We start from the raw sequence: 57,005 nt of genomic DNA on the forward strand, positions 1-57,005 counted from the left end.
GCGTGTATCGCGCTCATAGGCATCGAGCGTATGTCCGGAAAGGCGGCGTTCGCGCGCGAGATTTTCGAGCCAGGCGCTGCGCTCTGCGATCAGTTGTGGATCGGCGATGATCAGAAGTTCATTCACGGGCGTGGCTCTTGAATTTGATTTCCGTGACGCCAATTCTGAAACAGTGGCGTTATGGAATTGCTAATGCTTGCCAAGCCCTTGTCATGTATCGATCATAATTCACTGAGATAGCTTATAGCTCCCATAAGACAGGAATTTTTATGGCACGGCGCGACACCATGACGGCTTTCGGACAGCTTGCGGAAGCGATCGCCCTGGTCTCTCATGGAAAACCCGGCCATATCGTCGATACGTTGATCGCCGAGCGCGGGCAGAAGATCGTCCGCCATCCGCTCTGGCCTGTCATGCGGCCGTTTCTCTACACGCTGCTGCGCTACAACAAGGCGATCGAATTCGCCAATGATGTGGCCAACATGCCAGGCTTCCAGTCGTTCGAATATATGAGCAACCTGCTGAAGCTGGATATCAACGTTACCAATGCCGAGCGCATTCCTGCCTCCGGCGGCTTCATCCTCGTCAGCAATCACCCGACCGGCATTGCCGACGGCGTGGCCGTCTTCGATCTCCTGAAGACGCGCCGACCGGACATGATGTTCTTTGCCAATCGTGATGCCGTGCGTGTCAATCCGCGCTTTGCGGAAATGATCATTCCGGTCGAGTGGCGCGAGGAGTTCAAGAGCAAGCTCAAGACACGCGAGACGCTGCAGCTGACCAACCATGCGGTGAGGGAAGGCAAGGCGACCGTGCTATTCCCTTCCGGCCGCATCGCCTATTGGGCGAACGGGCGGCTGAACGAGCGGCCCTGGAAAACCTCTGCGGTCGGCCTTGCCCGCAAATACGGTCTGCCGATCCTTCCCGTTCACATGACGGCGCGCAATTCCGGCCTGTTCTACTGGTTCGCCAAATGGTCGACCGAGCTGCGCGACATGACGGTCTTCCACGAGCTTCTGAACAAGAAGGGCGATCGTTTCGATTTCGTGATCGGCAATCTCATTCCCGCCGAACAGCTCGACGGCGACCTGAACGAAGTGACGAAGGCGCTGGAAAAGCTGACGGTCTACGATATGGCCACCAATGGCAATGCGCAGTTCGTGCCGGTCTCCGATCCGTCTGCGCAACCGGCTGAATCCGTGGCCGTCTGACCTCTTTATGGTTCCAATTTGCTGCCGTTGCGGGCATGGTCTGGCGCAATGAGCACAGATTCGTCCGATCTCTTTGGCGCGCTTTTCGAGGCTCCGCCCGCGAACCGCACGGTTCCGGTGCTGGTGCCGATGCCGGCGCCGAAAGCCTATTCCTATTCGGTGCCTGAAGGCATGGCTGTCGAGCCCGGCTCGGTCGTGCAGGTGCCGCTCGGGCCGCGCCAGGTGATCGGCGTCGTCTGGGATGGCGGCGAGGACGGTGTCGATCCCAAGAAGCTCCGGCCTATCACCCATGTCTTCGATTGCCCGCCGCTCAACAAGGAGATGCGGGATTTTATCGACTGGGTGGCTGCCTACACGCTTTCGCCGCCGGGACTGGTGGCGCGCATGGCACTGAGGGCGCCGAATGCCTTCGAGCCCGAGCCGATGGTGGAAGGATTGCGTTTCGTCGGCGGCGAGCCGGAAAGGATGACGCCGGCGCGCGCCCGCGTGCTCGATGCAGCCGCCGACGGGCCATCCTGGACGCGCATCGGCCTTGCCCATGCTGCCGGGGTCTCCACCAGCGTCGTCGACGGGCTGGTCGCGCAGGGCATATTCGAGACGATCTTCCTGCCGCCGCCGCCCGTCGTTGCCAGGCCCGATCCGGACTTTGTGGCTTCCCGCCTCGAAGGCCCGCAGAAGGAGGCGGCAGAGGAAATTCTGGACGAAGTGCGCAGGGGCGAATTCGCGGTCTCGCTGATCGACGGCGTGACCGGTTCGGGCAAGACCGAGGTCTATTTCGAGGCGATTGCCGAGACGTTGAGACGCGGCAAGCAGGTGCTGATCCTGCTGCCGGAAATCGCGCTGACGGCAAGCTTCCTCGAACGCTTTCAGGATCGTTTCGGTGCGAAACCTGCCGAATGGCATTCCGATCTTGCGCCGCGTATGCGCGAAAAGGTCTGGCGGCAGGCGGTAACGGGCGAGGTACGGGTCGTTGCCGGCGCGCGCTCGGCGCTGTTCCTGCCCTTCGAAGATCTCGGCCTCATCATTGTCGATGAAGAGCATGATCCTGCCTACAAGCAGGAGGATCGCGTTTATTACAACGCGCGCGACATGGCGGTCGTCCGCGCACGGATCGGCGATTTTCCGGTCGTGCTCGTTTCGGCGACGCCTTCGGTCGAAAGCCAGGTCAATGGCCAGAGTGGACGCTACAGCACGATCCATTTGCCGACGCGTTTCGGCGATGCGGCACTACCCGACCTGCATCTGATCGACATGCGGCGCCATGCGCCGGAGCGCGGCGGCTTCCTCTCGCCGGTGCTGATCCGGGCGATCGGCAAAACGGTGGAAAAGGGCCAGCAGGCGCTGCTCTTCCTCAACCGCCGCGGCTATGCGCCGTTGACGCTCTGCCGTGTCTGCGGCCACCGGTTCCAGTGCCCGCAATGTTCCAGCTGGCTGGTAGAGCATCGCTTCCGCCGGCAGTTGCAATGCCATCAGTGCGGCCATAACGAGCCGACACCGGAGGCCTGCCGGGAATGCGGGACGCTCGACCATCTCGTCGCTTGCGGGCCGGGCGTGGAGCGTATCGCCGAAGAGGTGGAACGGCATTTTCCCGACGCACGCACTATCGTGCTTTCGTCCGACATCATGGGCGGCGTGAAACGGCTGCGGCTGGAGCTCGATGCCATCGCCAAGGGGGAGGCGGATATCGTCATCGGCACGCAGCTCGTCGCCAAGGGGCACAACTTTCCGCTGATGACGCTGGTCGGCATCGTCGATGCCGACCTCGGTCTCGCAAACGGCGATCCGCGCGCGGCAGAGCGGACCTACCAGCTTCTGTCGCAGGTTACCGGCCGTGCCGGCCGAACGGGCCTGAAGAGCCACGGCCTGCTGCAGACCTACCAGCCGCAGCACCCTGTCATGCAGGCGATCGTTTCCGGCGATGCGCAGGCCTTTTACGACCGCGAAATCAGCGAACGCGAGCGTGCGGCGCTGCCGCCGTTCGGCAGGCTCGCCTCCATCATCGTTTCGGCCGACACGCGCCACGACGCGGAAAACCATGCGCGTGGCATGCGCAATGCCGCACCGCAGGTCGCGGGCATTTCCGTTCTCGGGCCGGCGGAGGCGCCGCTGGCGCTGGTGCGCGGGCGCCATCGCTTCCGCCTGCTGGTGCACGGGCGCCGCAATTCCGACATGCAGGCCTATCTTCGCGCATTGCTGTCGCAATCGCCGAAAGAGCGCGGTTCGGTTCAGGTGCAGCTCGATATCGATCCGCAGAGCTTCCTGTAGATCATTGACATCTCAACGTTTCCGGATGCCGCCGATCATGGCATAAACGCAGAATCAGGCGATGAATCGGGGGCGAGGCATGGAGTTCTACTTTCCGACGGAATTTGGCGAGCAGCTTGCCTTTGGTGCGGCGGCCTTCACCGCACTCGCCGGCTTCGTCATCATGTTCGCGCCCGGTCTCGCCATGCGGACCCTCGGCCTGGCGCCACGCGGCGAGCGGCGCGAAGGCTTCAGCGAAGTCCGCTCCATGGGCGGCCTCTATCTCGGTCTCGGTATTGCCGCGATCATGCTCGCGCAAGACTGGACTTATTTGGCCCTCGGGGCAGCTTTCGCGATGGCTGCTTTTGCACGCATTATTTCGATCCTGTCTGATGAGGGGAGCACGCTCCTCAACTATTTACTTCTGGTTGTGCAGGCGATCGTCGCGGCGCTGCCGCTGCTCTATGTGTTCGGCTTCCTGCAAGGCTGATCCAGAGCTGAAATTAAAGCGTTTCGCAGGCCGCTTTCTGGTGTTTCCGTAATTTTGCTGACAGAAAATCATGCGAAACACGTATTCGGACGTTACGCGTGTTGCGAGTCCGAACATCCTATGTTAGACGGACCCCGAATTTCGGAAGAAGCAAGAGGCTTCTCTTGCGATTTCTGGGGGAAATCAAAACGAATTCAAGGTCATAGGTTCGGCGCCCGCCGAAAGTCCGATTTTGAATTGAAATCAGGGAAATTTGTGCCCGTGGCAGACACGTCCCAGCTTACTTCTGGTGTTGCAGAGCGCTATGCCTCGTCGCTTTTCGAGCTGGCGCTCGAAGAGGGCGCCGTCGACAGCGTTACCGCCGATCTCGACCGGTTCCAGGCCATGCTGGATGAAAGCGACGACCTGAAGCGCTTTGTCCTCAGCCCGGTTTTCTCTGCGGAAGACCAACTCAAGGGTATCGTGGCGATCAGCGAAAAGGCTGGCATTTCGGGCTTCTTCGCCAATTTCCTGAAGGTCGTGGCGCGTAACCGCCGCCTGTTTGCCCTGCCGGGCATGATCAAGGCCTTCCGGCTGATCGCTGCCAACCATCGCGGCGAAATTTCTGCCGAAGTCACTTCGGCTCATGCTCTTTCTGCAGAGCAGGAAAATGAATTGAAGGCGGCGCTGAAGGGCGTCACCGGCAAAGACGTGGCAATTGCTGTCACGGTTGATCCGTCAATTCTTGGTGGTCTGATCGTCAAGGTCGGGTCCCGTCAGATTGATACGTCTCTTCGTACCAAACTCTCTACCCTTAAGCTTGCATTGAAAGAGGTCGGCTGATGGATATCCGCGCTGCGGAAATTTCCGCAATTCTTAAAGACCAGATCAAGAACTTCGGCAAAGAGGCAGAAGTCTCGGAAGTCGGCCAGGTTCTCTCCGTTGGTGACGGTATCGCTCGCGTTTATGGCCTGGACAATGTTCAGGCTGGTGAAATGGTCGAGTTTCCCGGCGGCATCCGCGGCATGGCGCTCAACCTTGAGTCCGACAATGTCGGTGTCGTTATTTTCGGCTCCGACCGCGACATCAAGGAAGGCGACACCGTAAAGCGTACCGGCGCGATCGTCGACGTTCCGGTCGGTCCGGAACTGCTCGGCCGCGTTGTCGACGCTCTCGGCAACCCGATTGACGGCAAAGGCCCGATCAATGCGACCCGCCGTGCGCGCGTCGACGTAAAGGCTCCTGGCATCATCCCGCGCAAGTCGGTTCATGAGCCGATGTCGACCGGCCTCAAGGCTATCGACGCGCTCATTCCGGTTGGCCGCGGCCAGCGCGAGCTCGTCATCGGCGACCGCCAGACCGGCAAGACCGCCATCATTCTCGATACGTTCCTGAACCAGAAGCCGATCCATGACAACGGCCCGGATCAGGACAAGCTGTTCTGCGTCTACGTCGCCGTCGGCCAGAAGCGCTCCACCGTTGCCCAGTTCGTCAAGGTTCTGGAAGAGCGCGGTGCGCTGAAGTACTCGATCGTCGTTGCTGCGACCGCTTCCGATCCGGCTCCGATGCAGTTCCTCGCTCCGTTCGCAGGCTGCGCAATGGGCGAATACTTCCGTGACAACGCCCAGCACGCGCTGATCGGTTACGACGACCTGTCCAAGCAGGCTGTCGCTTACCGCCAGATGTCGCTGCTGCTGCGCCGCCCGCCGGGCCGCGAAGCTTATCCGGGCGACGTTTTCTACCTGCATTCGCGTCTCCTCGAGCGCGCTGCAAAGATGAACGACGACAAGGGTGCTGGTTCGCTCACCGCTCTGCCGGTCATCGAAACGCAGGGCAACGACGTTTCGGCCTTCATTCCGACCAACGTGATCTCGATCACCGACGGTCAGATCTTCCTCGAAACCGACCTGTTCTACCAGGGTATCCGTCCGGCCGTTAACGTCGGCCTGTCGGTTTCCCGCGTCGGTTCCTCGGCTCAGATCAAGGCAATGAAGCAGGTTGCCGGTTCGATCAAGGGCGAACTCGCCCAGTATCGTGAAATGGCCGCCTTCGCCCAGTTCGGTTCGGATCTCGACGCTGCGACGCAGCGCCTGCTGAACCGCGGTGCGCGCCTGACCGAACTCCTGAAGCAGCCGCAGTTCTCGCCGCTGAAGACGGAAGAGCAGGTCGCCGTGATCTTCGCCGGCGTCAACGGCTACCTCGACAAGCTGCCGGTTGCTCAGGTCGGCAAGTTCGAGCAGGGCCTGTTGTCCTACCTGCGTTCGGAAGGCTCCGCCATCCTCGATGCGATCCGCACGGAAAAGGCTATCAGCGACGCGACGAAGGGCAAGCTCACCGCTGCTCTCGACAGCTTCGCCAAGTCTTTCCAGTAATCGGACCTTAGGTTAGGACGGATAACGGATGCCTTCACTTAAGGATCTGAAAAACCGGATCGCCTCCGTCAAGGCGACGCAGAAGATCACCAAGGCGATGAAAATGGTCGCCGCGGCGAAGCTTCGGCGTGCCCAGGAGGCGGCCGAGGCCGCCCGGCCTTACTCGCAGCGCATGAATGCGGTCCTGGCGAACATCGCCAAGGCCGTCACCGATGCGGACGGCGCGCCGGTCCTGATGACCGGCACGGGCAAGGACCAGGTTCACCTGCTCGTCGTCTGCACGGCCGAACGCGGCCTGTGCGGCGGCTTCAACTCGCAGATCGCCCGCTTCGCACGCGACCACGTTCGCAAGCTGGTGGCCGAAGGCAAGACGGTGAAGATCTTCACCGTCGGCAAGAAGGGCTACGACATCCTGCGCCGCGAATTCGCGTCTATGATTGTCGAGCGTAAGGAACTGCGCGAAGTCAAGAAAATCGGGTTCGAGAATGCCGACCAGATCGGCAAGCGTATCATCGAGATGTTCGAGGCCGGCGAATTCGACGTCTGCACGCTGTTCTACTCGGAATTCAAGTCGGTGATCAGCCAGGTTCCGACCGCGCAGCAGCTCATCCCGGCCAAGGCCCCGGAAGCCAGCGCCGAGGATGCAGACCACGCCGGCGCGGTCTACGAATACGAGCCGGATCCGGCGTCGATCCTCGACGAGCTGATCCCGCGCAACATCTCCGTTCAGGTCTTCCGCGCTCTCCTCGAGAACGTTGCGGGCGAAATGGGCGCCAAGATGAGCGCGATGGACAATGCGACGCGCAATGCTGGTGAGATGATCAACAAGCTGACGCTGAGCTATAACCGTCAGCGTCAGGCGCAGATCACCAAGGAACTGATTGAAATCATTTCGGGCGCGGAAGCGCTCTGAGTTAGGGAAAAGAGGGTAAGAAAATGGCTGAGGCAGCTACCCGCTCTGTCGGCAAAGTCACCCAGGTTATCGGCGCCGTCGTCGACGTTGCTTTCGAAGGCGAACTGCCGGCGATTTTGAACGCGCTCGAAACCGACAACAACGGCAACCGTCTGGTTCTCGAAGTCGCTCAGCATCTGGGCGAAAACGAAGTCCGCACGATCGCCATGGACTCGACCGAAGGTCTCGTTCGCGGCCAGCAGGTCACCGATACCGGCGCGCCGATCTCGGTTCCGGTTGGTGACGAAACGCTCGGCCGTATCATGAACGTCATCGGCGAGCCGGTCGACGAAGCAGGTCCGCTGAACACCGCTCACAAGCGCGCCATCCACCAGGATGCTCCGGCTTACGTCGAGCAGTCCACGGAAGCGCAGATCCTCGTTACTGGCATCAAGGTCGTCGACCTTCTCGCTCCCTACGCCAAGGGCGGCAAGATCGGTCTGTTCGGCGGCGCAGGCGTCGGCAAGACCGTTCTCATCATGGAACTGATCAACAACGTCGCCAAGGCACACGGTGGTTACTCGGTCTTCGCAGGCGTGGGTGAACGTACCCGCGAGGGCAACGACCTTTACCACGAAATGATCGAATCGGGCGTCAACAAGCATGGCGGCGGCGAAGGCTCCAAGGCTGCGCTGGTTTACGGCCAGATGAACGAACCGCCGGGTGCGCGCGCTCGTGTCGCCCTGACCGGTCTGACGGTTGCCGAGCACTTCCGCGACCAGGGCCAGGACGTTCTGTTCTTCGTCGACAATATCTTCCGCTTCACGCAAGCTGGCTCGGAAGTGTCGGCTCTGCTCGGCCGTATTCCTTCGGCCGTGGGCTATCAGCCGACGCTTGCCACCGACATGGGCCAGATGCAGGAACGCATCACCACGACCACGACGGGCTCGATCACCTCGGTCCAGGCCATTTACGTTCCGGCCGACGACTTGACCGACCCGGCACCGGCAACCTCGTTCGCCCACCTGGACGCAACGACGGTTCTGTCGCGTTCGATCGCTGAAAAGGGCATCTACCCGGCCGTTGACCCGCTCGACTCCACCTCGCGCATGCTCGACCCGATGGTCGTCGGCGAAGAGCACTACGAAGTTGCTCGTAAGGTCCAGTCGACGCTGCAGCGCTACAAGGCCCTGCAGGACATCATCGCGATCCTCGGCATGGACGAACTGTCCGAAGAGGACAAGCTGTCGGTTGCCCGCGCCCGCAAGATCGAGCGCTTCCTGTCGCAGCCGTTCTTCGTTGCCGAAGTCTTCACCGGTTCGCCGGGCAAGCTGGTTGCTCTCGAAGACACGATCAAGGGCTTCAAGGGCCTCGTCAACGGCGAGTACGACCACCTGCCGGAAGCTGCCTTCTACATGGTCGGCTCGATGGAAGAAGCTGTCGAGAAGGCCAAGAAGCTCGCTGCTGCTTGATGAGCGACGCTTTGGACGAGATTTTCTGCTGCGACACTCTCCGGAGTGTCGTGGCCGAGCTTCCTGAACCGGCCGCGCCGACCCTCTACCGTGCCGATAACGGCGTGATGATGATGGTCGTGGGGCTGGCTCAGACCGAGGAAGGCCTCGGCTATCTCGACCATGCGATAATGCACTGCCCGTTCTGCGGGACCAAACTGCAAGATGCAAAAGCCATAGCCGAGAAGGTAAGTCACTGATGGCTGACAATTTCAACTTTGAGCTCGTGTCGCCGGAGCGTCTGCTGCTGTCGCAGATGGTGACTGAGGTCGTCATTCCCGCGACCGAAGGCGAAATGACGGTCATGGCCAACCATGCTCCGACGATGACGACCGTCAAGCCGGGTATTGTGAGCGTTCGTTCCGCCTCCGGTTCCAAGCAGGACTACGTCGTGTTCGGCGGTTTCGCCGATATCCTGCCAACCGGCTGCACGCTGCTGGCAGAATCGGCTGTTCCGGTCGAAGAACTCAACAAGGACGAGCTGACGCGCCGCATCGAGGCCGCGAAGAAGGAACTCGAGGATGCCGAGCATCACGAGCACAAGTCCAGGCTTGAGCATTTCATCATGGAACTGACCCATCTGCGTGGTGTCGTCCAGCAGGATTGATCGCTGCAACCAGCGACAAGACAGAGTGCAAGGCGGTCCTTCGGGGCCGCTTTTCTTTTGCGGCGTGAATATCCGCGGGCAGGCATGCGTCACGGGCCGCATCCGCAACGGCATCGAGGTGGGAACGGCACCCCGGAAGGTTTGCCGCGCTAAGGCAGGCTTTCCGTTGCGGCGGAGGTTCTGCAATCCACGCGGAGAGCGCAGAAACAAAAGGCGGCTTCTGACCGCCTGTATCCGGAGCGTTTCTTTGGAAGGGGCTCTTAGAAGCCGGTGCCGCCGCGCAGTTCGGACAGCAACGTGCCGAACAGGATTTTGATATCCAGCCAGAGGCTGAAATTTCTGATGTAATAGATATCGCTGGCAATGCGGGCGCGCGCCTCCGTCGGACGCTCTGTCGGGCCACGCCAGCCGCGCGTCTGGGCAAGGCCGGTAATGCCAGGCCGCATCAGGTGACGATAGTGATATTCGGGTACCAGCTCCTCGTAGAGCATGCCGGCCGCGCGCATGTTGATGGCGTGGCAGCGCGGGCCAACGAGCGACATATCGCCCTTGAGGACATTGAGGAGCTGCGGCAGCTCATCAATGTTGGTCTTGCGCAGGAAGGAGCCGATCCGCGTCACGCGCCGATCGCCCCTGACGGTCTGTTCGACACCGGTGGGATCGCAGAGATCCGCCCGCATGGAGCGGAACTTGTAGACCGTGATCTTGCTACCTTTCAGGCCCCAGCGAACCTGCCGGAAAAACACCGGACCGCCGTCATCGATCACGATGAGCAGCGCAATCGTCAGAAAAACAGGAAACAGGATGATCAGTGCGCTTGCCGCACCGAAAATATCGAAAGCCCTCTTCAAGCCAAGCTGAAGCCTGTTCCGGCCTTCCAGCGCGGTAAAGCTCTCCGGCTGACGAATATTGGAATTCGCTGCGTCGAGAGCCGGCATCTTCACTGTTTTCGTAAAGAAAGCCGTGTCTTGAAGCTTATTTGAAGTAAACACGTTCATTAAGCAACGTCCGTGGAAATACTCGCATATTGCGTCGCGCTGGCACAAATACATGGGCAAGATCGGTTTGTCACCCGCTTCTTTAAGGTTTCCATAACCTTAATCGAGCCAAATTTGGGAGTATTTCAAAATATGTCCCTGATATTTTTGATGGGTTGGGAATTAACTATATTGAGTAAAGGCTAATTCTTGCGCGTTATGCGTGCGGCCCATCGTATTGCCGCTCGCTCGAGAGCGAAATAACTGAGGCTCGCGAGAAGAAAAACGATCGCTGTCGCAAAGGTGCAGCCGATAAACCAGTCCCGTAAAGGCTTTTCTTCACCGATCCCGAATATGGCCGGCGAGATCGTCTGCATCGAGGTCAGAACGATGTCCTGCCAGATATAGATGCCGAATGACACGGTTGCCGTGAAGCGCATGAGGGCATTGTCGAGCACAGTCGCAAGCAGCACGGAGCGCGACAGGGCCACGAGCGCCGCGGCGACCATAACCGGGAACAGCGGAAAGGCGTAGGGGATGCCCAGCCATCCATAGGCTTCCCATGGTCCGCCCGCCGATAGCGGCAGCTGGAGGCCGGCAGCGACCAGGCAGGCGAGTGCGGCGATGTCGAACCGGATCCGGCGTTTGCGCGGCAGCATGATCTGGATGCCGGCCGCGAAGGCACCCAGCGCAAAAACGGCGAAGAAACCGAAGGGATTGTAGTTCGGCATCCACTCCTTCGCGCCACCCTGCATGCCGTACTGCCAGCCGCGCTCAATCTCATTGGGCGGGACGAGCATGCGGAAGGTTTCGTGGGTAAGCAGCGTCACCGCAATGATGCCAAGCCAGGCAAGCCGCGTGACGAGCGCAGAACGGCGGTCTTGCGGTATCGCGAAAAGCCAGAGGAAGCCAAGCGGCAGCAGCGCATAACTCGTGACCTCAAAGCATATGGACCAGAGCGGACCGTTGCCCTCGACAGGAAAGAAGGTGCGCCAGTGCCACTGGCTCATGAAGAAGAGGCCACTGGCGTAACGCAGAACGAGTTCCGGCGTCAGCCTGTGCTCAAGCAGCGTGACGCTGAGGACGAAGCCCGCCGTCAAGGCCACCCAGTAACCGGGCACGATGCGGGCTGCGCGTCGCAGGACATAGGTGCGCAGGCCAGGCATGGCGCGGCCAGCATCCAGGCTGCGCCAGAACGGCAGGGCCAGCAGGAAACCGCTGAGGATGAAGAAGATGGCGACTCCGAAATTGCCGAAGCGCAGAGCGGTCAGCACCGGCTGCAAGCCTTCAGTCCTGTTGAGGTCGACGCGCAGAATAAGATGGTGGACGAGGACCAGCAGGCAGGCGGCCGCACGCAAGAAATCCGCTCCGGCCACCCGGTCCTGCTGCTGCATGTCACTCCTCGCTCCTGGCCGGACTTTGCAGCGGAAAGCTGCCGCCGGCAAGAGCGGGATTATCTCAGCCAAGCAGATCGTTGGTGTAATAGGTGGAAAAGTCGGGCTTTTCCTTCAGCGCCGCGCCATTGGCATCCAGCAGGATGCCGTGGTCGAAGAGGAAAGCTCCGATCGCTTCCGCCTTGGCCGGATCGATGAGGCCGATCGCGCCGTCGGTACTCTTGAGGAAATGGCCCTCGACCAGCGCCTTTTGCGATGCCTTGACCAGATCGGTGTTCAGCAGCGCGCCGTTGCTGCCGGCAATGAGGAGATCACAGGCCTCGTCCGGATTGTCGACCGAATAGGCGTAACCCTTGAGCGTGGCCTGGATGAAGGCGCGGGCGTTTTGCGGATTGGCCGACAGATAGGCGTCGCTGGATGCGATTGCCGTCGTCTGCTCGTCGGGAATGCCGTAGTCGCTATAGCGCCAGCGGCCGACCTGCCGGTTCTCCAGCTGCGCGGCGATACCCTCCCAGGTATAGATTTCCAGCGTGAAGTCCACTGCGCCATTATCGAGTGCCTCATAGGCGGAGGTGCCGAGCGTGACATTCTGGAATGCGCCCTTGCCCCCGTCGTTGCGGATCATTGCGGAGACGAGGGCCTCCTCCCATGCGCCGCCGAAGCCGCCGTAGGTTTTTCCGTCCAGATCCCTCGGGCTCTTGATATCGTCGCGGCCGCCCTTGAAGATCAGCCTGCCGGTTTCCGTCTGTACGACGGCATAAACGAGCTTCACATCCGCGCCGGCGGCGCGTTGGGTGAAGGCTTCAATCTCTCCGCAGATGCCGAAATCGGCTACGCCGTTGGCGACAAGCGTGCCCGCGCTCGTATCGGCATAGGGCAGGATCTCGACGTCGAGGCCGGCCGCCTCGTAGAAGCCCTTGGCCTTGGCGACATAGATGCCGATGTGATTGGTGTTCGGCGTCCAGTCGAGTGCGATGCGAACCGCGGCTCTGGATTGGGCGAAGGCAGTGCGGGCGGCGAGGCTTGCAGCCATGGCGGCAAAAAGGGTCTGTCGGCGGGTGAGAAGCATCGGGACCTCCTCAGGTTCTTTGCGGATGCAGCAATGTTTGAAGAATTTCGGTTTCGATCGCCTGGGCGGCCGGGGAGCCCAAATCGGCAAGCGTGCGGGGTCTTTTCAGCGGCACGTCGAATTCCCGGATCACCGCCGACGGACGGGCGGAAAGCACGTAGATGCGATCGGACAGGAAAACCGCTTCCCGCACATCATGGGTGATCAGCAGGGCCGTCCAGCGGTGGTCGGTCCACATGCCCTGCAGCCATTCCTGCATCTGGGTGCGGGTGAGCGCGTCGAGTGCCCCGAAGGGCTCATCGAGCAGCAGCATGTCCTGCCGCTGAATTACGGTGCGCAGCAGGGCCGCACGCTGGCGCATGCCGCCAGAAAGGGCGGCGGGATAGTGATTTTCAAAACCGGCAAGGCCGAAGCGTTCGAAGAGAGGGGCGGCAACGGAGCGCGCCTGGCTGCGGCGCATGCCGTGCACTTCGAGGCCGAGGATCGCATTGTCGATGACGCTTCGCCACGGCATCAGCGCATCGCGTTGCGGCATGAAGGCAAAGGCGTGTGCGGCTTGCGAAAGCGGCATGCCGTCAAAGAAAATGTCGCCGCCATCGGCCTGCAGCGCCTGTGTCAGAAGGCGAAGGATCGTCGATTTGCCGGAGCCGGAGGGGCCGACGATCGAGACGAATTCGCCTCTGGCGACATGAAGGGAAATATCCTTCAGCACGTCCATGCCGGCGAAGGATTTCGAGACGTTCTTCAGCTCAAGCATCCCGCTCATCGGCGTTTCTCCGCAGGAGATTGCCAGGGCATGACCAGGCGCTGCACCGCCAGCGTGAGAGCGAAGAGGCCCAGGGTCAGGAGGGCGCTGACGACGACGGCGGCAAGCACGAGGTCCGGCCGGAAATTGTTCTTGGCATTGAGGATGTAGATCCCGAGGCCGCGTGCGGCGCCTGCATATTCGGCAAAGATTGCACCGACCACGGCATAGGTGATCGCTATGCGCAGGCCGGCAAAGAAGAACGGCATGGCGGAGGGAAGCCTTGCCAGGCAGAAGATACGCCAGCGGCTTGCCTTCATGGAACTCAGAAGCTCGGCAATATCCCGATCCGTCGCTTCATAGCCCTGCAGCAGGGCGACAAGCAGCGGAAAGAAGGTGACGAGGGCGACGAGCAGAAGCTTCGGCAACAGCCCGAAACCGAACCAGAGCACGACCAGGGGGGCGATTGCGACCAGCGGCAATGTCTGACTGACGATGAAGAGCGGCAGCAGCGCGCGGCGCATGAAGGGTATGAAATCCATCAGCACCGAGGAGGCGAAGGCAAAGAGCAGCGACAGGGCGAAACCGCCGAGCGTCGCGCCAAGCGTGGGCCAGGTATTGTCGAGCAGCGCCTGCCTGTTCAGCCAGCCTTGTGTGAGGATGCGCGAAGGCGAGGGCAGGATGGAGGGCTTGATGCCAGAGAGATCGACATAGAACTCCCAGACGGCCAGGAAGGCGCATACGGCAAGAATGGCTGGCAGGGCCCGCCGCAGTGGTGCAAATGTCGAATCCGGTTTCGATAAGGTCATTGCCGTCAGGCGTCTCAGGCTTTGCTCGGGCTGTTTGCCGAGACCGTAATATCCAGCGTCACATGGCCCTCGGGATCGCCGAAGCGGTAGAAGGCTTCATGGATGGTCGCGAAGATCGCACCGGCATCGCCGCGCAGTTTGGTACAGAAATTCTTGGATCGGTCGAAAGTGCCGGAGCGCTTCAGAAAATCGATGCAGCCATAGATCTCGTCCATATGGGTGCCGGTTCCCATGACATAGAGAGAAAACTGGGCGGCGGTCGGCTGGCCGGTCCTTGGCGTTTCCCTGACCGCTGCCATCGCCGCCTCCAGACGCTCGGCCAATGGTTCGGAGCGGCTCGTGGCCAGGCCGGTGCCGCAGATGGCGTCATCCGGCTCGCCGGGGCAGCCGCGCGAGACGGCAGCGGATAAAACGCAATGTTCGCCGCTTGCCGAGGCCGCAACAAAGAGGTCGCGCATGGCGGCAAACAGTACGTCGGGCGGGCCGACCATCAGCGTGGAAATATCGTCGGTTTCGATGCGGAGCCGGTCGCGATAGGGCTCGAGTGCCTTGATCGCATCAAGGATGATGCCGACGAAATTGCCGGACATCGGATACAGGGACACTTGCGCGCCGGAAAACATTTGGACCTCGCTCCGCTGGCATTACCCAGATCAGCTTTGAAGGGTCCGGAGGCATGCGCCTCACATCTCAGCCCCAGCAATATGGAGCTCCCCCGTGAAATTGTGGCGGAAGCTAGCACCGGCTCGGCGATACCGCAACCGCAAAATTGCTATCCGGCTACACGGTCGGCAGGCCGAGGATGGCAGGCCGGGCGCATCCGCCATCTGTCGGGAAAGGAGGAAACACCCGGACAAAGGTCCTGTCCGGGTGTCCAGCCGGTTTCGTACCTGCCAGAAACGGAACCGGATGTCGCTGTCTCAGGCGGCTGCGCCGGCATAGGGGCTGTCGCTGCGCGCGGCAATCAGTGCTTCGGTCCACCATTGCAGCTGGGCTGTCATTCGCGAAAGCCGGCGCAGCGCATCCTGGGGATCGTGCAGCCGGCCTTCATCGTCGAAACGACGCCAAGGGGAGCTGAAGCTCACCGCATCGCAGATCGTGACGGCGTGAAGCTCCGCAAAGACGAGGCGCAGCTGCTCGACCGCCCGCAATCCGCCGGATACGCCGCCATAGGAAACGAAGGCGACCGGCTTGCCGTGCCAGGGCTCGGCAAAGAGGTCGATGAGGAATTTCAGGGAAGCGGTGAAGCTGTGATTATATTCCGGCGTGACGAGAATGAAGCCATCGGCCTGATGGAGCCTGTCGGCAAGCCGTCTTGCCTCGGGATGATGCGGCGCATGTTCCCGCGGCAGCGAAAATGCCAGCGGGTCGATGATGTCGATTTCGAATTGCGGGAAGCCGACAAGCTCTCTTGCCAGCCATTTTACGACCCTGTCGCAGATGCGCCCGTCGCGCGTGCTGCCGTAGATGACGGCAAGCCTCATGGCTTTCTGCATGCATTGCTCCTTCTTTGTCGGCTTTACGGCCTCGGGAGCGCAGTCTATAAAACCTCAACCAATATTGAGGTCAATAGGCCATGCAGCAGAACCCGACATTCTCTCTGAGCAGGCTTCTGACGGTGGGGGAGGTGGCAGAACGCAGCGGACTTGCGGTTTCCGCCCTGCATTTCTACGAGGCGAAAGGACTGATCTCCAGCATTCGCACCCGTGGCAATCAGCGCCGCTATGGTCGCGACGTGCTGCGGCGTCTCGGCATCATCAAGGTGGCGCAACGCGTCGGCATCCCTCTTGCTGAAATCCAGACCGCCTTCGAGACCCTGCCGCAAGGCCGCACACCGACAGTGGAGGATTGGCAGAGGCTGTCTGCGCTCTGGAAGGATGATCTCGATGCCCGCATCAGGCGGCTCAGCCTGCTGCGCGACCATCTGACGAGCTGTATCGGCTGCGGCTGTCTCTCCATTGATGCCTGTCCGCTGCGCAATCCCTTCGACGTGCTCGGCAGTCAGGGCACCGGTGCGCGGCTTCTCGATCCGGATGCGTAGGCCTGCGGGCTTTCTTTTGGCCGGTGGCCGCATATGTTAGGCCTGATAGCGCAAGCGGCGGGGCCAGCCCGCCAAGAGGAGAGCTTCGTGTTTCATCCCAAACTGTTCGAAAACCGCAATGTCGTCGTGACGGGTGCCGGGCGGGGCATCGGCCTTGAAGTTGCCCGGCAGTTTCTGGATTGCGGAGCGCGCGTGCTTGTGCATACCGGGCGCAAGGGGGAACGCGAACTGCCGGATTTTCTTCTGACGGCCGAATCGGAGCGCCGGGCGCTGCTGCTGCCGGCCGATTTCCTGCATCCGGGCGGGGCTGCGAAGTTTGCGCAGGAAGCGCTCGATTTCTTCGACAAAATCCATGTTCTGGTCAACAATGCCGGTACGATGCATGGACGTTTTCCCGCCGGCGAGCTGACCGATGCCGACTATGACACTGTCGTGCGCCTCAACCAGACGTCGGTGGTGGAACTTACACGCGCACTGCTTCCTGCTCTTCGGGCAGCGCAGGGTGCAGCCATCGTCAACACGGTCTCGATATCGGCGCTGACGGGCGGCAGTCCGGGTTCGGCGATCTATTCCGCATCGAAAGCCTTCGTTGCGACCTATTCCAAGGCGCTCGCCCGCGAACTCGCGCCTGACGGTATCCGGGTCAATTGCGTGTCGCCGGGCACGATCGATACTGATTTCCATGCACGCTATTCATCTCGCGAAAAACTGGAGCAGACACGCAAGTCGATCCCGCTGCAGCGGCTCGGAACATCGGAAGATTGCGCCCCAGCCTATCTCTTCCTGGCGGCGCCTTCGCTCTCCGGCTACATCACAGGCCAGGTTCTCGAGATCAATGGCGGCCAGCTTATCTGCTGATTTGGTTGGACTTTTTTTGGTATTTCGCGACATTTGACCAATTCGCTTCTGCGAATATGATATTGTACTGATCTACCTTATTACCTCCTTCCGAGAAGCAGATGCCATTGCCTAAACCGAAGCCGGGCATGACCGGCCAGGACTTGCAGAAGCTTGCTGACAAAGCCCACGAGGCGAGTGATCTCCTGAAGGCGCTAGCCCATCAGACCCGGTTGCTCATCCTCTGTATCCTTTCGGAAGGCGAAAAGACGGTGGGCGAGATCGAGGATATTCTTGGTATACAGCAGGCTATGGTGTCGCAGCAGCTTGCCCGGCTGCGGCTCGAAGGCCTCGTCAACACGCGGCGCGACGGCCGGCTCGTCTATTACAGCATGGGCAATGAAAGCGTTCTGGCTTTCCTCGAATCACTTTTCAGTCTCTTCCCGGTTGCCGAGAAGGGCTGAGGCTGCAGCTCTTGCGAAGCGGCCGGCATGCCGCGAAGATAGGCCTCATCCCGAATTCGGCAGGGGGGCCGGATGATCGACAAGCTGGAATTCTTCATCGCACTCGCCAACGAGAAACATTTCGGTCGTGCGGCGGAGGAATGCGGTGTTTCCCAACCCACGCTGTCTGCCGCCATTCGCCAGCTCGAGGACCAGCTCGGCGTCATGCTGGTGCAGCGCGGCTCCCGTTTTCAGGGATTGACGCCGGAAGGGCAGCGCGTCCTCGAATGGGCGCGGCGCATCGTCGGCGACACACGCACGATGCGCGAGGAAATGCGCGCCGCCCGCAAAGGTCTCTCCGGCCATCTGCGGCTGGCTTCCATTCCGACCGCGCTCGCCATGCTGTCGCGAATCACGACGCCCTTTCAGGAGCGACACCCCGACGTCACCTTCTCCATCGTCTCGCGCAATTCGCTGCAGGTGCTGGGAATGCTCGAAAATCTCGAGATCGATGCCGGCGTCACCTATCTGGAAAACGAGCCGCTCGGGCGTGTCACCTCGGTGCCGCTCTACGCGGAGCGTTACAATCTCATCACTGCCGCCGGCAGCCCGCTCTCGGATCGCGAGAGTGTGACATGGCGTGAAGTCGGCGATCTTCGACTTTGTCTATTGACGGCCGACATGCAGAACCGCCGTATCATCAACCGACATTTGACCGAGGCGGGCGCGACGGTGCATCCGACGCTCGAATCAAACTCGATGATCGTGCTGTTTTCACACGTTCGGACCGGGCGCTGGGCGAGCATCATGCCGCGTAACGTAGCGAAATCATTCGGTTTTCCTGTGGAGATCCGAATGATCCCGATCGTCGAGCCGGAGGCGCACCATCTTGTGGGCCTTGTCGCCCCCTACCGGGAACCGTTCACGCCCCTTGTTTCTGCTTTGTTGCATGAGGCAAGAACACTCGTGGAAGATGCGGAACTTTGATAGAAAAAAACTATCAAGCAACGAAACTGCTTTATTGATCGCGGCCCGCTTCCCTGAGACAGTTCCCTAGAAATCGCAAGGACATGGGGAGGTTTTTGCGCATTTCGCGGAATTCGCAAGCCGAGGGAGGGCTGCTGATGAACATACGTATCGCCGAGGGCGATATTGCCGGGCGCGTGCGCTCGATCGTTGCCGATCTTCGATCCCTCGAAGGCCCGTTGCTCCCCATTCTGCATGAGGTTCAGGACGAGTTCGGTTACGTGCCGCAGGAAGCCCTGCCGGTCATCGCCGACGAACTCAATCTTTCCCGCGCCGAGGTCCACGGCGTCGTGACCTTCTACCACGATTATCGCGATCACCCCGCCGGTCGGCACGTGCTGAAGCTCTGTCGCGCCGAAGCCTGCCAGTCGATGGGCGGCGACGCGCTGGCCGAGCGTATCAAGAGCCTGCTCGGCATCGATTTTCATCAGACGACACTGGACGGCAGCGTGACGCTGGAGCCGGTCTATTGTCTCGGTCTCTGCGCCTGTGCGCCGGCCGCCATGTTCGACGGCGAAGTGCATGGCCGGGTCGATGACGCGCTTGCGGCCGAACTCGTCGAGGAGGCGCGCCGATGACCGTAAGAATCTATATTCCGCGCGATGCCGCAGCGCTCTCGCTCGGGGCCGAGAAGGTGGCAAAGGCGATTAACCAGGAGATCGCCGCCCGCGGCCTCGATGCGGTCGTCGTGCGCAACGGCTCGCGCGGAATGCTCTGGCTCGAACCGCTGGTCGAGGTCGAGGTTTCCGGCAAACGGATCGGCTACGGGCCGGTCGGGGCGAGGGATGTCGCAGGCCTCTTCGACGCGGGATTGATGGATGGCAGGGCGCATGGGCTCTGTCTTGGGGAGGTCGAGAACCTCCCATTCCTGAAGGGCCAGACCCGCCTCACCTTTTCCCGTTGCGGCATTACCGATCCGCTTTCGCTTGCGGATTACGAAGCCCATGGCGGGCTTGCGGGCCTTCGCCGCGCAGTGGCGATGCAGGCTGCCGATATCGTCAGGGAAGTGACCGATTCCGGCCTTCGCGGCCGCGGCGGGGCGGGCTTTCCGACCGGCATCAAGTGGAAGACGGTGCTCGATGCGGCCGGGTCGCGCAAATATATCGTCTGCAATGCAGATGAGGGCGACAGCGGCACCTTTGCCGATCGGATGATCATGGAAGGCGATCCTTTCGTGCTCATCGAAGGCATGGCGATTGCCGGGCTTGCGACAGGTGCCACGAAAGGCTTCGTCTACACGCGTTCGGAATATCCGCACGCCATCGCCACGATGACGGAGGCGGTGGAGATTGCCCGCAAGGCCGGCATCCTCGGCAGTTCGGTGCTCGGTTCCGGCAAGGCATTCGACATGGAAATCCGCACCGGTGCCGGCGCTTACGTCTGCGGCGAGGAAACCGCGCTGCTCAACAGCCTCGAAGGCAAGCGGGGCATCGTGCGCGCCAAGCCGCCGCTGCCGGCGCACAAGGGCCTGTTTAACTGTCCGACGGTCATCAACAACGTCATCTCGCTCGCCTCGGTGCCTGTGATCATGGAGAGGGGGGCGGCCTTCTATCGTGATTTCGGCATGGGCCGGTCACGCGGCACCATCCCGCTGCAGATCGCCGGCAACGTGAAATATGGCGGCCTTTATGAAACCGCCTTCGGCCTGTCGCTCGGCGATATCGTCGAGAAGATCGGCGGCGGCACGGCGTCAGGCCGGCCGGTGAAGGCGGTACAGGTGGGCGGGCCGCTCGGCGCCTATTTTCCGCGGTCGCTCTTCGATACGCCGTTCGACTACGAGGCCTTTGCCGCCAGGGACGGGCTGATCGGCCATGCCGGCCTCGTCGTCTTCGACGATACGGCAGATATGCTCAAGCAGGCGCGGTTCGCCATGGAATTCTGCGCGGTGGAAAGCTGCGGCAAGTGCACGCCCTGTCGCATCGGCTCGACGCGCGGCGTCGAAACGGCGGACAAGATCGCTCAGGGCATCGAACCGGAAAAGAACCGCGAGCTGCTGGCCGATCTCTGCAATACGATGAAATTCGGCTCGCTCTGCGCGCTCGGCGGTTTCACGCCCTATCCCGTCATGAGCGCGATGACGCACTTCCCCGAGGATTTTGCCCCGGTCCCTCTCATCGAAGCGGCGGAATAGATCATGTCTCTTGTTCACGAAATCGACTACGGAACGCCGGCCTCCAAATCCGAAACGATGGTGACGCTGACCATCGACGGCAGGCAGGTGACAGTCCCCGAGGGTACCTCGATCATGCGGGCCTCGATGGAGGCCGGCATTCAGGTGCCGAAGCTCTGCGCGACCGATATGGTCGATGCCTTCGGCTCCTGCCGCCTCTGTCTCATCGAGATCGACGGCCGCAACGGAACTCCGGCCTCCTGCACCACGCCGGTGGCTCCAGGCATCGTCGTCCATACGCAGACGGAGCGGCTGAAGAACATCCGCCGTGGCGTGATGGAGCTTTATATTTCCGACCATCCGCTCGACTGTCTGACCTGTGCTGCCAACGGCGATTGCGAGCTGCAGGACATGGCGGGCGCCGTCGGGCTGCGCGACGTGCGCTACGGCTACGAGGGCGACAACCACGTCAGGGCACGCAATGGCGGCGAGATCAATCTGAAATGGATGCCGAAGGACGAATCCAATCCCTACTTCACCTATGATCCGTCGAAATGCATCGTCTGCTCGCGCTGCGTGCGCGCCTGCGAGGAAGTACAGGGCACGTTCGCCTTGACGATCGAGGGGCGCGGCTTCGGTTCGCGCGTCTCGCCCGGCATGCACGAGCATTTCGTGGAGTCCGAATGCGTTTCCTGCGGCGCCTGCGTGCAGGCTTGCCCGACGGCGACGCTGACGGAAAAATCGGTCATCCGAATCGGCCAGCCGGAACATTCGGCGGTCACGACCTGCGCCTATTGCGGCGTCGGCTGTTCCTTCAAGGCGGAAATGCGCGGCGAGGAACTGGTGCGCATGGTGCCGTGGAAGGACGGACAGGCCAACCGCGGCCATTCCTGCGTCAAGGGCCGCTTTGCCTATGGATATTCGACCCACAAGGACCGCATCCTCAATCCGATGATCCGCGAGAAGGTGACGGATCCCTGGCGCGAAGTGAGCTGGGATGAGGCCTATGCGCATGTCGCTTCGGAGTTCCGCCGTATCCAGTACCAATATGGCCGCGAAGCGATCGGCGGCATCACATCGTCCCGCTGCACCAATGAAGAGACCTATCTTGTCCAGAAGCTGGTCCGCGCCGGCTTCGGCAACAACAATGTCGATACTTGCGCGCGCGTCTGCCATTCGCCGACGGGCTACGGTCTCGGTCAGGCCTTCGGCACCTCGGCCGGCACGCAGAATTTCGACAGCATCGAACAGTCGGACGTCGTCGTTATCATCGGTGCCAACCCGACCGACGGCCACCCGGTTTTCGGTTCGCGTCTCAAGAAGCGGCTGCGGCAGGGCGCCAAGCTCATCGTCATCGATCCGCGCCGCACCGATATCGTGCGCTCGCCGCATGTCGAGGCATCCTTCCATCTGCCGCTGAAGCCCGGCACCAATGTCGCGATCCTGACCGCTTTGGCGCATGTGATCGTGACCGAAGGTCTCTGCGATGAGAAATTCATCCGCGAGCGTTGCGACTGGTCGGAATTCGAGGACTGGGCGGCGTTCGTGGCCGAGCCGCAGCACAGCCCGGAGGCCGTGGAGAAATTCACCGGCGTCAAGCCGGAAGACGTGCGCGGTGCCGCCCGGCTCTATGCGACCGGCGGCAATGGCGCCATCTATTACGGCCTTGGCGTAACCGAACACAGCCAGGGCTCGACGACCGTCATGGCGATCGCCAATCTTGCCATGGCGACCGGCAATATCGGCCGTCCGGGCGTCGGCGTGAACCCGCTGCGCGGCCAGAACAATGTGCAAGGCTCGTGCGACATGGGGTCCTTCCCGCACGAGCTGCCGGGTTATCGCCATATCTCCGACGATGCGACGCGCGATATTTTCGAGAAACTCTGGGGCGTGAAGATCAACAACGAGCCGGGTCTGCGCATCCCGAACATGCTGGATGCCGCCGTCGACGGTTCGTTCAAAGGCATCTATATCCAGGGCGAAGATATCCTCCAGTCCGATCCGGACACCAAGCATGTCGCCGCCGGCCTCGCTGCCATGGAATGCGTGGTCGTGCAGGATCTCTTCCTCAACGAGACGGCAAATTACGCCCATGTCTTCCTGCCGGGTTCGACCTTCCTGGAAAAGGACGGCACTTTCACCAATGCCGAGCGCCGCATCAACCGGGTGCGCAAGGTCATGACCCCGCGCAACGGTTATGCCGACTGGGAAGTGACGCAGAATCTCGCACAGGCCATGGGCCTCGACTGGCACTATGCGCATCCTTCCGAAATCATGGACGAGATTGCCGCGACGACGCCGAGTTTCGCTTCCGTTTCCTACGACTATCTCGAAAAAATGGGCTCGGTTCAGTGGCCCTGCAACGAAGCGCATCCGCTCGGCTCGCCGATCATGCATGTTGACGGATTCGTGCGCGGCAAGGGCAAGTTCATCCGCACGGAATATGTGGCGACCGACGAACGCACCGGGCCGCGCTTCCCGCTGCTTCTGACCACCGGCCGCATTCTCAGCCAGTATAATGTCGGCGCGCAGACGCGCCGTACCGACAACGTCGTCTGGCACTCGGAAGACCGACTGGAAATCCACCCGCACGATGCCGAACAGCGCGGCATTCGTGACGGCGACTGGGTCAAGCTCGGCAGCCGTTCCGGCGATACGACGCTTCGCGCGCTGATCACCGATCGCGTGGCGCCCGGCGTCGTCTACACGACCTTCCATCATCCGGATACGCAGGCAAACGTCATCACCACCGATTTCTCCGACTGGGCGACGAACTGCCCGGAATACAAGGTGACGGCGGTGCAGGTATCGCCGTCCAACGGGCCGTCCGACTGGCAGGTCGAATATGATGAGCAGGCCCGCCGGTCCCGCCGCATCGCCGGCAAGATGGAGGCCGCCGAATAATGACGGAAAGGCCGACCCGGATCGCCGTGAAGGAGGTCGCCCGCAAGGGCGGCGTCATGATGCGGGGCGAACGTATCGTGCCCGAAGAAGTGCCGATCGCCTTTTCCTATGGCGGCAGCACACATGCGGTGATGATGGGTACGCCCGACGATCTGGAGGATTTCGCAGTCGGTTTCAGTCTGACGGAAGGCATCATCACGGATCGCAGCCAGGTTGCCGGCATCGAGCTGCTCGAGGACGAGAAGGGTGTCGATGTCCAGGTGACGCTTCTCGACGATGTCGAGGATGCGCTGAGGAAACGGCGGCGCAGCATGGCGGGACCTGTCGGTTGCGGCCTGTGCGGCATCGAATCGATCGAGCAGGCGGTCCGCGCCGTGCCGGATCTTTCCCGGGCCGGGCTATCGCTGTCGCATGCCGATATCGTCAAGGCGACCGCGCTGCTCAACGATTCCCAGCCGCTGCATCGCGAGACGCGGGCAGTGCATGGGGCCGGCTTCTATGTTCCCGGCAAGGGATTGGTCGCGGTGCGCGAGGATGTCGGCCGGCACAATGCGCTCGACAAATTGTGCGGCGCGATCATCAGGGCGGGGACGGCCGGCGCTTCCGGCGCCGTCGTCGTCACCAGTCGCCTGTCGGTCGAAATGGTTCAGAAGACGGCAATTCTCGGCGCACCCGTGCTGATCGCCATTTCCGCGCCGACCGCGCTCGCCATCCGCACGGCCGAAGAGGCCGGCATGACGCTGGTTGCCCTCGTGCGCGGCCATGATTTCGAGATTTTCACCCACCCGCATCGCCTGTCGCCCGGAAGCATCGCCGATGTCGCATGATACCAAGACCAAGCTCGTCTATATGGCAAACCAGATCGCAACCTTCTTCAAAACCCAGCCCGAAAGCGAGGCTGTGCAGGGAGTTGCGACCCATATCAACAAATTCTGGGAGCCGCGCATGCGGCGGCAACTCTTCGAAATTCTGGAGAAGGAAGATAACGGCCTCGATGCACTCGTGCTGCAGGCCGTGCCTCTGATCCGCAAACCGGAGCCGGCGCAAAACCAGCTTCGGTAAACCAACATCGGCGTGTGAATGAGGGGAAGTGGGATCAACCCGCTTGCACATACGCCTGTGGCAACAAGGTCTGAAACAAGGAGGAGTTGTTCATGACTGCAGCGGATACAAGTTCAGGCGACGTATTGGCAGGCGTGGGCCTGCTGGATCGCGAAAGAATCATTGCAAGACCCGGCTTCAACCGGTGGTTCGTGCCGCCGGCCGCACTTGCCATCCATCTTTGCATCGGCATGGCCTACGGCTTCAGCGTGTTCTGGCTGCCGCTGTCGAAATCTCTCGGCATTGCGGCATCGACCGTCTGCCCGGACCTGACGCTTGCCTCGGCACTCTTTACCACCACCTGCGACTGGCGCGTTGCCGATCTTGGCTGGATCTATACGCTCTTCTTCGTGCTGCTCGGTTCGTCCGCTGCCATATGGGGTGGCTGGCTGGAGCGGGTCGGACCGCGCAAGGCGGGCGTCGTCTCGGCCTGCTGCTGGTGCGGCGGCATCATCATCGCTGCTTTCGGGGTCATTTCCCACCAGCTCTGGATCATGTGGATCGGCGCCGGGGTGATCGGCGGCGTCGGCCTTGGTCTCGGTTATATCTCGCCGGTTTCGACGCTGATCAAATGGTTCCCGGACCGGCGTGGCATGGCAACCGGCATGGCGATCATGGGTTTCGGCGGCGGCGCGATGATCGGCGCTCCGCTTGCCAATATCCTGATGAACACGTTCAAGACGGACACGTCCGTCGGCGTCTGGCAGACCTTCATCGCCATGGCGATCATCTATTTCGTGTTCATGCTCGGCGGAGCGTTCGGCTACCGCATTCCGCCGGCCGGCTGGCGTCCGGAAGGCTGGACGCCGCCCGCCGCCAAGAGCACGATGATCACCACCAAGCACGTGCACCTGCGCGATGCGCACAAGACGAAGCAATTCTGGCTGATCTGGGCGGTGCTCTGCCTCAACGTGTCGGCCGGCATCGGCGTCATCGGCATGGCGTCGCCCATGCTGCAGGAAATCTTCGCCGGCTCGCTGATCGGCTTGCCGGATGTCGGTTTTGCGCAGCTTGATGCAGGCCAGAAGGCGTCGATTGCGACGATTGCTGCCGGCTTTGCCGGCCTGCTGTCGCTCTTCAACATCGGCGGACGGTTCTTCTGGGCCTCCCTGTCCGACAAGATCGGCCGCAAGAACACCTACTATACTTTCTTCATTCTCGGCATCGTTCTCTATGCTGCGGCTCCAACGCTCGCAGATATGGGCAACAAGGCCCTCTTCGTGCTGGCCTTCGCCGTCATCCTGTCGATGTATGGCGGCGGCTTCTCGACCATTCCCGCCTATCTCGCCGATATTTTCGGCACGCAGTTCGTCGGCGCCATCCATGGCCGGCTGCTGACGGCCTGGGCAACGGCGGGTATCGTCGGCCCTGTCGTCGTCAACTATATCCGCGAGGCGCAGATCGCCGCCGGCGTAGCACCCGGCCCGGCGCTCTATACAGGCACGATGTATATTCTTGCCTGCATGCTGGCGCTCGGCCTGATCGCCAATGCCTTTGTCCGGCCGCTCACCGACAAATGGTTCATGGCGGACGAGGAGGTCGCCGCTCTTCAGGCGAAGACTGCGGCTGCAAATGCCGGGCCGACCGGTTCCTTCGGCATCGGTACAGGCGGCCTCGACGCCAAGGCGGCGCTTGCCTGGGCCGTGGTCGGAATTCCCCTTCTCTGGGGCGTCTGGGTGACGCTGCAGGCAACCCTGGCATTGTTCGGCTAGAAGGAATTCCTCGCGGGGAGTTCCTGAAAGGCTGGAGTTGGAGAGGACCGGGCGGGAGACATGTCTCCCGCCCGGTTTTTCAGACCATCGCTTCATTGCAGCAGCAATCGTGCAATGCCTGACAAGACTGGTGTCGGGGCCGCCGTCTCAACGAGATCTGACGGCGGACCTTATGCCGGCGCGCAACGAGATCCCGACCAGCAAAAAACCGCCCTTGAGGGGGCGGTTTTTCGTTCATGCCGTGCAATTCGGCTTTTAGGCGGCCAGTTCGTCCGTCTCGTTTTCCTTGAACATCTTTGCGAGGTTCAGGAAGCAGATCATGCCGTTTTCGGAAGCGATGATGCCCTCGCAGAAGGCACGGTCGAAGGACGCGGTAACTTCCGGAACGGGTTGCACCTGGCTGGAAGAGATCGTCAGAATGTCCGAAACGCGGTCAACCAGCATGCCGATGACCATGTTGTGCACTTCGGCGACGACAATGGCGCTGCGTTCATTGGCGACGGTGCTCTTCATGCCGAGCTTATAGGCCAGGTCGATGATCGGGATGACCGAACCGCGCAGGTTCATAACACCGATGACGTCCGCCGGAGAGTGCGGGATCGGCGTCGAAGGCGCCCAGCCGCGGATTTCGCGGATGGTCGTGGTCTTCACGCAGAATTCCTGATCGTGCAGGCGGAAGGCAATGATTTCGAGCGTGTCGCCGCTGAAGCTAGTAGAGTTGATCGTGGCCATTAAAATTCTTCCCAACTATCGTAAGCCAGGGCAGAAGCGGATGCGCCACCATTGGCGCGGACGAGCTTTGCCTTCCCACCATGCGATGGCTTTGCACCTGGCGAAGCATCGTTGCGGTTATCGATGACTTTAGCGGAAGAGTGTTGCCCAAATCTAAACTGTGAGACGAGATTGCGAAGGTTTTCGGTTTCGGACGAAAGCCGGGCGCTTGCCGCCGTCGTCTCTTCCACCATGGCGGCGTTCTGCTGCGTGCCCTGATCCATGATGTTGACGGCCTTGTTGATTTCGGCAAGCCCGGTCGATTGTTCGCGGGAGGACTCGACGATCGCCGTCACGTTGACGTCGATATTGCCGACCTGGACGACGATCCGTTCCAATTCCTGGCCGGTCTGGCCGACAAGATCGACACCGCTTTTTACGTGCTCCGAGGAGGTGGTGATGAGCGCCTTGATCTCCTTGGCGGCGCTCGCCGAGCGCTGCGCGAGTTCACGAACCTCCTGAGCGACGACGGCAAAACCCTTGCCGGCCTCACCGGCGCGGGCCGCCTCGACGCCGGCGTTCAGCGCCAGCAGGTTGGTCTGGAAGGCGATCTCGTCTATCACGCCGATAATGTTGCTGATCTCGTGCGAGGATTTCTCGATCTGGCCCATGGCGTCGACCGCCCTGCGGACGATATTGCCGGAATGCTCGGCGCCGCGCTTCGTTTCCGCGACAAGGCCGCCTGCTTCGGCAGCCCGGCCGGCACTGTCGGCGACGGTCTGGGTGATCTGATCCAGTGCGGCAGCGGTTTCTTCGACGGTTGCCGCCTGCTGCTCGGTGCGTTTGGACAGTACGTCGGCAGCTTCCTTGGTCTCGCGGGCACCGCTGGCGATCGCCTCGGCGTTGTCGAGGACCGTGCGCATGGCGTCGCCGAGCCTGTCGATCGCGGCATTGAAGTCGGTCCGGACTTTCTCGAGCGCGGGCGGGAAAGGATTTTCGATCCGTTTCGTCAGGTCGCCCTCGGCAAGCGCCGTCAGGCCGGTTGCCAGATCGTCGACGGCACGCACGCGTGCGGTGACGTCGGTCGCGAACTTGACCACCTTGAAGATGCGGCCGCTCATGTCGAAGATGGGATTGTAGGACGCCTGGATCCAGACGACCTTGCCGCCCTTGCCGATCCGCAGAAATTCCTCTGCGACGAACCGGCCGGCGGCAAGCGTCTTCCAGAATTCCTTATAGGCTTCGGAGCGCACATAGGCCGGCTCGCAGAAAATGCTGTGATGCTTGCCGCGGATTTCTTCCATCCGGTACCCCATGACCGAGAGGAAGTTGTCGTTCGCCTCCAGGATCTCGCCATCCGGTGTGAATTCGATGACAGCCTGAGCCCGCGAAAGGGCCGTGATTTTGCCTTCGGCGTCGGCGGCTTTCAGCTTGGCGGCGGTGACGTCGCTTGCCAGCTTGACGATCTTGTAGGGCTTGCCACCCGACATCAGCGGGTTGTAGCTCGCTTGGATCCAGACCTCGCGGCCATCCTTGCCGATGCGCTTATATTCGCCGGCATCGAATTCTCCCCTGCCGAGCTTCTGCCAGAATTCCCGGTAGGCGGGGGAGGCGACGTAATCCGGTTCGCAGAAAATGCTGTGATGCTTGCCGACAATGTCGCTGAGCTTGTAGCCCAACGCTCGGCAGAAATTCTCGTTCGCGTTCAGGATCTTTCCCTGCAGGTCGAATTCGATCGTCGCCTGCGATTTCATGAGAGCGACGACGATCGCGCGCGAATCCGATGTCGCGCCCAGCGAAAACAATGACATTTCAATTCTCCGATACGTGATGGCGACCAGCCGATGTCTCGGAGAATGGTTCGGATTTCGGGCATGACGGGGCCACAGTAAAACTGCAGTATATCCGGCAATACTTGAAAATCCGTCCTGCTTCGCAAGTGCGGCGGATCGGTTCAATGCATTTGCGAAACCCGCCCCGTGGCCCTAGATGCGGAACTGAAATCTAATCGCATGATTTAGGTATAATTTCTTCGTTAATAATGAGTAACCAAATCCAATTTCTGCCGAATTTCGGCCGATTTTCACGGATTTGTGCAGATTAAACCCGAGATATCCCGAGGTTAATCAGCGTCGGTTGTAAGATGATCGGCGATTTTGCTTTAGGTTATTGTCTTTTCAATTTGTGAAATCGCCCAGTCGACCTGTTGCCTGGTGATGACCAGCGGCGGCGCCAGGCGAATCGTGTGGTCATGCGTATCCTTAGCGAGAAGGCCGCGATCCTTGAGAGCGTAACAATATTGCCGGGCACCGCCGGCTTCCGGCTCCAGTTCGACCGCAAGCATAAGGCCACGGCCGCGCACGTCCCTGACGATATTGGAGCGGATGGAGCGCAGGCCTTCGAGGAAATAGGCGCCCATCGTCTCGGCGTTTTCGATCATGCCTTCTTCGGTCAGCACTTTCAGGGCCGCGCGGGCGACCGCGCAGGCGAGCGGATTGCCGCCGAAGGTCGAGCCGTGCTGGCCGGGCTTGAGCACGCCGAGGACTTCGGAATTCGAGAGCACGGCCGAGACCGGATAGAAGCCGCCGGAAAGCGCCTTGCCGATGAGCGTCACGTCGGCCTCGATACCCTCGTGTTCTTCGGCGAGCAGCTTGCCGGTACGGCCGAGGCCGGTCTGGATCTCATCGAGGATGAGGGTGACGTTGTTTGCCGTGCAAAGTTCGCGCACGCGGGTGAAATAACCGGCCGGCGGGATGATGACGCCGGCTTCGCCCTGGATCGGCTCGATCAATGCCGCAACGGTGTTGGCATTGATGGCGTCCGCGAAGGCTTCGGCATCACCGAAGGGAACAATGCGGAAGCCCGGCGTATAGGGTCCGAAGCCGGCACGCGCGTCAGGATCGGTCGAGAAGCTGATGATGCTGAGCGTGCGGCCGTGGAAATTGTTGGCGCAGACGATGATCTCGGCCTGGCCTTCCGGCACGCCCTTCACCTCGTAACCCCATTTACGAACCGCCTTGATGGCGGTCTCCACGGCTTCCGCGCCCGAATTCATCGGCAGGATCTTGTGGGAGCCGGTCAGTGCGGCAAGCTCCTCATAGAGATAGGCGAGCTGGTCGTTGCGGAAGGCGCGCGAGGTGAGCGTCAGGCGGCCGGCCTGCTCGACCATGGCGGCCAGGATCTTCGGATGGCAATGGCCCTGGTTGACGGCGGAATAGGCCGAGAGGCAATCGAGGTAGCGCTTGCCGTCCGTATCCCAGACATGAACACCTTCCCCCCGCGTCAGCACCACATCAAGCGGCTTGTAGTTGTTGGCACCAAGACGCTGTTCGGTAGCAATGAGGTTCGACGAGATGTTCATGGCCGGTGCTCCCTTATGCGGCGCGTGTAGGACGATCGAAGATGCGGCGGCCGAAGAGGCTTGCCGTCATCTCCACCATGATGCGGGCGCTCTTGCCGCGGTCATCAAGGAAAGGATTGAGTTCGACGAGGTCGAGCGAGGAGACGAGGCCGCTGTCGGACAGCATCTCCATGATCAGGTGCGCCTCGCGGAAGGTGGCGCCGCCGGGGACGGTGGTGCCGACGCCGGGCGCAAAATCGGGATCGAGGAAATCGACGTCGAAGCTGACATGCAGCAGGCCGTTCGCCTTCTCGACCGTTTCGAGAATCTGGCGGATGATCGCCGCTACGCCGGTCTCGTCGATCGAACGCATGTCGGAGACATTGACGCCGTGCTTGCGGATTTCCTGCCGTTCCGAGGCATCGACCGAACGGATGCCGACCTGGAAAACCTTCTTCGGGTCGACCAGCGGACGATCCCCGGGCAGGATCTCGGCAAGATTGGCGAGCCCGCAGAAGAAGGCGACCGGCATGCCATGAATATTGCCTGACGGCGAGGTTTCCGGCGAATTGAAATCCGAATGCGCGTCGAGCCAGAGAACGAAGAGCGGACGCCCCTTCTCGGCCGCATAGCGCGCCATGCCGGAGACACTGCCCATGGAAAGGCTGTGGTCGCCGCCAAGGATCAGCGGGAAGCGGCCGGATCTCGCGGCGTCGTAGGTAGCGGCTTCAAGCGCGCGCGTATAGGCGCCGACGGTGCGAAGATTGTGTGCCTTCGGATGGTTGGGCAGGTCCCTTGCCGGCACGACATCGAGGTCGCCGGCATCGATGACGTCATGCCCGAGATCGATCAGCGCCCTGTCGACGCCTGCAATGCGCAATGCCGTCGGCCCCATGCCGGCGCCCCTGCGGCCGGAACCTTCCTCAAGGGGAACGCCGATGAGGGTGACAGATCGAGATTGTGCTTCCATTCCGAGGGCTCCGTTGTGAGGCCTGTTTCGGCCGATAGTGGGATAAAGTGGCGGCGGCAAATAGATGGAAAAGTGTCAGAAATGGAATATGATTGCGCAAATTGATAAAGCTAATTTGACAAAGCGAAACCATGGACGATCTCGACAACGAGCTTCTGAGCGCACTTCGCCACAATGCGCGAATCTCCGTCTCCTCGCTTGCCGCCATGACCGGCGCATCGCGGGCGACGGTTGCTGCGCGCATCGACCGGCTGGTCGAAAACGGCACGATTGCCGGTTTCACGATCCGCACCGGCCATGAGACCCGTTCGGCCGGCGTTCGGGCGATCGTCATGATCGAAGTGCATGGCAAACTTGCCGACAAGGTCGCCACCCAACTCCGCGGCCTGCCGCAGGTGCGCGCGCTGCACAGCACCAACGGCAAATGGGATTTCGTCGCCGAACTTGAGGATCGTGACCTCGTATCCTTCGATGAAACCCTCCGCCGTATACGTCTCATCGACGGCATCAACACGACCGAAACCAACATCTTGCTGAAGACCAGCAAGGCGAGCTTCTAGCCCTGCCTCAATTCCAGGCCGGCCTCAGTATTCGTGTTCATAGACGATACCGGCCTCGCCGTCGCCCTTGCCGCCGGCAGCACCCCGCAGCTTCACGCCGCGCCCGACATCGAGATTGATGATCGCCTTGGCGCCCGATTCTCCGCCCTGCTGCAGCTCGAAATAGGTCCGCTCGTTGAGATAACGGCCGACGCTGACGCTGGTCTGGCCCCTTTCGTCGGTGCTGATGTCGAGGTCGTCGACGCCGAGCTGGTTGCGCAAACCCTCGAAGAGCGAGGTGGAGCGATTGCCGGCGAGCTGGCTGACGGCATCGGCAAGCTGGGCGATCTGGACCGGCGACAGGCGCGACATGGATTGGCCGAAGATCAGCTGGGCCAGCACCTCGTCCTGCGGCAGGGCAGGTGAGGAGGAGAAGGTGATGGCCGGATCGGTTGCGAGGCCGGTGACATCGACCGTCAGCGTCGTCGTGCCTGACGTGGACGTGGCCTCCATGTCGAGGGCCGGCGTCAGGTCGCCGGCAAAGGTGATGCGGCTGCGGTCGGAGAAATCGAGACGGCGGTTGAGGATGGTCAGACGGCCGCGCCGCATGGTGAAGGCGCCGGCGACCTGCGGTGCGGCAGCCGAGCCGCGGATCGTGATGTTGCCGCCGACTTCCGCATCGATGCCTCGGCCGCGCACGAAGATCTGCGAGGGCGCGTCGAGCTGGATATCCAGCATGATGGTCGAGGACCTTTCGCGTGGCTGCCGTTGTGCATTGTCCCTGAGCTGGGCGAGCACCGCAGGCGGCGCGTGGATGTGGCGGATATCGATTTCACGCAGCGATGTCGGAAGCCTCTCCGGCACTGTGATCGACGCCTTGTCGACGTGAATCTTGCCATTGAGCGTCGGATTGGAAAGCAGCGGCCCCTTCAGGCCGAGCGCGCCGTCCACGGTTGCGACAACCAGCGTGCCGTCGACATAGACGGCACGGTCCAGGCGGATGGAAAGGTCGGCCGGGAAGTTGCCGCTGATGCCGACCGAGCCGCTTGCCGAGATCGAGCCGCCGCTGGCCAGGCGGCCGTTCAGCCGCGAAATGACAGCCTGCTGTCCGTTGAACGTAATGGTTGCTCCCAGGCCTTCAAGGGCAAGGTTACGACGCACGTCGATCAGTTTTGCGCCATCTGTCGTCACCGTTCCCCGGAGGATGGGTGCTGCCGTCGTGCCGCTGACCTCGAGATTGACGTTCGCGATTCCTTCGGCGACGAGCCCCTGTTGGGCGAGCTGCGCACCGAGAACGGCAAAGGGGAGATTGCCGTTGAAACGCATCGACATGGCACGATTGCCCGTCATAGCCAGATTGCCGCCTCCCTTCAGGGACAGCCCGCCGTCGCCGGCAAGGCTGGTATCGACCGTCAGGCGGCTGTCGGCGAGCCTGCCGTTCGCACCGATCGTAAACGGGGCAAGGCCGGCGCTCCTGGTCTGGCTGGTTTCGGCGTTTTTCCAGTCGACCTTGAAATCGACTGCGGGCAGCGGAAGCGATCCGGAGGCGGTGGCCGTTGCCGAGATGGCGCCCGATGCGCCAAGGTTCGGGACAAAACCGTTGGCGACGGCCGCCGGCAGATTGGCAATATCGGCCTTGACGTTCATCCCCCTGATGGTCGTGCCGGCGATCGCGAGATTGCCCGTTGCCTTCAGCGAGACGCCGCCGTTGCCGTTGAGATTGGCGTCGAAATCCAGCCGTTGCCTGCTGAGCTTGCCGGAGGCGGCAAGCGTCAGGCCGGACAGCCCGGCCGTTCTGGTGTGTCTCGTCCCGGCGTTTTTCCAATCGATCTTGAAATCGGCCGACGGCGCGGTAAGCGCACCCGAGGCAGTTGCCGTTGCCGTGACGATGCCTTCGGCTCCGAGGTCCGGGACGAAGCCATTCGCCACCGCTGCCGGCAGATTGGTGATGTCGGCCCTGGCATCGATAGCCTGGACCGTGGTGCCTGCCAATGCGAGATTGCCGGCGGTTTTCAGCGAGACGCCACCCCTGCCATTCAAACTGGCGTCGAAATCGAGACGGTTGCTGACATATTTGCCCGATGCGGCAAGCGCCAGGCCGGAAAGACCGGCGGTCCTCGTTTGGCGCGTGGCAGCATTCGTCCAGTCAAGCTTGAAATCGACCACCGGCTCTGCCGGCGTGCCTGAGGTAATGGCGCTGCCGGAGATCGTGCCTTCGGCGCCAAGGCCGGGCACAAAGCCGTTGGCCAGGTTTGCGGGCAGGCCGGCAATGTCTGCGTTGACGGCGAGGTCGCGAATGGCGGTGCCGTCGATCGTTACGCCGCCGTTCGCCTTCAGAAGGGCGCCATTGCCACTGCCGAGATTGGCGTCGAAATCGACCCTGTTGTTTTCGTATTTGCCGGTGGCCCTGGCGGAGAGGTCGGTGAGCCCGTTGCTCCTGGTCTGGCGTGTCGCCGCATTCGCCCAGGCAAGGTCGAAGGTGACGGCCGGTGTCGGCAGCGAGCCGGAGGCGGACGCTTTGCCGGAGATCGTGCCTTCGGCGCCGAGATCGGGGACGAAGCCGTTGGCAAGGCTGGCCGGAAGGTTTGCGAGATCGGCATCGACCTTGAGACTGCGCACGGCGGTCCCCGCAAGCTCGACATTGCCCGTCGCCTTCAGCGTCAGGGTCTTCGGTCCGGCGAGACTGGCATCGAAATCGAGCTTGCGGTCGGCAAAATGGCCGGTGGCGGCAAGGTCGAGCCCGGTCAGGCGGGCTGTCTTGATGTGCCGCGTCGTGGCGTCCTGCCAGGTGAGTTTGAAATCCGCGGTCGGCGCGGCCGGCGTGCCGGATGCCGAGGCCGTGCCGGAAATCGTTCCGCCGGCATCGAGATCCTGCACGAAACCGTTGGCGATATTGGCGGGCACATTCGCAAGTTCGGCATCGACCTTGATATTGCCGATCGTCGTTCCGGTAACAGCGACATTGCCGCGGGCTTTCAGCGACAATCCGCCCTTGCCGGCGAGCGCCGTGTCGAAATCGAGCCTGCTGTCGGCAAACCTGCCGAATGCATCGAGCGACAGACCGGAAAGTCCGGCCGTCTTTGTCTGGCTCGTCGCGGCCCCTTTCCAGTTTAGCTTGAAATCAGCCGCCGGCGCTGCGGGTGTGCCCGTTGCCGTGACCGTTCCTGAAACCGTACCTTCGGCCGCAAGGCCGGGAACGAAGCCATTGGCGATCCTGGCCGGCAGGCGGGCGATATCGGCGTTGACATTCAGGGCCGGGCCGTTCGGATCTGCCAGGCCAATGTCGCCCGCCGCCTTCAGGGAAAGCCCGTCAGCGCCGCTCACGTCGCCATCGAAATTCAGCCTGTTGTCGGCGAAAATACCCGATGTCGAGATGCCGAGAGGGTCGAGGCCGGCGCCTTTCGTGTGGCTGGTGGCGGCATCCTTCCAGTCGAGCTTGAAATTGACTGTCGGGGCGGCCGGTGTCCCGGTCACATTGACCGTCCCGGAAATCGTGCCATCGGCGGCAAGGTTGGGAACGAAACTGTTGGCGAGGCTTGCCGGCAGGTCGGTGATGACGGCATCGAGCTTCAGCGTCTCGCCGGCAGAGCCCGTAACCGCGACCGAACCCTTGCCAGTCTTCACGGTCAGGCCGTTCAGGCTGGCAACTCCCCTGGTGATGTTGACCTGTGCGGGTGACGCCAGTTCGACGGGAATGTTGCGCGGTTTTGCGGCGAAACGATCGAGGCGGAGGTCGATCATGCCGCCTGCAGACTGCACGCTGCCGGCCGCTTCCAGCGGATTGCCGTCATAACCTGCGTCCAGCTTGAAGTCGGTGCGGGTCTGCTGCTGAACGAAATCAAGCGCAATGCCAGTAAGCTTGTTGCTACCGGCGCTGAATTCGTCGGCCCGTATCGTGCCGTTGGCGGCAAAAGCCTGGAGATCGCTGACGGTTATGTCGATGGTCGGTCTGGCGATCGTCAGCGTGTCGCGGTGGATGCCGCTGCCGTTGGCGGTGACCTTGAGTGCGATCCTGCCGTCGCTGCCGGCAATGTCGACGGAGCCCTTGAGGTCGCCTTCCGCCTTTTGACCGCCGAGGGCGGCAAGCAGGCTGATGTCCGGGAAGTCGAAAGTCAGTGCCCCTGCCGGCGTCATGCCTGACGAAAGCGTGAGGTTGCCAGCCAGGCGGTTGCTGCCGACCTCCGCTGTCAGCGCGGGAATGGAAATCGTGCCGTTCTCCGACTTGACGTCGCCATTGATGCCGATCGGCTGACCGTCGATCGTGCCGGTCGCGGCGATCCGGCCCTTCGGCGCGGCAGGATCGGCGGAACCCGTCAGGTCGATGTTGAGATTGCCGACCGTGCGGTCGGCCATCTGCAGGGTGGCGGCTTTCACGCTGGCGGTGAGCGCAAGTGCGGGAAGCGTTCCGCTTGCCTTGACGCTGTAGTCGGCTTCTCCGCTCGTGCCCGACAGAAGCTTGCCGATATCGGGAAGTCTGCCGGCAAGGTCGGCCGTCAGCGCGCCTTCTTCGAGGGCGACATTGCCGGTTGCCTCGACGGTCGGCGATGCGAGCGTGATGTTGGAGAGCGTGACCTTCGACGGGATGGTGCCGGCAACCTGGGTTTCGAGGCTGATCGGCGCATCGAATTTCTCGGCGATGGCCGGCGGCAGGGCGGCGGGCTGGACGGTAAATTTCGCATTGCCGGTCAGCGTATTGTCGGCCAGGCCGTAGGAGCCGTTGAGATCGGCGCCGATATTGGCGCTTTCGATGGTCGTGCCGTTGAAGCCGATGCCGTTGCGCGAAATCTGAAGCGGAGCGACGAGCGTGATCGGTCCGCGAACCGCACGGTTGAGGTTGGGCTCGGTGAATGTCGCGTCTCCGGCGACAAGGCGCAGCTGGATATCGCCGGCGCCGTTGGCCAGATTGAAGGCATCGCTCTTGGCCGTCAGCTTGACGTTGCCGATATCGGCCTGCGGCATTGTCGCCGAATCCAGCGAGCCGCTGGCGTTGATGCGCACGGCCTGGGCCTGTCCGGTCATCGCCAGATTGAGGCCTGAAATCATGAAGCGGGCTTCGTCATCGGCAAGCGGCCAGCGGAAATCGACCGGACCCGAAGTGCCGAGCACATTGGCATTCAGGCTGTTGTTGCCGGCAGGATCGAGCGTGCCGGATGCGGCGATGACGACGCTGCCGGTTGCGATATTGCCGGTCTGAATGTCGATCTTGCCATGATTGTCGAAGGTCGCCGAGACATCGACGTTCGTCTGGCCGGCAAAAAGCGGCCGGAATGCCATGGGAAGCAGCGAGCTCACGTCGCCGCCGCCCTTGAGGTCGAGATGATGCAGGCCGTCGGGCGTGATCGCGTGCTTGCCTTCAAGCGAGGCGCGCTGCTGGCCGTCGAGGGCGGCCTGCAGCTTGCCGTTCCAGTCCGAGATCGGCCCTTCGCCGTTAAGCGCGATATTGACCGCCGGGCTGCCGGGCAGGCCGAGGAAACCCGCGAGCAGGCCGCCCTGCGGCTCGGCCAGCTGGGCGTTCAGCCGCAGATGGCCGCTTGCCGGGGTAAATGCGACATCGGCGGAGAGTTTGGCCTCGGGAACCTGGTGGCGGTTGACGTTGATCAGCGCCTCCCCGCCATCGCCATCGGCCTTTAGGCTGCCTGTTGCGGCCAGCGAGAAGGCGCGGCCGGTCAGCGGCGCTGCGAGCGAAATATCGGGCAGGGCGATGTGTTCGACATCGACCTTCAGCGGCAGCCGGAAACCGTCGCCGCTCTCTTCCCCTGCCGCAGCCGGCCTGGAGGGCAGGGTGCGAACCGGTCGGCGGCGCACGTCGATGGAGGCGACGGAGACCTGCCTGGCGTGGAAGGTGCCCGTCAGCAGGGCCAAGGGGTTCCAGTCGATGGCGATGCCGCGGATTTCCGCGAATGTGCCGCGCGTATCCGAGAGCGTGATTTCGGCTGCGCGCAGGCCGCCGGTCAGCAGGCCTTCGGGTTCGCGCACCGATATCGTCATATCGCGGTTGGAAAGGGCGGAAGCGACGTTTTCGGTGACGATGCGGGCACCGAAAGAGGTGAAGCCGAAGATCGCCAGCGCAATGACGGCGAGAATGATCGCAGCGCCGAGCCCGTAGCCAAGGAGCCGCATGATCCAGTTCATGATTTTCGCCAACATTTGCATAGAGCGGACACTATCCCGTTTTCATGACAGCTCACAGGCCGGAAAATACTGCGAAATCGGCCATTTCCGTGATTGGCCTAGAATGATTGGCCTATGCCGGCATAGATTCCATAATCCGTCCCACCATCGTACCTGTTCAGTGGCACGGCGAAATCAAGCCGCAGAGGCCCGAAAGGCGTTGCATAGCGGATCCCGGCGCCCGCACCGGCCCTGATATCGGAGAAATCAGGCGCAATACTGTCCGAAACCGTGCCGACATCGATGAAGGGCACGATGCCGATCGTATCGGTGATCTTGATGCGCGCTTCGAAGGAGCCGGTCACATAGGAGCGGCCGCCCGTGGCCTCATCGTTTTCGTTATAGGGCGAGATTTCCTGATAACCGTAGCCGCGCACCGAACCGCCGCCGCCGGCAAAGAAGCGCTGGGTTGCCGGAATCTGCTCGACACCGCCGCCGCCGATCAGCGTGCCGGCCGCAAGCTTGCCGGCGAGCACGATGCGATCCTCCGCGCCGAGGCCGAGATAGCCCGATATCGAGCCCTCGAAGGCCGAATAGACCGTGCCGTTCATGAACTCGTAGCCGGGCTTTGCCGATAGCGTGGCGTGGTAGCCGCCGGTCGGATTGTATTTGTCGTCGCGGGCGTCGCGATCATAGGTGATCGGCAGCGTGAAGGTCAGGTAGTTGTTGTTGCCGAAGGCGTCGTCGTCATTCTCGAAGCTCAGCTCGCCGGCTGCCGACAAGGTATCCTGATCGGTCAATTCATAGGAGAGGCCGAGCGAGGCGGTGATCAGCCTGGCATTATAGGCATCCGGATTCTGGGTCTTGGCGACGATGCCGGCCTTCAGGGTGGCGGATGGATGGATGAAGCCCGGTTTTGTGAAGAGGATGCCGGCGGAGTAATCGAGATCGCCGAAATCGGACGCTTCGCCGAGGCGCGAGACGGCACCTTCGATGCGCAGCGATTCGGCTTCGCCGAACAGGTTGCGGTGGCCCCAATAGCCATTGATGCCGAAGCCGTCGATCGTCGAATATTGCGCGCCGATGCCGAGGTAACGCCGCTTGCCTTCGGAAACCTCGATCGTCATGGGCAGGGTGCCGTCGGCGGCCAGCGCGTCGGCTTCGTGGATCGTCACGCTTGAAAAGACGCCGAGCGCGCGCAGGCGCTCGCCTGCCTTTCTCAGGCCTTCGGGCGAATAGGCTTCGCCCTTCTCCAGGCGCGAATAGCGCTGGATGAATTCCGGCTCGACCCTTTCTTCGCCAGTCACGCCAACCTTGCCGATCGGAGCAACCGGACCGCCTTCAGCAGCGAGGACGATATCGACCGTGTTGCGGCTGTGATCGGCGACGACGCGCCGCTCGGTCAGCTTGGCGAACGGCCTTCCTTCGCCCTTCAACTGGTCGACGATCGTATCGCCGGCCTTGATGATGGCGAGCGAACCGGCTTGCGCGCCCGGCGCCAGATTGTAATCGGCGGGATTTCGATGCGCAGCGTCGCCGCCGAACTGCACCTCGTTCACAGTGAAGACCGGGCCGGGCGTTATATCCACCTTGACCGGGATGGGTTTTGAGCGATCGAAAGTCGGGTTCGGCGGCAGGTCGTCCAGGTTGCGGCCGTCGACGGTGATCGTCACGACGCCGCCGTAGCGCGCTTTTTCGTAGAGTGTGGCGATCAGCCTGTCGCGGTCGTCGCGCGCTTTCACGACGACGCCGAGATCGCCGGAAACCGGAAGGTTCTTGTCGCCGACCAGGCGAGAACTGTCCTCCAGCGCCTTCTTGAGATCGCTGTCGGCCGTCCCGGTCTCGAGCACCACGTCATAGCGCACGGGATCGGGCACCTGCAGGCTCTCGTCCTCGTCCTTGCCGAATATGGTGATGCCGAAAAGCTTGAATGCGTAAGCCTTGCTCACGAGGACCGGTGAAAATGCAGCCGCTGCTGCAACCACCAGCATGGCGCCTGCTTTATACGCAATACCCGTTTTCAGGCCCGTCCCTCTAATCCGCATCCGCTGCTTTTGGGTTACACTAAAATGAAGCTCTGCGTTGCCCAGCCGAGCGCAAGCTTAGCGGCAAAATCGCGCCACGTGTACCAATTTAAATTGTCGGCGCACTAATTTAGTACAAAAAAATCCCGGACGACGATCCGGGATTTCCATTTTTCCGTCCTGATTGCAGATCTCAGCGGCAATCGTCGATATAGCGACGGCCGTAGCGATCACGGTAATAGCATTGGCCGGGCTGCTCCGCGACCCTGCCGATCAGCGCGCCCGAAACGCCGCCGATCGCTGCACCGACGGCCGCGCCGCGCACGTCGCCGGTGACTACGCCGCCGATGACGGCACCCGAAGCCGCGCCGATGCCGGCACCTTGCTGCGTGGGTGTACAGCTTGCGATCGAAAGGCCGATCAGTGCGAGTACGAGGACTTTTCTCATCTCTTCTCTCCGAGGTTCTTGGCGCCCCAGCGGGCGGATGTCGTCCCTAGCCTGTTTTTTCTTCAGGCTAGCCCGGAAACTATGTCGCAAGAAGGGCTTGTCTACCGTCATCAAGCCTTTTTTCGTAAGGCGCGGGTTTCTTTCCACGATTAAAGCAGGAGTTTCGAGGATTTTTCCGCGGAATTGACGCCGATCAAATTCCTTGGGCGCGACTCGCGTATTTTTTATCTGGAATCATTCAAAAGTCTGCGCCTTTTGCCGCAGTTGATGATAAAGCAGGGACCAAGGGTTGACGTGCGGTTGCCGTCTCAGCAACAAACAGCCGTACGAACTGGAGCATATGATGGATTTCGAAGCGTTTTTCAAAAACGAGCTGGATGGGCTTCACACTGAAGGCCGTTACCGCGTTTTTGCCGATCTGGAACGCCATCGCGGCAATTTTCCGCGCGCGACGCGCCACACGGCCAATGGCGAGCAGGAAGTAACCGTCTGGTGTTCTAACGACTATCTCGGCATGGGTCAGCACCCCAAGGTGATCGAGGCGATGAAAGAAGCCATCGATCACTGTGGCGCGGGTGCGGGAGGCACCCGGAATATTTCTGGCACCAACCACTACCATGTTCTGCTCGAGCAGGAACTAGCGGATCTACACGGCAAGGAAGCCGCGCTGACTTTTACATCCGGCTATGTTTCCAACTGGGCGGCACTCGGCACGCTCGGCGCCAAGATTCCCGGGCTCATCATCTTCTCCGATGCTTTCAACCATGCCTCGATGATCGAGGGTATCCGCTACGCCAAGTGCGAGAAGGTTATCTGGAAGCACAATGACGTGGCAGACCTCGAGGCGAAGCTCGCTGCTGCCGATCCCAAGGCGCCGAAGCTCATCGCCTTCGAATCCGTCTATTCGATGGATGGCGATATCGCGCCGATGAAGGAAATCTGCGATCTCGCCGACAAATATGGCGCCATGACCTATCTCGACGAAGTGCATGCCGTGGGCATGTACGGTCCTCGCGGCGGCGGCATTGCCGAGCGCGAAGGCCTGATGGACCGTATTACCGTCATCGAAGGCACGCTCGCCAAGGCTTTCGGCGTCATGGGCGGCTATATTGCCGCTTCCGCGGCGCTCTGCGATTTCATCCGCTCCTTTGCGTCGGGCTTCATCTTCACCACGGCGCTGCCGCCGTCGCTGGCGGCCGGCGTGGTCGCGTCGATCCGGCATCTCAAGGTCAGCCCGTTCGAGCGCGCGCGCCATCAGGATCGCGTCCGCAAGCTGCGCGGCCTGCTCGACCAGCGCGGCATTCCGCATATGCCGAACCCGAGCCATATCGTGCCGGTCATGGTTGGCGATGCCGCCAAGTGCAAGTGGATCTCGGATCTGCTGCTCGACAATTTCGGCGTCTATGTCCAGCCGATCAACTATCCGACGGTGCCGAAGAAGACCGAACGCCTGCGCATCACGCCGACGCCGCTGCATTCGGATGCCGACATCGAGCATCTCGTCGGCGCGCTGCATTCGCTCTGGTCGCGTTGCGCGCTCGCCCGTCACGTCGCTTGACGCCACGGCGCCAGATTTTTCAGGACCGGCTTTTTACCGGATGAGCCCGGCAGCCCGCTGCCGGGCTTCCTTGTCTGCGGCGAAGACATCGTCCATCGTCGCGGCCGCCGGCAGGGCGGTGAGATCATCCATCACCTTTTCGGTAATTTCGGCCATGGCGAGGAAGGGCAGGCGGCCCTCAATGAAGGCTTCGAGCGCGACTTCCTTGGCGCCGTTCAGCACCGCGCCCTGGACGCCGCCGCGCGTCATCGCCAGTCGGGCGAGCCGCAGGGCGGGGAAACGCTTCTCGTCCGGTGCCTCGAAGTCCAGCCTTGCCAGCTTGGCGAAATCCAGCCGTTCGATCGGCAGGTTTGCCCGGCGCGGGTGGGACAGCGCGTAGCCGATCGCGGTGCGCATGTCAGGCGCACCGAGCTGCGCCAGCACCGAGCCGTCCGTATAGCCGACCATCGAATGGATGACAGACTGCGGATGGACGATCACCTCCACCTGTTCGGGGCGCAGGCCGAAAAGGTGCTTCGCCTCGATCATTTCCAGCGCCTTGTTGAACAGCGACGCGCTATCGATGGAAATCTTCAGGCCCATCGACCATCTCGGATGGGCGCGCGCGCTCTCCACCGTGACATCGGCCATTTCCTCCAGCGAGGATGTGCGGAAGGGGCCGCCCGATGCCGTCAGGATGACGCGTTCCACGGCATGGCGCTGGTTCTCCTCCAGCACCTGGAAGATCGCGTTGTGTTCGCTGTCCACGGGCAACAGCTTGCCGCCGCCGTTTTTCACCGACTCGATGAAAAGATCGCCGGCCGAAACGAGGCATTCCTTGTTGGCGAGTGCGATATCGGCGCCGCGGCGTGCCGCAGCAAGGGTCGGCGCAAGGCCGGCCGTGCCGACGATGGCGGCCATCACCCAGTCAGCCTCGCGGTCGGCTGCTTCCATGAGGCCGGACTTGCCGGCGGCGACCGCGATGCCGCTGCCCGAAAGTTCGCTTTTCAGCGATTCGTAATGGCGGTCATCGGCGATGACGGCGAGCCGGGCGCCCGACGCTTTTGCCTGCTGCGCCAGCAATTCCACGTTACCATGGCCGGTCAGGACGGAAATTTCGAAATTTTCCCGGCCGCCCAGATGATCGACGACATTGAGCGTATTTTGGCCGATCGAGCCGGTCGAACCGAAGATACTGAGGCGCCGAAGCGCGGTTTTGCTCGTCATCATCGTCGATTTCGCAAGAAATTGCATATCCGGCATCGGCTCTACAGGGGATCGGGGAAGGCAGCAAGTGTGCGGTGCAGCAAATTTCAACCTCAGAGGGGGTTAGAGATCCGCGCGGTCGGCCTCGGCCACAAGGCGGTCGATGCGCGGCAGGCGGCAGCATCAGCGCTGCGAGCGGTGATTTCTCCAGTACTGTCGCCTTCAGCCAAAAAACCTGCCCAATCTCGGGCTGAGCGCATCCGTGCCTGATCCGCTTTCGGCCGCGCGGACGTGACGTGTCAATTTGAACTATCGGCTTCGCTGGCAGGCGAAACCAAAGCGCGGTCAGCCGCGTTTCTTCCTCACGACAGAGGAGGACAGAACCATGGTCTTCAAGGAACAGACATTTCACGGCCGTCAGCCCGAAGCCGAGGCCGACTACGCCAATCGCGCGACGCTGGAAGCTGCGGTCGCAAACGCGCTGGCTGTGGCCGGCGGTATCGACGCATCCGATGTCGAGGTTACGGCCGAAGGCGACGAGATCGTCTTGAGCGGCCATGTCGGTACGGTGGAAGAAATCGAGCGCGCAACGGTTATCGCAAGAACAGTGGAGGGCGTGCATACGGTTCGCAACCGTATTCTTCTCGTGGACCCGACGGTTAACGTTCGACATTAACCATTAACGGAACATTAACTTTATGTAAGTTTATCCGTGCCGACCCCTGACCTAGGCTTGGATCATTCCACAGCCCCCGGAAAGTCAGGTGTTTCGATGCATCAGATGGAAATGATCAATCGCCGGACATGGAGCAGTCCGCTCTCCCGGCGCGACTATCGCAACAGCAGCGGCTTCATCAATGAAGGCGAGCGCACGGTGTTTGGCATCGGCCTTGCGAATGCCGCAGGCGGCAGCGTTCTCGATATTGGCGTCGGCGGCGGCCGCACGGCAGCGCTTCTCGCCAGACAGGCCAGCCACTATGTCGGTATCGACTATACGCCTGAAATGGTGACGCTTGCGCGGTCGAACCATCCGGGCCTTCGTTTTGAAAACATGGATGCGCGCGATCTGTCGGCCTTTGCCGCCGGCACCTTCGATCTCGTCGTTTTCAGCTATAACGGCATCGATTCCGTCGATGCCGACGGGCGCAGATCGGTCCTGCGCGAGGTTTCGCGTGTGCTGAAGGCCGGCGGCACATTCGTTTTCTCGACATTCAATCGCGACTGGCATGGTTTTGGCGCAAACCGCGCCCGCTCGTCCATCATCTGGTCCAACCATCCGGTGAAGCTGAGCTTCCGGCTTCTCAAGCATGCGATGGGACTGGTGCGCGAGCGCCGTTTCGCGCCGCTGGAAGAGCGGGATGGCGAACATGCGATCCTGCTGCATCGCGCCCATGATTTCGGCATCATGGTTTACGCTACAACGCCCGGCCAGCTGCGCTCGCAACTCATGGAAAGCGGCTTCAGCGGCGAGCCGCTGCTCTTTTCGGTCGATGGTCGCCCGCTCGCCGGCCAGACGCCGGCAGAGGAGGAATATTTCCACGTCGTGGCGCGCAAGCCGTCACTCAGCTGATCAGCCGAAACGCTCGCTCAGGAAGCCGGCGGGAGCCTTTTCGCCGACAAGCCGATCGGTCTTATGCGCGGTAACGGGGGCGTGCGGCTGGTAGCTGACGGCGACGAGCAGGCCGCAGGTGATTGGACAGCCGATGGCAAGCAACATCATTCGGATACGCATGACGGATACTCCTGTTACTCGTGTTTTCCGCTAAAACGCGGGGGAAATCGCGAAGTTCCTCCTGCGCGGAAAAGTAAGCCCCGGCGTTCCGCTCAGCCTTGCTGGCCTCGTCTGGGCGGCGATGGGCTTTATCGGCGGCTGGATCGTCGCGGCGCTGCTAGGGGCCGGCGCAAAACGTGTGGAGCGGTTTAATAGGTTTGTCCCAGAGGGAATAAGCAGCCACTGATTTCATTGGGTTATTTCGGCTCGATAGATTTGATATGTCCCTGAGGTTTTGATTGATATGTCTCCAATGTTCGGCTCTTGTTAGTCGGGCAACAAAAAGGCCCCGAAACCGGAACCTTTGAAACCTTAGATTATGATGATGTGGTATGCCGCCAGTCGGTCGAAAGTGATTCTCCGTCGCAACTCCAGCCAGCACTTTTGAGAAGGCTGATCATTTCGGTATCAAGCGGTCATGGGGGGTGGCCTCGAAAGCCAGGGCGGCAGGGAAAAGTCGACGTAGACCCAGACCTCTTTGAAATTCGAAGCCGCCCTTGCAGCCGGCACAGACCCGTTCGATCATGATCTCCATAGGGAGATCGAGTGATGACTGAATCGGTAATTGTCACATGCACGCCGTACATAGACGCAGCGCTACTTTCGGCACGTCAAGGACACCTGCGGTCAGTTGAGTACTTTACGCGGTCTGGGGAGCAATTGGACGATAGCCGCTACGAATAAGGTTGGCTTTCAAGATTTTGACATTTTCTTTCCGCTCCGAGGCTTCCCTAATTGCGTCGACGCCGCCAGTCGACCTTTGCGGGCAGAAACAGTAGTTGCGAGAGCGATCCGTTCCCGAAAGATGGCCATTGGCAAAACGTTCCATAGACGATTACTCTAAGAAAACAAACGCGACGTCTTTCAGATCGTTTGCGGTGCATCTGTGAGCGTTGCTTCAACCTGTGGTCGCCTTCGGCAAGTTCTATCGAAAGGCACATATGCATAATCTGGCTGCCGCTCTGGCAATCACCCTGTCCTATCTGGATGGACGCTCATCGAAGTCCACTGAGGATGATGATGTTGAGGTTTTAGAGGCTGTCGCCGCAGAGCTTCAGAACGCTCCATCGGACGAAAAGAACGCGGTGATCTCAGCTCTAGTTCACATCGGTAGGGCCGATCTCGTGGACGGTTTGGGTTTGAACTAGATTCACGAGAGAGCACGCTTGCATAGCGTACCTCTGGGAAGATATTGCAGACCTAATTCTGGATGTCGTGCGCGCGTCGACCAGTACCCATTGGGACGCTTATCATGCAATTCGTCGACGGGTGCTGTTTGAGGGTCGCGGATTGACCGAGTACGACGATCACCATCCCGATGATCATCGGGATGGAATCCCGCTCTTACTTCTGTGGGGAAATAGTGGGAGCTGCCCGTCTCGATTTGGCGGTCAATGACCTGAAGTTTCATCCGGCTGCGATTAGAGCCTCGGCGGCTTTGAATAAGCGAAAGAGAGATCAAGTAGACGCTGAACCGATTTTGCCTTGATGAAGTGAATGACTCCTCCGCCAGCACGGTTGATGATCCCCGCGAACTTCAAAACGATCTCATCGCCATGCAGGACAGTAGCAAAGACCGACCCTCCAGATAGCCCGTTCGGGTCGAAGTCCATCGCTCCAACTAATCGACACGATCCTAGTGCCGGGTCGGAGGGAGCCTTCTCCGGATCGCATGTCATTGATCTGATGACAGTACCGACATGGTTATTGTCGAAAATATCATAGGTCTGATCATCAAACGGACACCCGTAGGCATGGTAGCCAAGGACCTCGTCTGCGTCTTCCAAGACGTCATTGTTGCGCAACGTGAAGAAGCGCCTGCCCAGAGAGGCCTTTACCTCGACCTGTTCAGTAAAATCGAAAACGCACAGGTCGACCTCATCGCTACCGGTTTGCTGTACCGATGCCTTGAAGCGCGTGTAGCCCGCTGAACTGATGTAGGTGTTTTCATCGAGGAACAACACCCCGATTTCTTCCTCCCGAACATCCCGCAATTGATGGGCAGTGCAGACGAGGAAGTTCCTGCCGCGGTAGAGCAGTCCTGTTGCCGATCCCTTCAACTGCACCGGAAAGGCTTCGACGCCCGTATATCTCACCAGGTTCTGGCAGAACACGTGAAGCCGTGATTGTAGAGAATTGGCCGGAACCAGTAGACCATGCACCCGAATGCTGGTCCGAACTTTCCTGTCCAACAGCGTCGTCAATTCGTCCATTTGTGAATCACTGGAGTGGAGGCTCGTACGACGAGCATGCCATCATCGCGACCGGAGCATCAAGATGAGGAAGTGGATGCCCGTTGGAGAACGTTCGAAGTCAGCATCACGATAAGAGCCATCTCCGCGTTGATCTTTCGCAGGAGAATGCGATTCTTGTAATGAAATCAATGATCGTCAGCACAATCAGATTGGCGAAAAAAATCAGGGACAAAACAGCGCTCGTGGGGACAAACCTTTTGAGCGATTCCAACGTGCGGTGCGGTGGCGACCTGGCTATCGGTGAGAGAATGGTGATCCCGACGCGATTCGAACGCGTGACCCTCAGATTAGGAATCTGATGCTCTATCCTGCTGAGCTACGGGACCACTCGGATGCCATGCATACAAAAGGCTTGGCGTGAAGCCAAGCCTTTTTCAGCGTTTCGGATGCCGTTTCGTTTCAGGCGCCGAGGCGCTGTTCGGCAAGGCGCACCCAGTAGGAAATGCCGTGGGCGATGGCTTCGTCGTTGAAATCGTAGGCGGGGTTGTGCAGGCCGGCGGTGTCGCCGTTGCCGATGAAGATGAAGGCGCCGGGGCGGGCGTTCAGCATGTAGGAAAAATCCTCGCCGCCCATCATCGGATCGACTTCGGGATTGACGTTGTCTTCGCCGGCAATATCGGCTGCGATGGCGACGGCATACTCGGTCTCCTCCGCATGGTTGAAGGTGACGGGGTAGTTGCGGTGGAAGTTGATGTCGGCTTGCGCGCCATGGGCCGCGCAGATGCCGTTCACGATTTCGCGCAGGCGCGCCTCGGCCTGGGCACGCACGTCTTCGTCCAGCGTGCGGATCGTGCCGGCGAAAGTGGCGTCGTTGGGAATGACGTTGTGGGCGAAGCCGGCATTGAACTTGGTGACGGAGACGACGACCGAGCGCAGCGGATTGACGCTGCGCGAGGCGATCAGCTGCAGGTTGGTGACGATCTGCGCGCCTGTGGCGATCGGGTCGATCGTGCGGTGCGGCTGGGCGGCATGGCCGCCGCGGCCCTTGATGGTGATGGTGAATTCGTCGGTCGCCGCCATGATCGGGCCTTTGCGGGTGGCGAACTGGCCGACGGGCAGGCCCGGCAGATTGTGCATGCCGTAGACCTCTTCGATGCCGAAGCGCTCCATCATGCCGTCCTTGACCATCAGGTTGCCGCCGCCGCCGCCTTCTTCGGCCGGCTGGAAGATGACAGCGACATTGCCGTTGAAATTGCGGGTCTCGGCAAGGTATTTTGCGGCACCCAGCAGCATGGCGGTGTGCCCGTCGTGGCCGCAGGCGTGCATTTTTCCCGGCGTTTTCGAGGCCCAGGGCTTGCCGGTGATTTCGGTCAGCGGAAGAGCGTCCATATCGGCGCGCAAGCCGACCGTGCGGCTGCCTTCACCCCTGCCCTTGATGAGGCCGACGACGCCGGTGCGGCCGATCCCGGTCACGATCTCGTCGACGCCGAATTCCTTCAGCTTTTCAGCGACGAAAGCCGCCGTGTTTTCGACTGCGAAGAGAAGTTCCGGACGCGCATGGATGTGACGGCGCCACTCTGCAACTTCGTCCTGAAGTTCGGCGGCTCTATTCAGAATCGGCATTCTTGGCTTCCTGTAAATGAAATGCGTGGGGCCTGTCTGAAAGCATCACAAGGGCGTGATGCCTTGGAAATAACTTAGTCAATGACCTTTGCCATGTCATAGCCATATAGGGTAAATAGGGGAAGGTTTCGAGATAATTCCCTGAAGGACGAGCACTTGTCGACGCGCCACGATCGTTTGTTCGCCGCTTTGCGGCCCTTTTCTTTTATAGCGACAGCAACAGCGGTTCTGGTCTCGTCCGTTACACTTGCCGAGGCCAATCCGCATATTCTCGTCGACGTGCAGACCGGCCGCGTGCTCGAACATGAGGAAGCCTTCCGCAAGTGGTATCCGGCTTCGCTCACCAAGCTCATGACCGTCTATACGGTCTTCGACGCCATCCGTTCCGGCCAGATCAGCCTCGATACGCCCGTCGTCATGAGCAAGCGGGCGGCAGCCGCGCCGCCGGCCAAGATGGGCTTCAAGCCCGGCCAGAAGTTCACGCTCGACAGCGCGCTGAAGATCCTGATGGTCAAGTCGGCCAACGATATCGCCGTGGCCGTTGCCGAGGCTGTCGGCGGCACGCAGGAGGGGTTTGTCGTGCGCATGAACGCCGAGGCGGCAAAGCTCGGCATGACGGATTCGCATTTCGTCAATCCGAACGGCCTGCCGGGCAAAGGGCAATACACGACGGCGCGCGACCTTGCGATCCTGACGGTCGCCCTGCGGCGCGATTTCCCGCAATATGCCGGCTATTTCTCGCTTGAAGGTTTTACCACCGGCAAACAGAACGTGCCGAATATCAATATGCTGATCGGCCGCTTCGCCGGCGCCGACGGGATGAAGACCGGCTTCATCTGCGCCTCCGGCTTCAACCAGATCGGTTCGGCTACCCGCAACGGCCGCACGCTGGTTTCCGTCGTGCTTGGCACCGACAGCCTGGCCGCGCGCGCCGATGCGACGGCAAACCTGCTGCAGAAGGGCTTTACCACGCAGTTTACGGCCAATGATACGCTCGGTTCACTGAAGCCTTACGGGCCTGGCCAGGACCAGGTGACGGACATTACCGCCGATATCTGCAGCGCCAAGGGCGCCAAGGTGCGCAGCGAAACGCGTGACGAAGTCGGCCGCATGAAGGTGCAGTCGCCCTATATCCACGAGATGGATCACGAGCCGCAGTTCGTCTTCGCCGGCCTCATTCCCGGCCAGGATCCGCAGCCGGTCGCCCAGAACGACAAGACCGCCAGAGGGGATGCGGTGGAAGCGCTCGCCAATGTACCGGTGCCGCTGCCGCGGCCGGCATCCTTCTAGGGAAAGACCATGAGCATGCTTAGCGACAAGATTCCGGTCACGATCCTGACCGGTTTTCTCGGCGCCGGTAAATCGACGCTTCTGAACCGTATCCTTAAAGATCCTGCCATGAAGGATGCGGCCGTCATCATCAACGAATTCGGCGATGTCGGCATCGACCATCTGCTCGTCGAAAGCTCCGGCGATTCCATCATCGAGCTTTCCGACGGTTGCCTCTGCTGCACCGTGCGCGGAGAGCTGGTCGATACGCTCGCAAACCTGATGGATGCCGTGCAGACGGGCCGCGTGAAGCCGGTCAAGCGCGTGGTCATCGAAACGACAGGGCTTGCCGACCCGGCGCCCGTCATGCAGGCGATCATGGGCAATCCCGTCATCGCGCAGAATTTCGAGCTCGACGGCGTCGTCACCGTCGTCGATGCCGTGAACGGTCTGCAAACGCTCGACAATCACGAGGAGGCCCGCAAGCAGGTTGCGGTCGCCGACAGGCTGATCATCTCGAAGAAGAGCATAGCCAGCAATACGGATGCGCTGACGGTGCGCCTGCGTGGCCTCAATCCGCGCGCGAGCGTCATGGATGCCGATAGCGACGAGGCCGGCTCGGTGGGCGTGCTGGTCAACGGGCTCTACGATCCCGCGACCAAGATCGCCGATGTCGGGCGCTGGCTGCATGATGAGGATGAGCACGAGGGGCATCACCATCATCACGATCATGGCCATGCGCACGGTCATCACCACCATCATCATGGCCATGAGCATCAGGACCCGCATGACGTCAACCGTCACGATGCGTCGATCCGCTCCTTCTCGATCATCGAGGAGAAGGCGATCGATCCGATGGCGCTTGAAATGTTCATCGATCTCCTGCGCTCGGCGCATGGCGAAAAACTGCTGCGCATGAAGGCGATCATCGCCACCTCGGACCGGCCGGAGCGGCCGCTGGTGCTGCACGGCGTCCAGAGCATTTTCCATCCGCCGGTGCGGCTTGCCTCCTGGCCGAACCCCGAGGACCGGCGCACCCGCATGGTGCTGATCACCAAGGATCTGCCGGAGGCTTTCGTGAAGGACCTCTTCGATGCCTTCCTCGGCAAGCCGCGGCTCGACACGCCGGATCGCGCTGCGCTCAGCGACAATCCGCTCGCCATTCCGGGCATGCGGATCTGAAGGATCGCGATACGCTTCGAAGCGTTGCGTCGGCCCGCATCATCAAGAAGGGCGGCATCGAACAGCGGATGGAGGCTCCCTCCACATCAGCAGGGCTGCTTCAGCCCTTGCGGATCAGGAAACGGTGGCCGCGCTCGGTCTTTTCGGTGCTGATGAGCTCGTGGCCGTCTTCATTGCAGAAATGCGGGATGTCGATGACGGCGAGCGGATCGGTCGTATCGACGAGGATCAGCGCGCCGCTCGGCATGGCCGTCAGCTTCTTGCGTGTCCTGATGACGGGAAGCGGGCATTTCAGCCCGCGCAGATCGTAGAGAACGGCGTCCAAGCCGGTCAGTTCCTGGCCCAGAACTTCCAGAACGGCTTTTTGGTGGCATCCGCAGTTTCCTGCGGCGAAGGTTCAGGTGCGGCATAGGCCAGCGGGTTCTGCGTCGGTACCGGAATATTGGCCGGCAGCGCTGCGGCAACGGTCGTGGCCTGAGCCTGCGTCACTGGCGTCGCAGTCGCTGCGGTCTTTGCGGCAACGCTCTTGGCGGCCTGATTGGCCATCAACTCTTCGAGTTCGGCAACCTTGACCATGCGGCCGGCTTCCAGCGACGTGCCGGTCGGCGCATAGGCGAGTTCGCGGCCCTTGCGCAGTTTGGCAACGACTGCCTTGCGTTCGGCTTCCGTCGGGTCGTACCAGGCAAGGCCGTCATATTTCTTCAGAGCCGCCTGGTAGTCGGCATCATAGGTCTTGCCGTAGGAGGCGAGTGCTGCCGTCAGTGCCGGCGGTGTCGACATGGCCGGGCACTTGCCAGCGGGATTGAAGCTGCCGCCATCGCTTATCTGCTGGTTGAAGACGTATTTCTTCTCGCAGACATTGACCTCGGGCGGGCGCTTGGTGACTTCGAAATTGTCGTAGCCGACCTTCAGCATCTTCCAGAAGTCGTAGTTCGGGTCGAGGCGGTGCTTGACCATGTTCTCGGCCGTCATGCGGAAGGGGAAGGCCTGAAGCTGCACCGTCTGCTGACCGCCCTTGAAGGCGTCGCGGGCGAAGGCGTAGATTTCCAGAACCTGCTGGTCCGTCATCGAATAGCAGCCGGACGAGGAACAGGCGCCGTGGATCATCAGGTCGCTGCCGGTACGGCCGTTGACGGCGTCATAGCGGTTGGGGAAACCGGTGTTGATGGCGAGATAATATTTGGAATTGGGGTTCAGGTTGGCGCGGGTGAGGTTGTAGAAACCTTCCGGGGCCTGGCGGTCGCCCGTCTTCACCTTGGGGCCGAGCTTGCCGGACCAGGCGCAGATCTTGTAGTCGGCAATCTTGTCGAAACGGTTGTCCGTCTTCGCCTTCCAGATCTCCAGCGAACCTTCTTCCTTGAAGATGCGGATCATGATCGGCGAATTGCGGTCCATGCCCTTGGCCGACATATCGGCCAGGATACGGGCCGGAAGCGGCTGCTCGACCTTGTTCTTGACGGTCGAGAGGTCGATGCCCTGGGCCGATTCCAAGGCATCGTTGCAGCCGGTCAGAGCCAGTGCCATGAGCGAAACATAGGCAAAATGACGTATGCGCATTCAATCAGCCCATCAATAATGCGACCCAACCCGCCTGCGGAAACCGGGCACAGCGCGGAATCATAGGCGGCTTATACTTGATAAATCCTTACCAGCCTATGACTTTTCCAGAGATGTCCTGCAAGCGCAGATGTTACAGATAACATTATTGTGGCCAAGATTTGGCCCCAATCGGCTGGTCCGGCCTGTGGATTTTACAGGTTTCGACCCATGGCAAGGAACTTCTGGCGGCGATCGTTGCGCAGCTGTTCGCCGGAACGCGAGGCCATTTCGGCCAGAGCGTTGGCGATCATGTCGCCGGTGGCGGCAATGACGCTGTCGGGATCGCGGTGCGCACCGCCGAGCGGTTCGGGGATGATGCCGTCGATGACGCCGAGCGCCTTCAGGTCCTCGGCGGTGATCTTCATGTTGGTGGCGGCCTCCTTGGCACGGGTGGAATCGCGCCAGAGGATGGAGGCGGCACCTTCCGGCGAGATGACGCTGTAGATCGAATGTTCGAGCATGTAGACGCGGTTGCCGGTGGCAATCGCGATCGCGCCGCCCGAGCCGCCTTCGCCGATGATGATCGAGATCAGCGGCACCTTGACGCCGAGGCACATTTCCGTCGAACGGGCAATGGCTTCGGCCTGGCCGCGCTCTTCGGCGCCGACGCCCGGATAGGCGCCCGCCGTATCGACGAGTGTGATGACCGGGAGCTGGAAACGATCCGCCATTTCGAGGATGCGGATCGCCTTGCGGTAGCCTTCAGGACGGGCGCTGCCGAAATTGTGCTTCAGGCGGCTCTTGGTGTCGTTGCCCTTCTCCTGGCCGATGACGGCGACGGGCTGGCCGCGGAAGCGGGCAAGGCCGGCCTGGATGGCGGCGTCCTCGGAAAACTTGCGGTCGCCGGCAAGCGGCGTGAATTCCTGGAAGAGAGTCTTGGCGTAATCGACGAAATGCGGGCGCTGCGGATGGCGCGCGACCTGCGTCTTCTGCCAGGCGTTGAGCTTCGAATAGATATCGACGATTGCCTCGCGCACGCGGACTTCGAGCCTGCCGACTTCGTCGGAGGTGTCGATGCTTTCGTCTTCCGTCGCCAGCTTCTTAAGCTCGATGATCTTACCTTCGAGGTCGGAGATCGGCTTTTCGAAGTCGAGATAGTTGTGCATGAGGTGCGTTTCCGTTCCTTGTGCGCGGGGCGGTTTCCTGGTTCTGCCCCTTGTCGCCGGTCCTATTCGTGCTTTTTCGCCTGTTTTGCAAGGGGGTGGTGCGTATGGACGAGCTGCTGGAGCCGTTCTTCCAGAACATGCGTATAGATTTGTGTTGTCGAAATGTCCGAATGGCCGAGGAGTTCCTGCACCACGCGAAGGTCGGCGCCGTTGGCCAGAAGGTGGCTCGCAAAAGCGTGCCGCATGACATGCGGCGAGATCATCGAGGGCGTCAGGCCGGAACGGATCGCGAGGTTCTTGAGGTCGCGGGCAAAGACCTGGCGCGGCAGGTAGCCTTCCTTCGATGCGGCCGGGAACAGCCAGGGACTGTCGTGCGGATCCTTCGACGCGGCGCTTTCTGCCGCCAGCATGCGGCCATAGGCCTTCACGGCGGCGATGGCCGATTGCGAGAGCGGAACCAGCCGCTCCTTGCTGCCCTTGCCCCGGATCATCAGGAAACGGCCTTCCTGATCGAGAACGCGCGCCGGAAGCGAGACCAGCTCGCTCACACGCATGCCGGTGGCATAGAGCAATTCCAGCAGTGCCAGCATGCGCAGCCGGTGAAGCTGGCCGGGCGCGGGGTCGGCGGCTTCGCTCTCGGCCCGGGTGAGCAGCTTCGTCACGTCCTCGACACCCATCGTCTTCGGCAGGGGCCGGCCCTTTTTCGGCGCGTCGAGAATGCCGGTCGGATCGTCCGTGCGCAGGCCCTCGGCATAGAGAAACTTGTAGAACTGACGCATGGCGGCAAGCCGGCGGGCCTGCGAGGAGGGCTTGAAACCCTGCGCGGACAGAGAGGCGAGATAGGCGCCGAGGTCGCTGGAGGCGGCTTCCGTCAAGCGGATGCTGCGCCCGTGCAGGAAGGAGCGAAGGTCGTCCAGGTCGCGCTCGTAGGATTGCAACGTGTTGACCGCGGCGCCGCGTTCGGCGCTCATCATTTCGAGAAACGATTCCACATGGACGCGGCCGAGATCCTTCATCGCGTCACTTCTTCGTGGCGTTGATCGTGCCGGTCGAGGGCGGGTTCACCCGTTCGGAGGGAATGCGGATCGTCACATCCCGCTCCTGCGGCTCGACGAAGGTGACAAGCGCCCACATCGCTCCATAGATCAGTCCCGCGATGACCGCCAGGACGGACAGGAAACGGATCAGGGTCGGCATCCGACTACTCCTTAGAACTCTGCTTCTGTTATAGGAAGCATGTTTGCAAGCGCAAGAAGCGGTATTGGTGCCATGATTCCCTTGCCCGCGACTTGACGCTACACCCGCATTTGTCGATACCGTTTGCAAACAAAGTGTGAATGGACCGATGAGTGAACCCCCAGTTTCCGTTGCAGACAGCCTGAGAGACAGAGCTCGCGCCGCGCTCGGTTCACGCAATCTCATTCTCGTCGGCCTCATGGGGGCCGGAAAATCCTCCGTCGGCCGCCTTGTTGCGCACCAGCTCGGCATTCCCTTCGTCGATAGCGACATAGAAATCGAGCGCGTTTCGCGCATGACGATCACGGAGCTTTTCGCCGCCTACGGGGAAGAAGAGTTCCGGGCGCTCGAAGCGCGGGTGATGAAACGCCTGCTGAAGGGCGGCCCGCGCGTGGTTTCCACCGGCGGCGGCGCCTTCATCAACACCCGCACGCGCAGGCATATCAAGAAGGGCGGCCTTTCGGTCTGGCTGAAGGCCGATCTCGACGTGCTCTGGGACCGGGTCAACAAGCGCGACACACGCCCGCTGCTGAAGACCGAAAACCCGAAGCAGACGCTGGAAAACCTGATGAATGCCCGCTACCCCGTTTATGCCGAGGCCGATCTCACGGTGCTTTCGCGCGACGTGCGCAAGGAAGTCATGGCCGATGAAGTGCTGAGAGCGGTGGTCGAGGCGCAGAAAGAAAGAATAGTCACATGAATGCGATCACGCCTGCCTCCGCCGTCCGCAAGGTGCATGTGCCGCTTGGCGAGCGCGCCTACGATATTTTGATCGGACCGGGTCTGATCGCCAGCGCCGGCGGCGAGATCGCCTCGCGGCTGAAAGGACGCAAGGCGGCCATCGTCACCGACGAACATGTGGCGCCGCTTTATCTCGACGCCTTGAAGGCAAGCCTCGATGCCGCCGGCATCGTTTCGGCGGCGGTCACAATGCCGGCCGGCGAGAAGACCAAGAGCTTCGAGCATCTGATCAATGTCTGCGACAAGGTTCTGGAGGCACGCGTCGAGCGCAACGACTATGTCATCGCGCTCGGTGGCGGCGTCATCGGCGATCTCTCGGGATTTGCCGCCGGCATCGTCAGGCGGGGCGTACGTTTCGTGCAGATACCGACCTCGCTGCTGGCCCAGGTGGATTCCTCCGTCGGGGGCAAAACCGGCATCAACAGCCGCCACGGCAAGAACCTCGTCGGCGTCTTCCATCAGCCGGATCTGGTGCTCGCTGATACGGATGTGCTGAATTCGCTGAGCGAGCGTGAATTCCGCGCCGGTTATGCCGAAGTCGCCAAATACGGGCTGATCGACAAGCCGGATTTCTTCGCCTGGCTGGAGAACAACTGGCAGGCGGTTTTTGCCGGCGGCTCGGCGCGTATCGAGGCGATTGCCGTCAGCTGCCAGGCCAAGGCCGATGTCGTGGTTGCCGACGAGCGCGAGAACGGCCAGCGGGCGCTGCTCAACCTTGGCCATACGTTCGGCCACGCGCTGGAGGCGGCGACCGGCTATGACAGCAGCCGCCTGGTCCACGGCGAAGGCGTTTCGATCGGCATGGTGCTGGCGCATGAATTTTCGGCGCGCATGAACCTTGCAAGTCCCGACGACGCCCGCCGCGTCGAGGCGCATCTGAAGGCGGTCGGCCTGCCGACCCGGATGGCGGAAATCCCCGGCAC

General features: G+C 61.3%; 51 protein-coding genes, 1 tRNA gene and 1 riboswitch (2 of these 53 only partly in view). Of the genes, 27 read left to right on the plus strand and 25 right to left on the minus strand.

Annotation, left to right across the window (positions count from 1 at the left end; genetic code table 11):
* Positions 1-126, minus strand: the 5' portion of a protein-coding gene (locus tag ACFPWW_RS20320) for a tyrosine recombinase XerC (RefSeq protein ID WP_113412702.1). 810 nt of this gene lie to the left of the window's left edge; only the first 126 of its 936 coding nucleotides appear in the window; it begins with the start codon at positions 124-126; its stop codon lies beyond the left edge, outside the window.
* Between the two features lie 143 nt (positions 127-269).
* On the opposite strand from ACFPWW_RS20320, the gene ACFPWW_RS20325 reads away from it, so the two are divergent.
* The 9 genes from ACFPWW_RS20325 (at position 270) to ACFPWW_RS20365 (ending at position 9,306) form a co-directional block, all read left to right on the plus strand.
* Positions 270-1,211 carry a GNAT family N-acetyltransferase gene (locus ACFPWW_RS20325; protein ID WP_377313075.1) on the plus strand — a complete coding sequence of 314 codons (942 nt, stop codon included), beginning with the start codon at positions 270-272 and terminating at the stop codon, positions 1,209-1,211.
* Positions 1,212-1,259: 48 nt separating this feature from the next.
* Positions 1,260-3,476, plus strand: coding sequence for a primosomal protein N' (locus ACFPWW_RS20330; protein ID WP_377313076.1), 2,217 nt, complete (start codon positions 1,260-1,262; stop codon positions 3,474-3,476).
* Positions 3,477-3,555: 79 nt separating this feature from the next.
* On the plus strand, positions 3,556-3,945 hold the full coding sequence (locus tag ACFPWW_RS20335) for a DUF4345 domain-containing protein (RefSeq protein WP_112756527.1): 390 nt from the start codon (positions 3,556-3,558) through the stop codon (positions 3,943-3,945).
* Positions 3,946-4,200: 255 nt separating this feature from the next.
* Positions 4,201-4,767 carry a F0F1 ATP synthase subunit delta gene (locus ACFPWW_RS20340; RefSeq protein WP_113500645.1) on the plus strand — a complete coding sequence of 189 codons (567 nt, stop codon included), beginning with the start codon at positions 4,201-4,203 and terminating at the stop codon, positions 4,765-4,767.
* Positions 4,767-6,296, plus strand: a complete 1,530-nt coding sequence (gene atpA / locus ACFPWW_RS20345; protein ID WP_112705789.1) for a F0F1 ATP synthase subunit alpha — start codon at positions 4,767-4,769, stop codon at positions 6,294-6,296. The genes ACFPWW_RS20340 and atpA overlap by 1 nt, the downstream gene beginning before the upstream one ends.
* A 28-nt stretch (positions 6,297-6,324) precedes the next feature.
* Positions 6,325-7,209, plus strand: a complete 885-nt coding sequence (locus tag ACFPWW_RS20350; RefSeq protein ID WP_112571878.1) for a F0F1 ATP synthase subunit gamma — start codon at positions 6,325-6,327, stop codon at positions 7,207-7,209.
* Positions 7,210-7,232: 23 nt separating this feature from the next.
* Positions 7,233-8,660, plus strand: coding sequence for a F0F1 ATP synthase subunit beta (gene atpD, locus ACFPWW_RS20355; RefSeq protein WP_112571876.1), 1,428 nt, complete (start codon positions 7,233-7,235; stop codon positions 8,658-8,660).
* Positions 8,660-8,899, plus strand: a complete 240-nt coding sequence (locus ACFPWW_RS20360) for a hypothetical protein (RefSeq protein ID WP_112705790.1) — start codon at positions 8,660-8,662, stop codon at positions 8,897-8,899. The genes atpD and ACFPWW_RS20360 overlap by 1 nt, the downstream gene beginning before the upstream one ends.
* A complete protein-coding gene (locus tag ACFPWW_RS20365; protein WP_112571872.1) occupies positions 8,899-9,306 on the plus strand; it encodes a F0F1 ATP synthase subunit epsilon in 408 nt (135 codons plus the stop codon). The genes ACFPWW_RS20360 and ACFPWW_RS20365 overlap by 1 nt, the downstream gene beginning before the upstream one ends.
* Before the next feature lie 260 nt (positions 9,307-9,566).
* Here ACFPWW_RS20365 and ACFPWW_RS20370 read toward each other — a convergent pair whose 3' ends face one another.
* The 7 genes from ACFPWW_RS20370 to ACFPWW_RS20400 all read right to left on the minus strand — a co-directional run bounded on the left by ACFPWW_RS20370 (position 9,567) and on the right by ACFPWW_RS20400 (position 15,796).
* A complete protein-coding gene (locus ACFPWW_RS20370) occupies positions 9,567-10,304 on the minus strand; it encodes a sugar transferase (protein ID WP_112756529.1) in 738 nt (245 codons plus the stop codon).
* A gap of 182 nt (positions 10,305-10,486) precedes the next feature.
* Positions 10,487-11,677: an acyltransferase family protein gene (locus ACFPWW_RS20375; RefSeq protein ID WP_377313077.1), complete on the minus strand. Its 1,191-nt coding sequence runs from the start codon at positions 11,675-11,677 to the stop codon at positions 10,487-10,489.
* 64 nt (positions 11,678-11,741) lie between these two features.
* On the minus strand, positions 11,742-12,746 hold the full coding sequence (locus ACFPWW_RS20380) for an ABC transporter substrate-binding protein (protein WP_377313078.1): 1,005 nt from the start codon (positions 12,744-12,746) through the stop codon (positions 11,742-11,744).
* Between the two features lie 10 nt (positions 12,747-12,756).
* Positions 12,757-13,512 (minus strand): ABC transporter ATP-binding protein, encoded by a 756-nt coding sequence (locus tag ACFPWW_RS20385; RefSeq protein WP_112571864.1) that lies wholly within the window; start codon positions 13,510-13,512, stop codon positions 12,757-12,759.
* The gene (locus ACFPWW_RS20390) at positions 13,509-14,300 is read right to left on the minus strand and encodes an ABC transporter permease (RefSeq protein ID WP_377313079.1); all 792 of its coding nucleotides are present in this window, start codon (positions 14,298-14,300) and stop codon (positions 13,509-13,511) included. The genes ACFPWW_RS20385 and ACFPWW_RS20390 overlap by 4 nt, the downstream gene beginning before the upstream one ends.
* Positions 14,301-14,314: 14 nt before the next feature.
* Positions 14,315-14,923, minus strand: coding sequence for a YkoF family thiamine/hydroxymethylpyrimidine-binding protein (locus ACFPWW_RS20395; RefSeq protein ID WP_112571860.1), 609 nt, complete (start codon positions 14,921-14,923; stop codon positions 14,315-14,317).
* A riboswitch (TPP riboswitch) is annotated at positions 14,914-15,027 on the minus strand. Its footprint overlaps the gene before it by 10 nt.
* Before the next feature lie 193 nt (positions 15,028-15,220).
* On the minus strand, positions 15,221-15,796 hold the full coding sequence (locus tag ACFPWW_RS20400; RefSeq protein WP_112705797.1) for an NADPH-dependent FMN reductase: 576 nt from the start codon (positions 15,794-15,796) through the stop codon (positions 15,221-15,223).
* 80 nt (positions 15,797-15,876) lie between these two features.
* On the opposite strand from ACFPWW_RS20400, the gene soxR reads away from it, so the two are divergent.
* The 10 genes from soxR to ACFPWW_RS20450 all read left to right on the plus strand — a co-directional run bounded on the left by soxR (position 15,877) and on the right by ACFPWW_RS20450 (position 26,474).
* Positions 15,877-16,341 carry a redox-sensitive transcriptional activator SoxR gene (soxR, locus tag ACFPWW_RS20405; protein WP_112756539.1) on the plus strand — a complete coding sequence of 155 codons (465 nt, stop codon included), beginning with the start codon at positions 15,877-15,879 and terminating at the stop codon, positions 16,339-16,341.
* A gap of 87 nt (positions 16,342-16,428) precedes the next feature.
* Positions 16,429-17,199: an SDR family NAD(P)-dependent oxidoreductase gene (locus ACFPWW_RS20410; RefSeq protein WP_112757114.1), complete on the plus strand. Its 771-nt coding sequence runs from the start codon at positions 16,429-16,431 to the stop codon at positions 17,197-17,199.
* Between the two features lie 101 nt (positions 17,200-17,300).
* Positions 17,301-17,642 (plus strand): ArsR/SmtB family transcription factor, encoded by a 342-nt coding sequence (locus tag ACFPWW_RS20415; protein WP_112571852.1) that lies wholly within the window; start codon positions 17,301-17,303, stop codon positions 17,640-17,642.
* Between the two features lie 72 nt (positions 17,643-17,714).
* Complete coding sequence (locus tag ACFPWW_RS20420; RefSeq protein ID WP_112571850.1) at positions 17,715-18,608, plus strand: LysR family transcriptional regulator; 894 nt, start codon at positions 17,715-17,717, stop codon at positions 18,606-18,608.
* Positions 18,609-18,745: 137 nt separating this feature from the next.
* Entirely contained in the window at positions 18,746-19,225 is a 480-nt protein-coding gene (locus ACFPWW_RS20425) for a formate dehydrogenase subunit gamma (RefSeq protein WP_112571848.1), read from the plus strand.
* Complete coding sequence (locus tag ACFPWW_RS20430) at positions 19,222-20,778, plus strand: formate dehydrogenase beta subunit (protein ID WP_377313080.1); 1,557 nt, start codon at positions 19,222-19,224, stop codon at positions 20,776-20,778. Before ACFPWW_RS20425 ends, ACFPWW_RS20430 begins: the two co-directional genes overlap by 4 nt.
* Before the next feature lie 3 nt (positions 20,779-20,781).
* Entirely contained in the window at positions 20,782-23,661 is a 2,880-nt protein-coding gene (gene fdhF / locus ACFPWW_RS20435) for a formate dehydrogenase subunit alpha (RefSeq protein WP_377313081.1), read from the plus strand.
* Positions 23,661-24,488 (plus strand): formate dehydrogenase accessory sulfurtransferase FdhD, encoded by an 828-nt coding sequence (gene fdhD, locus ACFPWW_RS20440; protein WP_377313082.1) that lies wholly within the window; start codon positions 23,661-23,663, stop codon positions 24,486-24,488. The genes fdhF and fdhD overlap by 1 nt, the downstream gene beginning before the upstream one ends.
* On the plus strand, positions 24,478-24,723 hold the full coding sequence (locus ACFPWW_RS20445) for a formate dehydrogenase subunit delta (RefSeq protein ID WP_112571840.1): 246 nt from the start codon (positions 24,478-24,480) through the stop codon (positions 24,721-24,723). The genes fdhD and ACFPWW_RS20445 overlap by 11 nt, the downstream gene beginning before the upstream one ends.
* A 92-nt stretch (positions 24,724-24,815) precedes the next feature.
* Positions 24,816-26,474, plus strand: coding sequence for an OFA family MFS transporter (locus tag ACFPWW_RS20450; RefSeq protein WP_377313083.1), 1,659 nt, complete (start codon positions 24,816-24,818; stop codon positions 26,472-26,474).
* Between the two features lie 255 nt (positions 26,475-26,729).
* Here the strand turns inward: ACFPWW_RS20450 and ACFPWW_RS20455 are convergent, their stop codons facing one another.
* The 4 genes from ACFPWW_RS20455 to rocF all read right to left on the minus strand — a co-directional run bounded on the left by ACFPWW_RS20455 (position 26,730) and on the right by rocF (position 31,495).
* Positions 26,730-27,206 carry a chemotaxis protein CheW gene (locus ACFPWW_RS20455; protein ID WP_029868938.1) on the minus strand — a complete coding sequence of 159 codons (477 nt, stop codon included), beginning with the start codon at positions 27,204-27,206 and terminating at the stop codon, positions 26,730-26,732.
* Entirely contained in the window at positions 27,206-28,996 is a 1,791-nt protein-coding gene (locus ACFPWW_RS20460; RefSeq protein WP_377313084.1) for a methyl-accepting chemotaxis protein, read from the minus strand. The genes ACFPWW_RS20455 and ACFPWW_RS20460 overlap by 1 nt, the downstream gene beginning before the upstream one ends.
* A 350-nt stretch (positions 28,997-29,346) precedes the next feature.
* A complete protein-coding gene (gene rocD, locus ACFPWW_RS20465; RefSeq protein ID WP_377313085.1) occupies positions 29,347-30,546 on the minus strand; it encodes an ornithine--oxo-acid transaminase in 1,200 nt (399 codons plus the stop codon).
* A gap of 13 nt (positions 30,547-30,559) precedes the next feature.
* Positions 30,560-31,495 carry an arginase gene (gene rocF / locus ACFPWW_RS20470; protein WP_377313086.1) on the minus strand — a complete coding sequence of 312 codons (936 nt, stop codon included), beginning with the start codon at positions 31,493-31,495 and terminating at the stop codon, positions 30,560-30,562.
* 131 nt (positions 31,496-31,626) lie between these two features.
* Here rocF and ACFPWW_RS20475 point away from each other — a divergent pair, with 131 nt between their 5' ends.
* Positions 31,627-32,055, plus strand: a complete 429-nt coding sequence (locus ACFPWW_RS20475) for an Lrp/AsnC family transcriptional regulator (protein WP_112571830.1) — start codon at positions 31,627-31,629, stop codon at positions 32,053-32,055.
* A gap of 24 nt (positions 32,056-32,079) precedes the next feature.
* Here the strand turns inward: ACFPWW_RS20475 and ACFPWW_RS20480 are convergent, their stop codons facing one another.
* The 3 genes from ACFPWW_RS20480 to ACFPWW_RS20490 form a co-directional block, all read right to left on the minus strand.
* A complete protein-coding gene (locus ACFPWW_RS20480; protein ID WP_377313087.1) occupies positions 32,080-38,187 on the minus strand; it encodes a translocation/assembly module TamB domain-containing protein in 6,108 nt (2,035 codons plus the stop codon).
* A 77-nt stretch (positions 38,188-38,264) separates the two neighbouring features.
* Positions 38,265-40,190: an autotransporter assembly complex protein TamA gene (locus ACFPWW_RS20485; RefSeq protein ID WP_377313088.1), complete on the minus strand. Its 1,926-nt coding sequence runs from the start codon at positions 40,188-40,190 to the stop codon at positions 38,265-38,267.
* Between the two features lie 172 nt (positions 40,191-40,362).
* Entirely contained in the window at positions 40,363-40,617 is a 255-nt protein-coding gene (locus tag ACFPWW_RS20490) for a YMGG-like glycine zipper-containing protein (RefSeq protein WP_112571824.1), read from the minus strand.
* Positions 40,618-40,960: 343 nt separating this feature from the next.
* On the opposite strand from ACFPWW_RS20490, the gene hemA reads away from it, so the two are divergent.
* Complete coding sequence (hemA, locus tag ACFPWW_RS20495) at positions 40,961-42,175, plus strand: 5-aminolevulinate synthase (RefSeq protein WP_112571822.1); 1,215 nt, start codon at positions 40,961-40,963, stop codon at positions 42,173-42,175.
* A 33-nt stretch (positions 42,176-42,208) separates the two neighbouring features.
* On the opposite strand, the gene dxr is transcribed toward hemA, so the two are convergent.
* A complete protein-coding gene (gene dxr / locus ACFPWW_RS20500) occupies positions 42,209-43,384 on the minus strand; it encodes a 1-deoxy-D-xylulose-5-phosphate reductoisomerase (protein WP_377313089.1) in 1,176 nt (391 codons plus the stop codon).
* 361 nt (positions 43,385-43,745) lie between these two features.
* Here dxr and ACFPWW_RS20505 point away from each other — a divergent pair, with 361 nt between their 5' ends.
* Together ACFPWW_RS20505 and ACFPWW_RS20510 are read left to right on the plus strand one after the other, a co-directional pair.
* Positions 43,746-44,036 (plus strand): BON domain-containing protein, encoded by a 291-nt coding sequence (locus ACFPWW_RS20505; RefSeq protein WP_377313090.1) that lies wholly within the window; start codon positions 43,746-43,748, stop codon positions 44,034-44,036.
* A 105-nt stretch (positions 44,037-44,141) separates the two neighbouring features.
* The gene (locus tag ACFPWW_RS20510; RefSeq protein WP_377313091.1) at positions 44,142-44,930 is read left to right on the plus strand and encodes a class I SAM-dependent methyltransferase; all 789 of its coding nucleotides are present in this window, start codon (positions 44,142-44,144) and stop codon (positions 44,928-44,930) included.
* On the opposite strand, the gene ACFPWW_RS20515 is transcribed toward ACFPWW_RS20510, so the two are convergent.
* From ACFPWW_RS20515 to ACFPWW_RS20530, 4 genes are all read right to left on the minus strand, one after another.
* Entirely contained in the window at positions 44,931-45,092 is a 162-nt protein-coding gene (locus ACFPWW_RS20515) for a hypothetical protein (protein ID WP_377313092.1), read from the minus strand.
* 1,460 nt (positions 45,093-46,552) lie between these two features.
* On the minus strand, positions 46,553-47,344 hold the full coding sequence (locus ACFPWW_RS20520) for a hypothetical protein (RefSeq protein WP_162712869.1): 792 nt from the start codon (positions 47,342-47,344) through the stop codon (positions 46,553-46,555).
* A 291-nt stretch (positions 47,345-47,635) separates the two neighbouring features.
* Positions 47,636-47,712, minus strand: a tRNA-Arg gene (locus ACFPWW_RS20525).
* Between the two features lie 73 nt (positions 47,713-47,785).
* Positions 47,786-48,949: a M20 aminoacylase family protein gene (locus ACFPWW_RS20530; protein WP_112757137.1), complete on the minus strand. Its 1,164-nt coding sequence runs from the start codon at positions 48,947-48,949 to the stop codon at positions 47,786-47,788.
* 156 nt (positions 48,950-49,105) lie between these two features.
* Here ACFPWW_RS20530 and ACFPWW_RS20535 point away from each other — a divergent pair, with 156 nt between their 5' ends.
* Entirely contained in the window at positions 49,106-50,239 is a 1,134-nt protein-coding gene (locus tag ACFPWW_RS20535; protein WP_112757139.1) for a D-alanyl-D-alanine carboxypeptidase family protein, read from the plus strand.
* 9 nt (positions 50,240-50,248) lie between these two features.
* Entirely contained in the window at positions 50,249-51,400 is a 1,152-nt protein-coding gene (locus ACFPWW_RS20540) for a CobW family GTP-binding protein (protein ID WP_112757141.1), read from the plus strand.
* 100 nt (positions 51,401-51,500) lie between these two features.
* Here the strand turns inward: ACFPWW_RS20540 and ACFPWW_RS20545 are convergent, their stop codons facing one another.
* The 5 genes from ACFPWW_RS20545 to ACFPWW_RS20565 all read right to left on the minus strand — a co-directional run bounded on the left by ACFPWW_RS20545 (position 51,501) and on the right by ACFPWW_RS20565 (position 55,302).
* On the minus strand, positions 51,501-51,725 hold the full coding sequence (locus ACFPWW_RS20545) for a sulfurtransferase TusA family protein (RefSeq protein WP_112571810.1): 225 nt from the start codon (positions 51,723-51,725) through the stop codon (positions 51,501-51,503).
* A 5-nt stretch (positions 51,726-51,730) separates the two neighbouring features.
* A complete protein-coding gene (locus ACFPWW_RS20550; protein WP_112757143.1) occupies positions 51,731-52,957 on the minus strand; it encodes a L,D-transpeptidase family protein in 1,227 nt (408 codons plus the stop codon).
* A 194-nt stretch (positions 52,958-53,151) separates the two neighbouring features.
* Positions 53,152-54,105 (minus strand): acetyl-CoA carboxylase carboxyltransferase subunit alpha, encoded by a 954-nt coding sequence (locus ACFPWW_RS20555; protein WP_112571805.1) that lies wholly within the window; start codon positions 54,103-54,105, stop codon positions 53,152-53,154.
* Positions 54,106-54,167: 62 nt separating this feature from the next.
* Entirely contained in the window at positions 54,168-55,121 is a 954-nt protein-coding gene (xerD, locus tag ACFPWW_RS20560; protein ID WP_112756574.1) for a site-specific tyrosine recombinase XerD, read from the minus strand.
* Positions 55,122-55,125: 4 nt separating this feature from the next.
* A complete protein-coding gene (locus ACFPWW_RS20565; protein WP_377313093.1) occupies positions 55,126-55,302 on the minus strand; it encodes a hypothetical protein in 177 nt (58 codons plus the stop codon).
* Positions 55,303-55,450: 148 nt separating this feature from the next.
* Here ACFPWW_RS20565 and ACFPWW_RS20570 point away from each other — a divergent pair, with 148 nt between their 5' ends.
* Positions 55,451-56,041, plus strand: a complete 591-nt coding sequence (locus ACFPWW_RS20570; protein WP_112757145.1) for a shikimate kinase — start codon at positions 55,451-55,453, stop codon at positions 56,039-56,041.
* On the plus strand, positions 56,038-57,005 hold the 5' portion of the coding sequence (gene aroB, locus ACFPWW_RS20575; protein WP_112571799.1) for a 3-dehydroquinate synthase. 163 nt of this gene lie beyond the right edge of the window; 968 of the gene's 1,131 nt are visible here — the first part of the coding sequence; the start codon lies at positions 56,038-56,040; the stop codon falls past the right edge of the window. Before ACFPWW_RS20570 ends, aroB begins: the two co-directional genes overlap by 4 nt.

Source organism: Rhizobium sp. GCM10022189 (assembly GCF_042656325.1).
Taxonomy (GTDB): domain Bacteria; phylum Pseudomonadota; class Alphaproteobacteria; order Rhizobiales; family Rhizobiaceae; genus Rhizobium.

Bases quoted from the DNA above. Each gene is read 5' to 3' on its own strand.
- ACFPWW_RS20325 (WP_377313075.1), top strand. From the start codon at position 270: ATGGCACGGCGCGACACCATGACGGCTTTCGGACAGCTTGCGGAAGCG.
- ACFPWW_RS20330 (WP_377313076.1), top strand. From the start codon at position 1,260: ATGAGCACAGATTCGTCCGATCTCTTTGGCGCGCTTTTCGAGGCTCCG.
- ACFPWW_RS20335 (WP_112756527.1), top strand. From the start codon at position 3,556: ATGGAGTTCTACTTTCCGACGGAATTTGGCGAGCAGCTTGCCTTTGGT.
- atpA (WP_112705789.1), top strand. From the start codon at position 4,767: ATGGATATCCGCGCTGCGGAAATTTCCGCAATTCTTAAAGACCAGATC.
- ACFPWW_RS20350 (WP_112571878.1), top strand. From the start codon at position 6,325: ATGCCTTCACTTAAGGATCTGAAAAACCGGATCGCCTCCGTCAAGGCG.
- atpD (WP_112571876.1), top strand. From the start codon at position 7,233: ATGGCTGAGGCAGCTACCCGCTCTGTCGGCAAAGTCACCCAGGTTATC.
- ACFPWW_RS20360 (WP_112705790.1), top strand. From the start codon at position 8,660: ATGAGCGACGCTTTGGACGAGATTTTCTGCTGCGACACTCTCCGGAGT.
- ACFPWW_RS20365 (WP_112571872.1), top strand. From the start codon at position 8,899: ATGGCTGACAATTTCAACTTTGAGCTCGTGTCGCCGGAGCGTCTGCTG.
- ACFPWW_RS20370 (WP_112756529.1), bottom strand. From the start codon at position 10,304: ATGAACGTGTTTACTTCAAATAAGCTTCAAGACACGGCTTTCTTTACG.
- ACFPWW_RS20375 (WP_377313077.1), bottom strand. From the start codon at position 11,677: ATGCAGCAGCAGGACCGGGTGGCCGGAGCGGATTTCTTGCGTGCGGCC.
- ACFPWW_RS20380 (WP_377313078.1), bottom strand. From the start codon at position 12,746: ATGCTTCTCACCCGCCGACAGACCCTTTTTGCCGCCATGGCTGCAAGC.
- ACFPWW_RS20385 (WP_112571864.1), bottom strand. From the start codon at position 13,512: ATGAGCGGGATGCTTGAGCTGAAGAACGTCTCGAAATCCTTCGCCGGC.
- ACFPWW_RS20390 (WP_377313079.1), bottom strand. From the start codon at position 14,300: ATGACCTTATCGAAACCGGATTCGACATTTGCACCACTGCGGCGGGCC.
- ACFPWW_RS20395 (WP_112571860.1), bottom strand. From the start codon at position 14,923: ATGTTTTCCGGCGCGCAAGTGTCCCTGTATCCGATGTCCGGCAATTTC.
- ACFPWW_RS20400 (WP_112705797.1), bottom strand. From the start codon at position 15,796: ATGCAGAAAGCCATGAGGCTTGCCGTCATCTACGGCAGCACGCGCGAC.
- soxR (WP_112756539.1), top strand. From the start codon at position 15,877: ATGCAGCAGAACCCGACATTCTCTCTGAGCAGGCTTCTGACGGTGGGG.
- ACFPWW_RS20415 (WP_112571852.1), top strand. From the start codon at position 17,301: ATGCCATTGCCTAAACCGAAGCCGGGCATGACCGGCCAGGACTTGCAG.
- ACFPWW_RS20420 (WP_112571850.1), top strand. From the start codon at position 17,715: ATGATCGACAAGCTGGAATTCTTCATCGCACTCGCCAACGAGAAACAT.
- ACFPWW_RS20425 (WP_112571848.1), top strand. From the start codon at position 18,746: ATGAACATACGTATCGCCGAGGGCGATATTGCCGGGCGCGTGCGCTCG.
- ACFPWW_RS20430 (WP_377313080.1), top strand. From the start codon at position 19,222: ATGACCGTAAGAATCTATATTCCGCGCGATGCCGCAGCGCTCTCGCTC.
- fdhF (WP_377313081.1), top strand. From the start codon at position 20,782: ATGTCTCTTGTTCACGAAATCGACTACGGAACGCCGGCCTCCAAATCC.
- fdhD (WP_377313082.1), top strand. From the start codon at position 23,661: ATGACGGAAAGGCCGACCCGGATCGCCGTGAAGGAGGTCGCCCGCAAG.
- ACFPWW_RS20445 (WP_112571840.1), top strand. From the start codon at position 24,478: ATGTCGCATGATACCAAGACCAAGCTCGTCTATATGGCAAACCAGATC.
- ACFPWW_RS20450 (WP_377313083.1), top strand. From the start codon at position 24,816: ATGACTGCAGCGGATACAAGTTCAGGCGACGTATTGGCAGGCGTGGGC.
- ACFPWW_RS20455 (WP_029868938.1), bottom strand. From the start codon at position 27,206: ATGGCCACGATCAACTCTACTAGCTTCAGCGGCGACACGCTCGAAATC.
- ACFPWW_RS20460 (WP_377313084.1), bottom strand. From the start codon at position 28,996: ATGTCATTGTTTTCGCTGGGCGCGACATCGGATTCGCGCGCGATCGTC.
- rocD (WP_377313085.1), bottom strand. From the start codon at position 30,546: ATGAACATCTCGTCGAACCTCATTGCTACCGAACAGCGTCTTGGTGCC.
- rocF (WP_377313086.1), bottom strand. From the start codon at position 31,495: ATGGAAGCACAATCTCGATCTGTCACCCTCATCGGCGTTCCCCTTGAG.
- ACFPWW_RS20475 (WP_112571830.1), top strand. From the start codon at position 31,627: ATGGACGATCTCGACAACGAGCTTCTGAGCGCACTTCGCCACAATGCG.
- ACFPWW_RS20480 (WP_377313087.1), bottom strand. From the start codon at position 38,187: ATGCAAATGTTGGCGAAAATCATGAACTGGATCATGCGGCTCCTTGGC.
- ACFPWW_RS20485 (WP_377313088.1), bottom strand. From the start codon at position 40,190: ATGCGGATTAGAGGGACGGGCCTGAAAACGGGTATTGCGTATAAAGCA.
- ACFPWW_RS20490 (WP_112571824.1), bottom strand. From the start codon at position 40,617: ATGAGAAAAGTCCTCGTACTCGCACTGATCGGCCTTTCGATCGCAAGC.
- hemA (WP_112571822.1), top strand. From the start codon at position 40,961: ATGGATTTCGAAGCGTTTTTCAAAAACGAGCTGGATGGGCTTCACACT.
- dxr (WP_377313089.1), bottom strand. From the start codon at position 43,384: ATGATGACGAGCAAAACCGCGCTTCGGCGCCTCAGTATCTTCGGTTCG.
- ACFPWW_RS20505 (WP_377313090.1), top strand. From the start codon at position 43,746: ATGGTCTTCAAGGAACAGACATTTCACGGCCGTCAGCCCGAAGCCGAG.
- ACFPWW_RS20510 (WP_377313091.1), top strand. From the start codon at position 44,142: ATGGAAATGATCAATCGCCGGACATGGAGCAGTCCGCTCTCCCGGCGC.
- ACFPWW_RS20515 (WP_377313092.1), bottom strand. From the start codon at position 45,092: ATGCGTATCCGAATGATGTTGCTTGCCATCGGCTGTCCAATCACCTGC.
- ACFPWW_RS20520 (WP_162712869.1), bottom strand. From the start codon at position 47,344: ATGGACGAATTGACGACGCTGTTGGACAGGAAAGTTCGGACCAGCATT.
- ACFPWW_RS20530 (WP_112757137.1), bottom strand. From the start codon at position 48,949: ATGCCGATTCTGAATAGAGCCGCCGAACTTCAGGACGAAGTTGCAGAG.
- ACFPWW_RS20540 (WP_112757141.1), top strand. From the start codon at position 50,249: ATGAGCATGCTTAGCGACAAGATTCCGGTCACGATCCTGACCGGTTTT.
- ACFPWW_RS20550 (WP_112757143.1), bottom strand. From the start codon at position 52,957: ATGCGCATACGTCATTTTGCCTATGTTTCGCTCATGGCACTGGCTCTG.
- ACFPWW_RS20555 (WP_112571805.1), bottom strand. From the start codon at position 54,105: ATGCACAACTATCTCGACTTCGAAAAGCCGATCTCCGACCTCGAAGGT.
- xerD (WP_112756574.1), bottom strand. From the start codon at position 55,121: ATGAAGGATCTCGGCCGCGTCCATGTGGAATCGTTTCTCGAAATGATG.
- ACFPWW_RS20565 (WP_377313093.1), bottom strand. From the start codon at position 55,302: ATGCCGACCCTGATCCGTTTCCTGTCCGTCCTGGCGGTCATCGCGGGA.
- ACFPWW_RS20570 (WP_112757145.1), top strand. From the start codon at position 55,451: ATGAGTGAACCCCCAGTTTCCGTTGCAGACAGCCTGAGAGACAGAGCT.